The organism is Bariatricus sp. HCP28S3_F11, assembly GCF_052065395.1.
Classification (GTDB): domain Bacteria; phylum Bacillota; class Clostridia; order Lachnospirales; family Lachnospiraceae; genus Allocoprococcus.
Genome location: NZ_JBQHUC010000002.1, coordinates 115,344 through 172,573 on the forward strand (window position 1 = coordinate 115,344; position 57,230 = coordinate 172,573).

Genomic DNA, 57,230 nt, shown 5'->3' on the forward strand with positions numbered 1-57,230 from the left:
GATAGCGGCACAGAGTTTTCCGGATTCTTGCGGTAAATTCTTCTACTTCAGGCACTTTATATTCAAAAGTGACTGCCGTTTCTCTGACGTAAGGTTCGTAGATCTTCAACAATTCCTCTGCATCCTCTTCCCGCGCTGTGCGGATCGTAATACTATTTTCCATAATACTGTTCCTTTTTCTTCCTTACTGGATTCCAAAATATCGGTCCATTCCATTCACGACACCGGTCACGATCTGGTTCTGATATTCATCCGTTGCCATCCGTTTATCTTCCTCCGGATTCGTCATATACCCCATCTCGAAGATTGTGGTCGGCACTTCAGCCCAGTTGATCCCGCTCATCGTGTCCGTCTCCCAGACCCGTTCGATTCTTGCACCTGTCGCCTCGACGGCACAGTTCAGAATACACTCCGCCAGATTCCTGCTCTGTGAATAAAGTGCGCCGTTATACGGGTTTTCCGGAGTCTGGCAGATCGTCATCATCCCCTGTGCACTACCGGAATCAGAACCGTTTGCATGAATACGAATAAAGGCATCCGCCCCGTCCTCATTTGCCATCTTTGCGCGCTCAGCATTGGAAATGTTTACGTCGTTCGTCTCGCGGATCATCAGCACCCGATACCCACGGTTTAAAAGCTCATCCCTGAGTTTCAGAGAAACCTGCAACGTCAGTTCGTACTCAGGAATTCCTGTTACAATGCCGCTTGTTCCGCCTGCAACCTTTGCCTTGGTCTGGGAGGCTCCCGGCCCGACCGGCTCCTGTTCGCTGTTTCCCTGCCTCTGATGCCCGGCATCAATAGCGATCAGATATCCGTTCCTCGGATTGGTTTCCGGTGATTCCACATCTGCCTGCCCGCTGTCTTCTCCGGGCTCCGGTTCAGAGTCCTTCCCGGAGTCTTCCCCTTCTCCTGCCTGCGGATTCTCTGTGCTTTCTTCCTCTTCTATTTTCTCTTCTGTAATTCTCTGCTCCGTTTTCTCACTTTCAGGCTCATTTCCTGTGTCTGTCTTTTGGCAGCCGGCGCCAAGCAAGGTAAGTGCCAGCGCCAGAATCAATAATTTCTTCCCTTTCATTCTTGTCTGCTTCCTTTTACATGTTATATGACATCCGTCATTTCACATTTTGATATTCTTTGATTATTTTCATAATCTCCTTCCATCATAAATTGCTTTTCTTCTTCTGTCAATTCCATATCTTCGGTTGACGGAAGGGACTGAAATAGTATATATTTTTATTAATGGAGTTAATGATAAACGCTGAGGAGACATGAACATGGCAAAATCAGAAACTACGAAATACCGACTGGCCGAATCCATCAAACAATGTATGAAGACCACCTCTGTCGATGACATTACTATTCGTCAGATCGTGGAGAACTGCGGGCTGACACGCCAGACCTTTTACCGCAATTTTCTTGACAAATATGACCTGATCAACTGGTATTTTGATAAGCTTCTTCTGAAATCCTTTGAACATATGGGAAGCGGCGAGACAATATTTGAAGGACTGAAACGAAAATTCGATTACATACAGGAAGAGCGGGTATTTTTCGCTGCTGCTTTCCGGTCCGATGCGCAAAATTCTCTGAAAGAACATGATTTCGAACTGATTTTAGAATTCTATTCCGATCTGATCCGAAGAAAGACCGGTCATGCTCCGGACAGCGAGATCCGTTTTCTTCTGGAAATGTACTGTCAGAGCTCCATTTACATGACGGTCAAATGGGTGCTGAGCGGCATGAAATCAAGCTCCGAAGAACTGGCACGCATGCTGGTAAAAGCCATGCCCGCCAGACTTGAGAAACTGTTTACAGAGCTGGATGTTTTATCATAACATACTGTTTTCAAAGACTTTCTGAAAAATAAATTCCAGAAAGTCTGCCTACTGATTGGAGGAGTAAAACTCTATCCACGCATCGTACATTTGCTCTGCATTTTCACATTGCCCCAGCTCCTCGGCTGCTGTATTTCCTGAAATATCCCAGACTAAATACATAGCAAGATAATCAATCAGACCACTGTACTGTCCATTATGATGTCCTTCAAGCAGCACAGGGATTGCATCTTCTCCCAAAGACTTTATATTTTCATAGTATTCATTATCCATATAGTCAAAAGGATTACTGCTGGTGGCATCACCCGTACTTACGCAGCCCTGCAAATTTTCCATAATCAATCCTTCTAATTCATTTTCACAGATGTCCTCACCGGCTGTTTCTGTATTTTCTATCGAACTCTTGGCATTTCCGCATCCTGATAAAAACGTAACTGCACTAACCAATATGATTATAAAAAACTTTTTCATTATTTCTCATGCACCTTTCTCCTGACGATGAAAAAGCACACTACCTGCATGGCAATCGTCAGAATCCACGATACAGGATAAGAGATAAACAGCACCGAAAGGGACCTGTAACGTGGGAAAATGCCAAATATCCACACAATTCGGGTTCCTACAGTTCCCACGATGGAGAGCAACATCGGCGCTGCGGAAAATCCCATGCCGCGCATGGCTCCCGGAAACAGATCCATAAATCCGCACAGAAAATAAGTAAGTGTTGTATACGAAAGGATCTCCATTCCACAGCGGATCACTTCTTCATTCTCCGTATAAATTCTTAGAATCTGACTGCCAAATATGTAAGATCCTCCTCCAAGTACCAGCGCAACAATCATACTCAGAATCATACAGTCCACCAGAATCTTATCCATTCGCTTCCATTTTCTGACTCCGTAATTCTGGCTTGTGAAACTCATGCATGCCTGCGTCACCGAATTGACCGACACAAAAAGGAATCCCAGAATATTATTTGCCGCCGTATAACCTGCCATTGCGATCGAACCGAACGAATTCACCGAGGACTGCAGAAGCACATTGGAGAAATTGATGACCGTACTCTGTATCCCGGCCGGCACACCTACCTGGAATATCTGTTTCAAATAGCAGCCCTTCAGCATGAGTTTGGAGAAGCGGAACTGATAGCTTCCTTCTGACCGATATAGACAGCGCAACACCAAAATACAGGAAATCATCTGGGAAAACACGGTCGCAATCGCAACCCCCGCAACGGCCAGATGGAACACGATAACCAGAATCATATTCAAAACCGCATTGATCACGCCGGATATGATCAAGAAGATCAGAGGACGTTTTGTATCGCCGACCGCCCGCAAAATGGCTGCCCCGTAATTATATAACATAAAAAAAGGCATCCCCAGAAAATAGATACGCATATAAAGTGTGGACTGCTCGATAACGTCTGCCGGTGTCGCCATCAGCTCAAGTGCAAATTTTGAAAAAAATATTCCCACAAAGACCATCACGATTCCGCTGATTGCGGCAAATGCGATCGAAGTATGAACCGTTTCCGACATCTGCCGGTCTTTTCCCGCGGCAAAAAACCTGGCAGCCAGTACATTTGTCCCAAGTGAAATCCCCATAAACAGATTCACGAACATATTGATCAGCGCTGTGGTCGAGCCGACCGCCGCCAGTGCCTGACTTCCCGCGAATCTCCCCACCACAATGACATCTACCGCATTAAACATCAGCTGCAGAATCCCGGAAAGCATAAGCGGCAATGAAAAAGAAACCAATTTATCCATAATGGTGCCATTACACATATCAATCTCATATTTATTCTTATTCAAATCCTCATCCCCCTTTACCACTAATCACTATAAGTCAATTCTTCGGAAATGTCAATTTTCCCGGAAGCCCTTTCGGCTTCATTTCAGAATTTTTCAAGATAATTATTTGTCAAAAGTTACAGATTCTTCATTCTGTAACTTTCTTTCGGAGCCAAATATTGTTAAAATAATATCAGAAATAAAAAGTAAAGGAGAAATTAAAAATGGCAAACAGAATTATGTTGAATGAAACTTCTTATCATGGTGCAGGTGCTATCGCTGAAATCGCAACAGAAGCAAAGGCACACGGATTCAAAAAAGCATTCGTATGCTCAGATCCGGACCTGATCAAATTCAACGTTACTTCCAAAGTAACAGATATTCTTGACAAAGAAGGACTTGCTTATGAGATCTATTCTGACATCAAGGCAAACCCGACCATCGAGAATGTTCAGCATGGTGTTGCAGCTTTCAAGGCATCCGAGGCAGACTACATCGTTGCAATCGGCGGCGGTTCTTCTATGGATACTGCAAAAGCAATCGGCATCATCATCGCTAACCCGGAATTTGAAGATGTAAGAAGTCTGGAAGGCGTTGCTCCTACCACAAAACCATGTGTACCGATCATCGCAGTTCCTACAACAGCAGGTACCGCTGCAGAAGTAACCATCAACTACGTTATCACAGATGTTGAGAGAAAGCGTAAATTCGTTTGCGTAGACCCACACGATATGCCAATCATCGCAATCGTTGACCCGGATATGATGTCTTCTATGCCGAAGGGACTGACCGCATCAACCGGTATGGACGCTCTGACACATGCAATCGAAGGTTATACCACCAAAGGCGCATGGGAAATGACTGATATGTTCCATCTCAAAGCAATCGAGATCATTTCCAAATCGCTCCGCGGCGCTGTTGCCAACACCAAAGAAGGCCGCGAAGGAATGGCACTCGGCCAGTACATCGCAGGTATGGGATTCTCAAATGTTGGTCTTGGAATCGCTCATTCTATGGCTCACACTCTGGGCGCTGTTTATGACACTCCGCATGGTGTTGCCTGCGCAATGATGCTCCCGATCGTTATGGAATACAACCAGGAATGCACCGGCGAGAAATATCGTGAAATTGCTCGCGCTATGGGCGTAAAAGGTGTAGACGAAATGTCCGAAGCAGAATACAGAAAAGCTGCGATCGATGCAGTACGTCAGCTCTCTGAAGATGTTGGAATCCCAGCTAAACTGGAAGCCATCAAAGAAGAAGATCTTGACTTCCTGGCCAAGTCCGCTCATGCAGATGCATGCGCACCTGGGAATCCGAAGGATGCTTCTGTAGAAGATCTGAAAGGATTGTTCCGGAAGGTTATGTAGGGGTTTTAGTCCGCCGCAGGGAGGGTGTGAAAGGAGTCGCTCCGAGGCTCTACTCCCTGCGACTTGTGAACTCGAAGATGTAAACAGAATCCCGGTGTAGTCGGCAAATGTGCCTCCTGCACCGGGATTCTGACATCTTCGGTTCCCAATTCTCCGGTCGTGCCGCTTAACCTCCGCTCCTTCCTTTCACACCCTCCCTACGGCTCACTCAAACTTCCTATACATCGAATAGGGGCGATGGGGGACGCCTTTGCTGCGCTCGGCTGGGATTGGGAGTTTTATGGGGAGAAGCTTCAGGTGCTTAGGGAGAAGAGGAATCTGACTCAGGAGCAGTTGTTTGTATCGCGGGCGGCGATTTCGAAATGGGAAAATGGACGGGGCTTTGCTGTTCTGGGATTATGCCAGCTGATTCGCAGGAAAAGTCTGTTCAAAGTGGATCAAGACATCCTGGCCGGTCTCCTCCTCTCCGCAACCCTGGTCAGCCTCTATCACGATCTCTTAGAACTATCATCTCAAACCAAACATTAACCCTCCCCCATACAATTCCCAGTGACAGGCAGCCCTCCTAGGCTGCCTGAATGCGTCCCTTCCACACCCACCAAGTTCTCCCGTCTTGAACCTACCAGGAATCAGGCATACTCTGAATGCAGAGGTTAAGCAGAGGAGGCGGAAAACGCAAATCCTACAGCATGTAAAAAAAACTGAGATGCGAGCCACACTTGGCGAACATCTCAGTTTTTACTACATGCTGTTGATTTGCGGTTGCAGCCTCCGGCGCGTCGGCGCATTCAGAGTATGCCTGATTCCGTCCCTCAAGACAAAGAACAAACCTCCTCTGCCAGCTCCCATATCTCTTCCCGTCCCTGCTTCGTCTCCGCAGAAAACGGAATCACAACCGTCCCCGGCTGAAGCTTAAGTCCTTCCTTGATTGCTTTCACCTGCTTCTGGATCTGACTTCTCTTGATCTTATCCAGCTTTGTCGCAATAATGATCGGGTTGTATCCCTGCGCCACGATCCAATCGTACATCATCTTATCATTCGCTGAAGGATCATGCCGGATATCAATCAGCAGAAAGACCGCTTTCAACTGTTTTGATCCGTGCAGATACCGTTCGATCAGCTGTCCCCACTGGATTTTTTCCTGTTCCGATACTTTCGCGTATCCATATCCCGGCAGATCGACAAGATAAACCGCTTCATTGATATTATAGAAATTGATCGTCTGCGTTTTTCCCGGTTTCGCTGAAATACGCGCATACGATTTCCGGTTCATCAGTGCGTTGATGAGGGAGGACTTTCCTACATTTGACTTCCCGGCAAATGCGATCTCAGGCAGCGTATTGTCCGGAAGTTTACTGGTGATTCCGCACACTGTTTCCAGATTTACATTCTTAATAACCACTCTCCATTCACCTCCCTATTCCGCACAGATTTCCGACCCTGCGCAAACATCCTTCTCATAACAGTCTTCTACTCCTTCGCAGGCATCCTTTTCCACACAAATCGCGTGTTCCAGCACTTCCCTCATATGGGCCACCGGTATGATTTCCAGTCCTTTTGTAATCTCTGAGGAAATTTCTTCCACATCTTTCGTATTTTCCTTCGGCACGAGAACCGTATGGATTCCTGCGTTCTTGGCCGCCAGAAGTTTCTCCTTGAGCCCGCCGATCGGTAATACACGACCACGCAGTGTAATTTCACCGGTCATCGCAAGATCTGCGCACACTTTCTTCCCGGTGATGGCGGAGAACATCGCCGTGGCCATGGTAATTCCGGCTGACGGTCCGTCCTTCGGAACAGCGCCCTCTGGTATATGAATGTGAATATCATGTTTTTCAAAGAAATCCGCCGGTACATTCTGAGCCTCGCTGATGGAACGAATATAACTGATTCCGGTCCGGGCAGATTCTTTCATAACATCGCCGAGCTGTCCGGTCAGCATGATCTCGCCTTTCCCCGGCATTACATTGACTTCGATCTGAAGGGTATCACCGCCCACACTGGTCCAGGCAAGTCCACGAACGATACCGACTTCATCCTCTGCATTTGCCATCTGATAGGTATATTTCTCCTTGCCTAGGTATTTCACCAGATTCCTCTCCGTCACCTGGATTCGTTTCTTATCGTGTTCAAATATCTCTTTTGCTGCCTTTCTGCAAATATTTCCGATCTCACGTTCCAACTGACGCACGCCCGCTTCTTTCGTATAATTTCTTGCCATTTTCCAGACAACACCCTTGCTGATCGTAAGCTGGTCTTTGGTGAGTCCGTGTCTCTCCAACTGCTTCGGAATCAGATGTTCTTCTGCGATATGAAGCTTCTCGTTCTCTGTATAACTGCTGATCTCGATCACTTCCATACGGTCCAGAAGCGGCCTTGGAATCGTCTGCAGTGTGTTCGCGGTCGTCACGAATGTCACTTCGGAAAGATCCAGCGGAACTTCAAGGTAATGATCCCGGAACTTATTGTTCTGCTCACTGTCCAGCACTTCCAGCAGTGCAGAAAACGTATCACCTTTATAGTCTGTGCTGACTTTATCAATTTCATCCAGAAGCAGCAGCGGATTTTTCACACCGGCCGCCTTGATTCCGTTTGCGATTCTTCCCGGCATCGCGCCCACATAAGTCTTCCTGTGCCCGCGGATCTCCGCTTCATCGCGCACACCACCCAGCGAAATGCGGACATACGGCTTTTTCAGCGCTTTTGCAAGAGATCTTGCGATCGATGTTTTTCCGGTTCCCGGAGGGCCGACCAGACAGAGAATCGGACTGTCTCCTTTTTTCGTAAGTGCACGCACCGCAAGAAATTCCAGCACACGCTCTTTTACTTCTTCCAGTCCGTAATGTTCTTCTTCCAGAAGATTCTTCGCATAGGTTAAATCCGTAAAGTCCTCCGCTCTTTTATCCCATGGCATTTCCAGCATCGTTTCAATATAAGTACGGACAACACCGGCTTCCGCTGGACTTTGCAGTGAGTTCTTAAATCTCCTTACTTCCTTGCGAAGTTTCTCTTTTACCTCTTCCGGCGCCTCCAGTGCCTCCACAGCATTTGCAAATTCCTCCGCATCCGAGAGTGTCGTATCATCGCCCAGTTCTTCGCGGATCAGCTTCAGTTCTTCCCGAAGTATATACTCTCTCTGATGCTTGTCAACACGCTCTTTGACTTTATTCTGTATCTCGTCGCGGATATTCATGATCTGAACCTCGTTGACCAGTTTAAATGCCAGAAGCTCGTACTGTTTCATAAAATCGGTTTCTTCCAGAATTTCCTGAAGATCCGTGTAAGCAATCGGCAAATTCGCCGCCACCTGATTTACCATTTTACGGAGATCTGTGATCTGCTGAATCTGGTTCACCATATCCTTAGTGATCTTCGGATTGCGCATCGCATATTCCACATACATTTCCCGAAGTCCCCGAACCATCGCTTCTTTATTCAGTTCACCGGTCAGAAGCGGGGTCTCTTCATCCAGAATCTTGATGTAGCCGCGCATATATGGATCACTGACCTCCAGATGTTCCAGAACCGCCCGCTCTTCTCCGGATACGAGAACCCTGATGATCTGCTTCGGCAGTTTAAGGATCTGCTTCACAGTCGCAACCGTTCCGACGCGATACAGATCCTTCATCTCCGGATTATCCACCTCAATATCTCTTTGAGCGATCAGGAAAATCTTCTGGTCTCCTGCCATGGCTTCCTGCACTGCCTCGATGGAACGTTTCCTGCTGATATCGAAATGTACCACCATTTCCGGCATGATCGTCATTCCACGAAGAGCAACCATGGGCATACTTGCCATTCTATTCATGTATTTCTTCTCTCCCTTTTATATCCATTCAAACTGTTTGTAAAAAGGGTGCTTCAGGTTTCCCCGTCAGCACCCATATGTTCCGTATTTTTTGCATACGTACTGCTATGCACTTTCTGATTTTCTTTCTTCCTGCTGAAGCAGTGGTGTGTTCTTTCCAAGCACCGCTTCTTTCGTAATTCTGCAGTATTTCAGACTTTCATCGGATGGTGCATGATACATGGTATCCATCATCACATTCTCCATGATCGCACGCAGTCCTCTCGCTCCGGTATTACGCTTCAGTGAAGTATCTGCGATTGCCTCCAGCGCATCCTGGTCAAATTCCAGATCCACACCATCCAGTTCCAGCAGTTTCTGATACTGTTTTACAATCGCATTTTTCGGCTCTGTTAGTATCCGGATCAGCGCCTCTCGATCCAGCGACTCAAGCGCAACCGTAACCGGAACACGTCCTACCAGCTCCGGTATCAGACCGAATTTCACAAGATCCTGCGGAAGAATCTGTCCGAGAAGACGATCGATATTATATTCATGCTTTCCTGCGATTTCCGCACCGAAACCAATCGATTTCTTATCCAGTCTCTTTTCAATGATCTTATCAATTCCTTCAAACGCACCACCACAGATGAACAGGATATTGGTCGTATCGATCTGGATCAGTTCCTGATGTGGATGCTTTCTTCCGCCCTGCGGCGGAACATTGGCGATCGTGCCTTCCAGAATCTTAAGGAGCGCCTGCTGAACGCCTTCACCGGAAACATCCCTTGTGATGGAAGGATTCTCCGATTTTCTCGTAATCTTATCAATCTCATCAATATAAATGATTCCATGCTCCGCACGTTCGATATCACCGTCCGCAGCCTGGATTATTTTCAAAAGAATATTTTCTACGTCTTCGCCGACGTATCCAGCTTCAGTAAGAGCCGTTGCGTCAGCTATGGCAAATGGTACATTCAGGATCTTTGCCAGTGACTGTGCAAGAAATGTCTTTCCGCATCCTGTCGGACCTACCATAAGAATGTTACTCTTCTGCAGTTCCACGCCCAGGTCCTTCTCTGCCATAATTCTTTTATAATGATTATAAACAGACACAGACAGAACCTTTTTAGCTTCCTCCTGTCCGATCACATAGTCGTCAAGAAATTCTTTGATTTCTTCCGGCTTCAATAAATTGATATCTTCGTATTTTTCGCCTTCGTCATACTCCAGCTCTTCCTCAATGATCTCGGCACAGACATCCACACACCTGTCACAAATATACACTCCGTTCGGTCCGGCAATCATTTTGCGCACCTGAGCCTGTGTTTTATTACAGAAGGAACATCTTACGACATCATCATATCTGCCTGCCATATTTTCACCTCACACAATTCATACAAATCTCATATCCTGCCCCTAATCGGGCAAACTCTCCCGGTTTTTAAATTTAGAAATGGGAATGCCCGGTTCTGCGAACATTCCCACTTTCACTACCGGCTTGTCACAACCTTATCAATCAGTCCGTAAGCCACAGCTTCTTCTGCAGTCTTCCAGTTATCTCTCTCTGTATCTGCTGCAATCGTCTCATAGCTCTGGCCTGTATTCGCTGCCATCAGCCTGTTCATTCTTTCTCTGATCTGCAAAATATGCTTTGCATTAATCTCAATCTCAGTTGCCTGCCCCTGTGCTCCGCCTGACGGCTGATGAATCATAATCTCGGCGTTCGGAAGAGCAAAACGTTTGCCTTTGGTTCCTCCTGCAAGAAGAAATGCTCCCATACTTGCCGCCATTCCCATGCACATTGTGGACACATCACATTTCACATAATTCATTGTATCATAGATGGCCATTCCGGCTGAAATAGAGCCGCCCGGGCTGTTAATATAGAACTGAATATCTTTGTCCGGATCCTCCGCTTCCAGGAAAAGCATCTGTGCAACGATCACGCTTGCGGATGCATCATTTACTTCTGTGTCAAGGAAAATAATTCTTTCCTTTAAAAGTCTTGAATAAATGTCGTAAGAACGTTCTCCACGGCTTGTCTGTTCAATGACATAAGGTACTAAACTCATGTACACGCCTCCTGATTCTTCATTACCACTGCCGGTCGCAAGATGCAGCCAGCATTATAATACTCATTTATTTTACTACGGCATTCTCTACAACGAATGTAATCGCATCCTGAACTGCCATATCCAGTTTCATCTGTTCTTTTTCTCTGTCGCCCATGTATTCTTTCAGCTTATCAACTTCCATTCCGTAAGCTTCTGCCATCTTGGCAACTTCCTCATCCAGTCTCTCATCGGAAACTTCGATGTTCTCAGCACTTACGATTGCTTCGAGAACCAGTCTTGTCTTGATTCTCTTCTCAGCCTGCGGACGCATCTCTTCTGTCATCTTATCAACAGTCATTCCTGTGAACTGCATATACTGTTCAAAGGTAAGTCCCTGCTGCTGCAGTCTCTGAGCGAAATTATCAAGCATCTGTCTTGCTTCAGTCTCGATCATTGCTTCCGGAAGGTCCATCTCAGCATTTGCGATAATCGCATTCACTGCCTGGTCTTCCTGAGCTCTCTTGCCTGTGCTTTCTTTTTCTTCTCTCAACTTCTTCTCAACGTCAGCCTTGTATTCTTCCAGTGTATCAAATTCAGAAACTTCAGATGCAAATTCATCATCCAGTTCCGGAAGTTCTTTTGCTTTGATCTCATGAACGGTACATTTGAATACTGCATCTTTGCCCTTCAGATCTTCTGCATGGTAATCTTCCGGGAAGGTTACCTTAACTTCTACTTCCTGTTCCGGTTCAACGCCGATCAGCTGCTCTTCAAATCCCGGAATGAAAGAACCGGAACCGATGGTCAGAGGATAGTTCTCTCCTTTTCCGCCTTCAAATGCAACACCGTCAACAAATCCTTCAAAATCAAGAACTACTTCATCCTTATCCTGAACCGGACGTCCTTCTACTGTAATGGTTCTTGCATTCTTGTTCTGTTCTTCTGCCAGCTTCGCTTCTACTTCTTCAGCTGACACTTCTGTTGAGAAGCTGTCTACTTCGATTCCCTTGTACTGTCCAAGCGTTACTTCCGGCTTAACAGCTACTTCTGCGGTGAAGATAAATGCTTTGCCTTTCTCGATCTGTGTTACATCGATCTTCGGCTGAGAAACAATATCCAGTCCGCTTTCATCATATGCTTTTGCATATGCTTCCGGAATCAGTGCATTGGCTGCATCATCATAGAAGATCTCCGGTCCGTACATTTTTTCAACCAGCTGACGCGGGACTTTGCCTTTACGGAATCCAGGAATGCTGATCTTTCCTTTCTGCTTCTGATAAGCTTTCTGAAGTGCTCCTTCCAGTTCTTCTGCGGAAACTTCAATCGTAAGCTTTGCCATATTGTGTTCTAATCTTTCAACTTGTAAACTCATTACCATTTCCTCCTAATATATATATGTGAAAAGTCGGACAGACTTATCTACATTACACTCATTTTGATAGTATAGCATGTATTCTACAGTTTATCAAGTGCTAAAATCCTTACGATAAAGGTATTTATCTCATCTTCATCCATGGAAAGAGAGTCTCTCCCTTCTTTCGTGACGGTAAATGTATAAGTCTCCTTTTCCAGATAATCCATTTCGATATAAGATTCCTTCAGCAGCTCATATGAATTTATCAGATATTCACTCATCATCGCCTGCTGAATCTCCTCATCGGTTCCCTCATACTTTCCATTTTTTGCAGCCTGTTCGATCCGATCTGTCTCCTGCTGCAGTTTCGGAATAAATGTCGTAAATACATCGACCGGTTCATACTGTACTTCGACCTCAAATATGCTTCCGTTTTTTTTCTTTCCCTCGCCAACCTGATAACGCATCGCACGAAAAATCTCTTTTACAAGATAAGCATACGATTCCGTAAGTGTCTGCTGCGAGTCATCTGTCCCGGTCAAATAGTTCTCCACAAATGCCGTGATACCGTTTTCATACATTTCTTCAAGCTCCTTGTCGGAAGCTTCAATGAACTGTTTTGCGCCTTCCTTCTCTCCCTGAAAAATGAGATCCAGATCAGCCTGCACATAAGCTGACGCATCCTCTGCATTTTGGGAGCATCCTGTCATTCCCGAAGCCAGTACACAGATCAGCATAATCACAGCCAGACATCTGCGTTTGTAGCCTTTCATCTATTTCCTTCCTTCATATACGATCTGCTTCGCAATTTCATCCGCCTTCTCACGCCCACGAAGTACCTCCACAAGTGCAAATGCGAAATCCAAAGAAGCGCCCATTCCACGTCCCGTAATCACATTTCCATCGATCACTGCGCCCTCGGCAACCGTCTCTGCCCCCACAAGCCCATCTTCCATAGATGGATAGCATGTAGCTTTCTTTCCCTTCAGCAATCCCATTCCTCCGAGAATCGTCGGGGCAGCACAGATCGCGGCAAGATACTTTCCTTCCCGGGCAAATTGCACGATCAGTTTTGCCAGTTCCTTATGCGCTCCAAGATTTCTGGTGCCCGTAAGACCACCGGGAAGTACCAACATTTTTGTCTCAGAAAAATCTGCTTTTTCAAATTTCTTGTCTGCCTTCACAAGAATTTTATGAGAACCTGTTATCTTCTTTTTTTCCATAACAGAAACTGTCTCTACACTGATTCCGGCTCTGCGCAGGACATCCACAACAGTCAGACCTTCAATTTCTTCAAATCCATCTGCGAGAAATACACAAACTTCACTCATCTTTTAAACCATCCTTTCCGGAAATAACACTCATAATTCATACTCAACACTTAGATTCTAACAGACGCCTTCAAAAAAAGCAATTCCTGCTCTTGTAAAGTTCCTCATATTTCTTTATACTATTATTAAGCATCATGTGACGGGATCTGATCCGCCGCACGATCAGCAAAGGAGTTTAATCTGTTATGGAAATCGAAAGAAAATATCTGGTCAGAGAACTTCCCGATGATTATGAGCGCTACCCACATCGCTCACTGGAACAGGGATATCTCTGTACAGATCCGGTTGTTCGTGCCCGCAGGGACGGGGATGATTACATCTTGACCTACAAGTCCAAAGGCTTCATGGTCCGCGAGGAATACAACCTCCCACTTACCAGGGAGTCCTACTTACACCTTATTTCGAAGGCTGACGGCCGCCTCATTTCAAAAGAGCGCTATCGTATTCCTTTTGACGAGTCACTTACGATTGAGCTGGATGTCTTTAAAGGTGATCTTGCGCCTCTTATTCTTGCAGAAGTAGAATTTCCGGATGAAGCTTCCGCGAATTCTTTTGTACCACCTGCATGGTTTGGCGAAGATGTGACATTCCGGAAAGAGTATCATAACAGCTTTTTAAGCAGTCAAGATAAAGCGCAAATTATGTAATATAAATGTTACATATCAATTTTCGTTACATTTTGTTGCTTACCACCATTTTCAGTATAAAAACTGATATACTTTTGAGTATGAGCGGGGATTTCAGGGGAACGGAGGTAAATCTGGCAATGCCTAACATTCAACTTTCTAAGAATTTGCGGACGCTTCGCAAAGCACATCATTTGACACAGACACATCTAAGCGAAATACTGAATATTTCGAGACAGGCCTACTCTAATTACGAAAACAATAAACGTACTCCCGATTTGGATTCTTTGATACATCTGTCTCAACTTTATCAGGTGAGTCTGGATCAGCTTGTGAATTTTAATATTGGCAGCAAAATAAAAAAAGGCATAATACCTGTTGTTTCTGCCATGGATATAGCAGCCAAAAATACATTGTATCTGACTGATTCAGAAACAAATCTGGTTATGAAATTTCGTGACCTTCCTTTTAACAGTCAGAAAGTGGTGCTCGGTTTTCTCGATTCGCAAGTGGCACATAAGTAGAAGAGGCTCTGAGCCAAAAAGCTCAGAGCCTCTTATTCTTTTCTTTATACGATTCAATCTTATATTCAGTGATACCCCGGAATAAATTAGTCTTCCAGACCAAATCCGTCATGAACGGCGATCAGCGCTTTATCCGCATCTTTTTCATCAATCAAAACGGTAATCCGGATCTCTGATGTAGAGATCATGTTGATATTGATATTGGAATTACAGAGTGCTTCAAACATGGTCGCTGCCACACCCGGATTGCTGAGCATACCTGCACCGACAATTGAAATCTTTGCTACCTTCTCATTATGTGTAATCTCCTGAATCGTCAAGGCATCTTTTCTCGCTTCCAGAACTTCCAGCGTCTCCTTCAGATCATCCTGTGAAACCGTAAAGGAAATATCCTTCGTTCCTTCCCGTCCTACAGACTGCAGAATAATATCGACATTGATATTATGTCTAGCCAGTAAATTAAAAATTTTAAATGCAGTTCCAGGTTTGTCTTCAATTCCGATCACTGAAACACGTGCTGTATTTTTATCCGCCGCAACGCCGGTAATTAACATTTTTTCCACTTTCACTACCTCCTTGACCACGGTTCCCTCTTCTGTATTCAGGCTGGACCGTACTACCAGTTCTACACCGTATTTTTTCGCCATCTCCACCGAACGGTTATGCAGGACCTTAGCTCCTGAAGTAGCAAGCTCCAGCATCTCATCGTATGTAATCTCTTCAATCTTTCTGGCATTTGGAACCACTCTCGGATCCGCTGTATAGACACCGTCAACATCTGTATAAATCTCACATTTATCCGCATGCATCGCTGCCGCCAGAGCAACGGCCGTTGTGTCGGATCCTCCTCTTCCGAGCGTGGTATAGTCATCGTATTTATTCACACCCTGGAATCCGGTCACGATCACGACCTTCCGGTTCTCCAGTTCGTGGCGGATGCGATCCGTGTCGATTCGTTTAAATCTTGCATTACCGTTTCTTGAAGTGGTATGCATCTGCACCTGAAATGCATTCAGTGAAATAGCCGGAACCTGCAGGAACTGCAGCGCCATTGCCATCAATGATACCGATACCTGCTCCCCTGTAGTGAGAAGCATATCCAGCTCTCGTTTTGACGGGTACGGGTTGATCTCGGCTGCCTTCTCCAAAAGTTCATCCGTCGTATCTCCCATTGCAGAAAGTACCACAATGACATCATTACCCATCTGATACTCTTCTGCGCAACGTCTGGCAACATTAAAAATACGCTCTTTATCAGCGACTGAGCTGCCACCAAATTTCTTTACTACCAGCATAATTTCCTCCTACTCTCCCAGCAAGTGATCGATCAGCCGGAAACCTTCTTCCCATACGATTCCACTTACCCTGGCATTCTTCTCATTATATGTATCCAATCCGTTTACTTCTTTCGTGCTGTCATATAGCAAATACGGAACCGGATCTCCTGTGTGTGTCCGAACTCGGATCGGTGTCGGATGATCCGGGAGAATCAACAGACGGAAATCTTCTCCGGCTTTTTCAAGCCCTCTTACGATTACATCAATGACGTTCTGATCCAGATTTTCAATGGACTGGATCTTTTTCTCCATGCTGCCCTGGTGTCCCATTTCATCCGGGGCTTCCACATGAACATAAGCGAAATCATATCCATCTTCTGTAAGTGCCTTCACCGCTGCCTGCGCTTTACCCACATAATTCGTGTTCAGACCGCCGTTCGCACCTTCTACGATGACACGGTCCATACCGGCACCCACGGCAATTCCTTTCAACAGATCCACCGCAGAGATCATCACGCCTTTTTTACCGGTCTTTCCTTCAAAAGAAGTCAGTGCCGGACGTGTTCCTGCTCCCCAGAACCAGGCAGAGTTGGCCGGGTTCAGCCCTCTCTTTCTGCGTTCCACATTCAACGGATGGTTTTCCAGAATGTCATAACTTTTCTTCATCATTTCACGGAGGATCTCTTCTTTCGGAAGATACTCGCCGATCTTTCTGGTCAACACATCATGTGGCGGAGTGAGTTCCACAACTCTGCCCTGCTTCCAGATCAGCAGATGACGATAGCTGGTTCCGACATAGAATTCAAACCCTTCTTTTTTCAGCCCTTCCTTTACAGCCTCCAGAAGGATGGCCGCATCGGCCGTACTGATCTCATCGGAGCTGTGATCCAGAATGGTACGATTCTCGTATTCGGTATCCTCCTCGGAAAGTGTTACAAGATTACAGCGGAACGCCACATCATCCGGCTCCATGTCCACGCCAATGCTGAGTGCTTCCAGCGGCGATCTGCCTGTGTAATATTTCCTCGGGTCATATCCCGCCACTGCAAGATTCGCCGTATCGCTTCCGGGTGCCATTCCAACCGGAACCATTCTCGCAATCCCCTGCTCGGACTTCGGCGCAAGCGCGTCCATTCTCGGCGTTCTCGCAGCTTCCAGCGTCGTTTTCTGCTGCAGTTCTTCCAGCGGTTCACCCGCCATACCATCACCTAATACAATCACGTATTTCATATCTAGCCCACCTCTCCAAAGTTGTCTTATTCTCCTACTCGTATCATATGCAGAATTTCTTCATAAGAATCTGCTTTCCTCTCATAGCATCCTTCTGTCATAACCGGTGTCACAAATCCAAACTCACCTGTCAGGCCTTCCGGCTGTACAAAAGTTACATCACCGAAATCTGCCAGGATTCGATTCTGAAGCTCCTCTTTATTTCCTGCCATTCTTACAAGAAATCTTCTGGATGTATCCCTGCGGTCTTCAAGCTCAAGCTTCTCTCCGGTCCAGAAGTTCATCACATCCTTATCCTGGTTCAAAGCAGCCGCAATCACATCCGCAACTACTGCACTTGCTGTTGGGAGCTTTCCTGCGCCGCTACCGTAGAACATCGCATCTCCAAGCATATTACCTTTTACAAATACAGCATTAAACACATCATTCACACTGTAAAGCGGATGCTCTGCCGGAAGCATCACCGGTGCCACACATGCCGACAAACGGTCTCCTTCTCTCTTGCATTCCGCAATCAGCTTGATCGTCATTTTCATTGCCTTTGCATACAGCATATCTTCCACTGTAATCTTGCTGATTCCTTCTGTGTAAATCTCTTCAAAATCAACCTGTTTCCCGGAAATAATGGAAGACAGGATCGCAATCTTACGGCATGCATCGTACCCTTCTACATCAGCGGTTGGATCTGCCTCTGCATATCCATTCGCCTGAGCTTCTTTAAGAACAGTTTCATAATCGGCTCCCTCGTAGAACATCTTAGTCATCATATAGTTAGTCGTACCATTTAAGATTCCTGCAATTTCTTCAATCTCATCAGCTGTAAGTGAGGATCCGAGCGCTCTTAGGATCGGAATACCGCCTCCTACACTTGCCTCAAAAAGGAAATTAACATGATTCTTACGCGCTGTGGCGAGAAGCTCCGATCCATGCTTTGCCACTAAAGCTTTGTTTGAAGTAACGACACTCTTTTGGGCCTGAAGAGCCTTGCTTACAAATGTATTGGCAGGTTCCACTCCTCCCATCACTTCCACAACAATCTCAATTTCCGGATCATTCAGGATTACATTGTAATCATGTATGATTTTTTCCTGAATCTTCTGTCCCGGGAAATCCCTGAGATCCAGGACATATTTCACATCGATCTCTCTGCCTGCTCTCCTGGTGATCAGATCCCGGTTCACTTCCAGGACTTCCACAACGCCTGAGCCGACAGTACCATAACCTAATACTGCTATTTTCATATCCACTCTACTCCCTGCCAACAATTTTCAAATAATGCACGCCTTCGTGCTGTTCCAGCTCATCCACCATGTCCGACATATTACCGGTACCGGCCAGCACCTCCACGCTGAGCGTAATTGTCGCCACCCCGTTGATCGGAATACTCTGATGAATCGTCAGGATATTCGCTTTATACTCTGCCACCTTCTGAAGCAGTTCCGCCATTACCCCCGGTGTATCATCAAGCTGGATGACCATCGTGACCGTCTGGCCCTTTTCATTCTCATGAAAGGGGAAAATATCATCTTTGTACTTATAAAATGAGCTCCTGCTGATTCCGATCTCATCGGTGGCCTCCTGAATGGTCATTCCCCGATTCGTAGCGAGAAGTCGTTTGGTCTCCACCACTTTCAGAAGGACTTCCGGAATTGCTTTTTTCTTCACCACAAAGTATTTTGTCTTATCCATGATTGCTCCTTTGCTTCAGATATGCATTGATAAACGGATCAAGTTCTCCGTCAAGGACTGCATTTACATTTCCGTTTTCTTCTCCGGTCCTGTGATCTTTCACAAGTGTGTACGGCTGCATAATATATGACCGTATCTGACTTCCGAAATTAATGTCTCTTACTTCTCCCCGGATGTCAGACATTTTCTCTTCCTGCTCCTGCTTTTTCAACAGATACAGTTTTGCCTTTAACATCTGCATGGCTTTGTCCTTATTGAAAAGCTGTGATCTCTCATTCTGACACTGAACCACGATTCCTGTCGGAAGATGTGTGATTCTCACAGCCGATGATGTCTTATTGATATGCTGTCCACCCGCACCGCTCGAACGGTAGGTATCGATCTTTAAATCATCATCATTGATCTCAATATCTATATCATCTTCAATATCCGGTATCACATCGCAGGATGCAAAAGAAGTCTGTCTTTTGCCCGCAGAATTGAAAGGAGAAATTCTCACCAGACGGTGTACCCCTTTCTCCGATTGAAAATACCCATAAGCATTTTCGCCATTCACCTCAAACGTAATACCCTTTAATCCGGTAATATCACCGTCCTGATAATCCAATACCGTGATGCTGAACCCCTTGTCCTGAGCATATCGGGTATACATTCTGTACATCATATTTGCCCAGTCACAGCTGTCTGTTCCGCCGGCTCCCGCATGCAGTGTCACGATCGCATTGCAGCGGTCATATTCTCCGGACAGCAGCGTCCGGATCCGAAATGCTTCAAATCCTTTTTCAAACGCTTCCAGATCTTTCCGGATCACAGGAATCATCTCGGCATCCTCCTCTTCGTCTGCCATTTCCATCAGCATGACAATGTCATCATAAGATGCCGACATCGCTTCTGCTTCTTTGACAAATTCCTGGAGTGATTTCAATTCTTTCATAACCTTCTGAGACTCTTCTGCATGATCCCAGAACCCCGGTTCTTCTATCTTTCGTTCCAGTTCTTCGACCCTCTGCTTCTTTCCAGGCAGGTCAAAGTGAATCCCTCATTTCCTTCAGCGGTTCCTCATACGCATTTAATACGGTTTTAAATCCGTCTAATTCAACCACAATTTCACCTCTATTCTATATGTTCATGCCACGTCTTCTATTTTCTTCCACAGCACTGTTTATATTTCTTACCGCTTCCACACGGGCACGGATCATTCGGATAAATCTTCTTCTCTGTCCGAACCTTCGGCCCTTTTGCAACAGAATCATCCTTATTCGTTCCGGTCACTTTCGCAACCTGTTCTCTCTCGACTTTCTGTTCTACCTTAACATGGCAGAGCAGACGTACCGTATCTGTTGTGATCGCTCTTGTCATCTCGCCAAACATATCATATCCAAGCATCTTATATTCAACCAGTGGATCTCTCTGTCCATAAGCCTGAAGACCGATTCCCTGACGAAGCTGATCCATATCATCAATATGATCCATCCATTTTGCATCAATGACTCTGAGCAGGAATACCCTCTCCACTTCACGAAGATGTTCTGCTTCCGGGAATTCCGCTTCTTTCGCTTCGTATGCCTTGGCTGCACGTTCTTTCAGAAGATGCTTAAGCTGCTTCATTTCTTTGCCCTTCACGTCTTCTTCTGTAACTGTCTGGATCATCGGGATCACATCCTGAAGTTCTCTGTTCAGTGTGCCGATATCCCAGTCCTCATAATCCTGATCCGGGGAAATATTCGCATCTACTGTATTTTCAACAAAATCGGTGATCATATTGAAAATAGAATCGCGCATATTCTCTCCATCCAGAACGCGGCGTCTTTCTTCGTAAATGATCTCCCTCTGTTCATTCATAACCTGGTCATATTCAAGCAGGTTCTTACGAATACCGAAGTTGTTATTTTCAATCTTCTTCTGTGCTTTTTCAATCGCACTGGAAAGCATCTTATGTTCAATCTGCTCACCCTCTTCTACACCAAGCGTGGTGAAGACGCCCATCAGCTTTTCAGAACCGAACAGACGCATCAGATCATCTTCAAGCGAAATGTAGAATCTGGATTCACCCGGATCTCCCTGACGTCCGGCACGCCCACGCAACTGATTATCAATACGGCGTGACTCGTGACGCTCTGTACCGATGATCTTAAGCCCGCCCGCCTTTCTTGCTTCATCGTCCAACTTGATATCAGTACCACGACCGGCCATATTGGTTGCGATCGTTACTGCTCCGTGTTGTCCGGCCTGCGCAACGATTTCTGCTTCCATTTCATGGAATTTTGCGTTCAATACATTATGCTTTACACCTCGTTTAGAAAGCATCTTGCTGAGGAGTTCGGATGTCTCAATGGTAATCGTACCCACCAGAACCGGCTGGCCTTTGGCATGTGCCTCACAGATCGCATCAATAACTGCATTGAATTTTTCTCTCTTTGTCTTGTATACCACATCCTCCATATCAATTCTCTGAACCGGGAGGTTGGTCGGGATTTCAATGACATCCAGTCCGTAGATGTCACGGAATTCCTTTTCCTCTGTAAGAGCGGTACCGGTCATACCACTTTTCTTCTCATATTTATTAAACAGATTCTGGAATGTGATCGTAGCCAGTGTCTTGCTCTCTCTTCTGACTTTCACATGTTCTTTTGCTTCGATCGCCTGATGAAGTCCGTCTGAGTAACGGCGTCCCGGCATAATACGTCCGGTAAACTCATCTACGATCAACACTTCATTATCTTTTACCACATAATCCTGATCCCGGAACATCATGTAATGTGCACGAAGTGCCAGAATAATGTTGTGCTGAATCTCCAGATTTTCCGGATCCGCAAGGTTCTCAATATGGAAGAACTTCTCAACCTTCTTCACACCTTCTTCGGTCAGGTTGACGTTCCGTTCTTTCTCATTCACAATGAAATCACCGGTCTCTTCAATGTCCTCACCAAGGATGGCATTCATCTTGGAAAATTCACCGCTCGCTTCACCTTTCTGAAGCTGACGGGCAAGTGTATCACACGCCTCGTATAACCGGGTTGACTTTCCGCTTTGACCGGAAATGATCAGAGGTGTTCTTGCCTCATCGATCAGAACCGAGTCCACCTCATCAATAATGGCAAATTTCATGCCACGCTGTACGAGCTGTTCTTTATAGATCACCATATTATCTCTCAGATAATCAAAGCCCAGTTCGTTGTTCGTCACATAAGTAATATCACAGTTATAAGCTGCACGTCTTTCATTATTGTCCATGGAATTCAGCACCACGCCGACAGTAAGTCCCAGGAATTCATGTACTTTTCCCATCCACTCGGCATCACGCTTCGCCAGATAATCGTTGACCGTGACAATATGAACCCCTTCTCCGGTCAGCGCATTCAGGTATGCCGGAAGTGTAGACACGAGGGTCTTACCTTCACCGGTTCTCATCTCGGCAATTCGTCCCTGATGCAGGATAATACCACCAATCAGCTGCACCCGGTAATGACGCATTCCCAATGTTCTCACAGATGCTTCACGTACAACGGCAAATGCCTCCGGCAGGATATCATCCAGCGTCTCCCCTTTTCCCAGTCTCTCCCGGAATTCGCGGGTCTTCGCCTTCAGCTCTGCATCGGACAGCTTCTGCATCTCCGGTTCCAGTGCTTCGATATGATCTACAATCGGATAAATATGCTTTAATTCATTTTCACTGTGTGTACCAAATATCTTTTCAAATATACCCATTCTAATAACTCCTTATGCTAAATTCACTTCTGATTCAAGGACAAAAAAAGCTCTGTTTTTCATTTTATCACTATTTTCCTTATACTTCAATCTATTTATAAACTGTTCACAAACTCTTTTCTCAAAGTTCACACCTTATCATATCCGCATAAGGGATACTTCCACCGAATAGATCCAACGCACTTCCGATCGTGAAATCCAGTTTTCCGCCGCTAAGAGATCGGAATTCCTCCAGATCCTCTCTGCTTCCGATTCCTCCCGCATAAGTCACAGGACATCCGTCCCACTCTGCCAGAAGACGGACCAGCTCTTTCGCCACACCGGAAGCCTTTCCTTCCACATCCACACCGTGAACAAGAAATTCTGCACAAGAATCTGAAAGCTCATCCAACACTTCCCAGGACAACTTCACATTTGTAAAATTCTGCCAGCGGTTCGTCACAATATAATATCCGTCCTCTTTCTTCCGGCAGCTCAAATCCAGAACCACCTGCTCTTTTCCGACTGTATCCACAAGTTTTTTCAGATTATCCCTTCGGATTTCTCCATCACGGAACACATAGGACGTTACGATTACATGGCTCGCACCGGCCTCCAGATATTCCCGGGCATTCTCGGCAGTGATGCCTCCTCCTATCTGAAGGCCGCCCGGATATGCCTCGAGTGCTTTCATCGCCTGCTGTCGGGTCCTCTCATAATATTCCGACGACGGCGGATTCAGAAGAATAATATGTCCTCCCTCTAATCCGTCTCGCCGGTACATTCTTGCATAATGATCCGCCTCATAATGTGAGACAAAATTCGTTTTCGCCTGATCTCCTTCGTCCCTCAGACTACCTCCCACGATCTGTTTCACTTCTCCGTTATGTATATCAATGCATGGCCGAAACTTCATCGTTTCTATGCTCCTTTCCCATCTGTCATATGTACACTTGTACGCTGTACCCGCACATTGTTCTTATGCGAATATACCATTTCCCTTCTGAACTTGCAAGCATCCATCTGTTATTTATCCTGCTTTTTCAAAATTTTCCCACTCCCAAACGGAAAAAAGACTGCACTTTCGCACAATCTTTTCTCCTGACATCTCTTATTATTTTCCTGAATTGTCCGACTGGCTGCGGCTGGTATTATTGGTATTGTTCGTTGTGTTATTCGTTGTATTGTTATTTCCATCGTTTCCCAACACATCATTTACACCATTCGCTACGCCGTCTGTCACATCGTCCACCGCATCCGCCGCATCGTTCACAAGATTATTTTCGTCACGATTATCTGCGTTTCCACTGGTCGCGTCGTTCACATTCGTCCCGTTTCCCGTTCCAGTTCCGTCAGTACTGCCGTTTGTGGTTCCATTTCCATTCGTATCGCCAAATTCATTGTTGGTTCCATCGGTCGCATTGTTGTTTCCACAGGCCGTGACAGATCCCATAGCAAATATGCAGATTCCAATCAGTAGTATTTTCTTAAAAAGCTTCATATTCAATTCTTCCTTTCTGTAAATGTAAAATTCAGGTTACTACTACTATTTACAGAAGCGAAAAAAATATGTATGAAAAATAATTTTAAATTTTTTCGATGATCTTACCGCTGCGGTATGCCTTAAGCAGTTCCTCCAGATCGGCGATCCGCTCACGGATACTATTTCCCACATCCGTATCTCCGACCGTCTTTCTGGAAACAACACGATTGATGATCACACTGTCCGAATGAATATCACGCTCCTTCTCAATAGCTGCCTCGGTTGATTCAAACGGCTCATGTGCCGCAAGGATCAGTCCATAAGAATTGTAGATAAGCGTATATCCTGCAATTCCGGTCTCTTTCTGGTAAGCCTTGGAAAATCCTCCGTCGATAACCATCACCTTACCTCCGCATTTCACCGGATTTTCTCCATTCTTTGTCTTCACAGGTACGTGACCGTTGATGATTCTCGATTTCTTTGTATCCATACCGAATTCCATGAGAACACGATCCATCACTTCTTCATTTTCCAGGAATGTATAATACGGATTTTTATGTTCCTTGTGCAGTTCTACTTCATTCAGAAAATACCGTTCAAATGTAGCCATCTTATCTTTTGCAAACAAAGGTGAATTCTCACCCTGCCAGATATACCACATCAGATCCCGCCCTTTTGCACGTTCCTTCGGATCAATTGCAAAAAATCCTTTTCTCACATAGGAATCCATAAAATCATACAACGCTTTTCCTTTATAGGTCTTGCCATAAATCGTTACTTCTTTCAGATTTCCGTCTTCTGTAAGCGGCACACATCCATGATACAGAAGATTTGAATTGTAGATCTTGTACAGCGATCCTTTGCTAAGAAGAAATCGCATATGCCGCTGGAGTTTCTCACAGTTCTGGAAAGCTGAAACAAGACGTTCCATGATTTCCTCCTCTTCCGGCGACAACGCATACGGGTCAGCCGGATCGATCGTCGGGAAATAATCATCCAGCATGGTGTATTCCTTATCTTCAATTACAATCGTTCCCTTTTCATAATTGATCTTATGCAGGAAATTCCGTTTTTCAAATCCAAATTCCGGATATACTTTAGACATCTGTCCTTCAATCTTGAACTGAATAATTGAAATCGCTTTATGAAGCTTCATATTCAATTCCATTTCCTGAGCGCCGTCGGCACCGCTTCCTTTCAATTTAAAACACTCACACGGATCTTTCGCATATTTTTTCCACGCAAAAGTCGCAAGCGGAAGTAAATTGATTCCATATCCATCTTCCAGGATATCCAGATTACCGTATCTTGCACAGATTCGGATTACATTTGCAATACAGCATTTCTGCCCAGCTGCCGCTCCCATCCAGAGGACGTCATGATTCCCCCACTGGATATCTACCGAATGATGTTCCATCAGCTTGTCCATAATCAGATGCGGTCCCGGACCTCTGTCGTAAATATCACCGACAATATGAAGATGATCCACAACAAGCCTCTGAATCAGTTCACAAAGTGCTACAATAAACTCCTCTGCTCTTCCGATGCGGATAATGGTACTGATAATGGACGCATAATAAGATTCCTTATCTGCCAGTCCCTGCTTTTCTGTAATCAATTCTTCAATTACATAAGAGAAATCCTTCGGAAGCGCCTTTCTCACTTTGGAGCGGGTATACTTGCTTGCCGCTCTCTTACTGATCTCGATCAAACGGTAGAGCGTAATCTTATACCAGTCATCCATATTCGGTTCTGTCTCACGGATCTTTTCCATCTTCTCCCGTGGATAGTAGATCAGTGTTGCCAGTGTCTGCTTATCTCTCGCACTCATCGTGTTTGCAAACACATCATCGATCTTCCGCTTTACAGAACCCGATCCGTTTTTGAGGACATGATTGAACGCCTCATATTCACCATGCACATCCGTTATAAAATGCTCCGTCCCCTTTGGAAGATTCAGAATCGCCTGAAGATTGATGATTTCGGTTGAGGCAGCTGCAATGGTAGGAAATAATTCCGCCAGACGTTCCAGATATTTTTCTTTTAATCCACTCATTTTCATATTCTCCCTGATATTCTTTTTCTAAAACTGAATCACATCACTCATATCATAATGACCTGCCGGCTTCCCTGCAAGGAACTTTGCAGCTTCCACTGCGCCCTTCCCAAAAACAGCTTTGGAGTAAGCCGTATGCTGGAACTCAATGACCTCATCCGCCCCCGCAAAGATGACATCATGCTGTCCCACAATCGTTCCGCCACGCACAGCCACGATTCCGATCTCATTCTTTTCACGTTTTTTGCGTTCCTTGCTTCTGTCATAATTATAGGTATACTTTTCATCCAGTGCTTCATTGATCGAATCCGCAAGTGCAATCGCGGTTCCGCTCGGTGCGTCCACCTTCTGATTATGATGCTTTTCCACCAGTTCGATATCAAACCCTGCCGGTGAGAGGACTTTCGCTGCTTCCTTCAATAATTTCATCAACAAATTGATTCCCAGCGACATGTTCGCTGACCGAAGCACTGCTGTTGACTCCGATGCCTTGTCTACTTTTGCGAGCTGTTCCTCGGAAAGCCCTGTCGTACAGAGTACAACCGGAAGTTTTCTTGCAACACACTCGTCGAGAAGTGCGTTCACAGCCGATGCATTGGAAAAATCGATGACTACATCCGCCTCCACATCGCATTCTGCAAGAGTCTTAAATGTCGGATATGTATTTTCAATTCCTAAATACGCATCCACTCCTGCTACGATTTCAATCTGCTCATCATCCCTGACAAGTCCTGTAATGACCTGTCCCATTTTTCCGTTGCATCCATGCATAATTGCCCTTACCATCAATCCATTCCTCCTTTGGTTCTTTCATAAACATCGTAATTTTTTTCACAATTATCTTTATTTAACAAAAGGGCAGTGCCACCTTCCGGCAGCAAAGCCCTGTCCTATCAATCCCATTTTTACCATTACTGACTTCCAATTAAAGTACAGAAATTCCAAATTTCTTCATCTGTTCAGCTAATTTTGCAGTATTTGCTTCTGTCATCTCCGTGAGTGGCATACGAAGCGGTCCCACTTCCAGCCCCATCAGATTCAATGCCTTTTTTACCGGAATCGGATTGACTTCACAAAACAGCTTCTCGATCAGTGGAAGTGCAGCAAGCTGCATCCGGCAACTTTCTGCCACATTGCCTTTAAAGAAATTCTCACAGATATCATGTGTATAGTCCGGCGCAATATTGGCAAGTACAGAAATCACACCTTTTCCTCCGAGAGAAAGGATCGGAACGATCTGGTCATCATTTCCTGAATACAGATCAATCTTACCGTCCGTCAGATTCATAACTTTCGCAATCTGCGAAATATTTCCCGAAGCTTCTTTGATTCCCACAATGTTATCAACGGTTTTGTAAAGCTCTGCAGCAGTCTCCGGTGCGATATTCACACCGGTACGGCTTGCAACACTGTAAAGAATGATCGGCGCTTTCGCCTCCTTTGCCACCTGAGTGTAATGTGCAACCAGACCTGCCTGTGTACATTTATTATAATACGGAGTTACCAGAAGTAATCCGTCCGCCCCGTCTTCAACCGCTTCTCTCGACATCTGCACCGTTGTATATGTACTGTTGGACCCTGTTCCTGCAATGACCGGAACACGTCCTTTTACACGTTCAATCGTAAAACGGATACAGTCCATATGCTCCTCTTCCGACAAAGTAGAAGACTCTCCTGTAGTCCCACAAATAATAATACTATCTGTTCTATGATTACAGTGAAAATCCAGCAGTTCATCTAATTTATCGTAATTAATACTCTCATCATCATTAAATGGTGTTACGATTGCTACACCAGAACCGGTAAAAATAGACATAATATTCCTCCTGACTTACTTTTCTTGACTATTCACAGTTTATCATTATTTAAAAGCACTGTCAATCAAAGGATTTAGCGAAATATCTCTGCATTCATCTATTCCATACATTCCAGCTTACTTACAGACACCTCATAGGCAACTCTTTTCTCCGTCTCCGTCTCAGACAGTTTCTTCACATATTCCCTGCTCTGGATCCTGCCAAGAACCTGCACATGCTCTCCCACTTCAAATCCGGATGCATACCTTGCATTTCTTCCCCAGCAAATACATGGTATATAATCCGATTTTCCGTATGGTCTATTGACCGCAAGCAGAAGATCTGCAATTTCTCTTCCCAGCGGTGTCTTCCTGTAAATCGGCTCTTTACAGATATATCCATCCAACAGAATACTGTTCGTTTTCGAGCCGTCAGGCTCTTCTTCCATAAAGGAAATCTCCCGCACAAACACGGATAATACCAGACGGTTTTTCTGCTCCTCATGCCGGTTGTAGGACCGGAACTGACCGGATGCCATAATAAATTCTCCTGTATAGTCCTGCTTCACATCGATCAGCCGTTCTGAGACCATCAGAGGAATACGGTCGCAGGAATTGCTGAGCCTTTTCACCAATACCTCCACGATGTAGAATCCTTCACCAAACACCTCGTGACTGAACTCAAATTCGGATGCAACCTGCCCCATAATTGTTACCTGGTTGTTTTCAATAATCTTATCTGACATAGCGTCGTAAATCTCCTTCCTTTTCGTTGGCGTACTTCCGCAGCATTTTTTCCCGGTATAGCTGGCATTTTACCGCACACATTTCACCGGACACATTTATATATCTATGAATCACCCATTTGTTTTAGAACTAAAAATTGAAAATTTTTGATAGTACTTGTAAAATTTCAGAAATGTGATAAACTAAACAAGTTACAACATTATATAGGTAAGAAGAAGGGTAAAAGAACATGAATACAAAGCGTGAAGACATTAGAAATATTGCAATCATCGCCCATGTTGACCACGGTAAAACAACACTGGTGGATGAACTTTTGAAACAGAGCGGTGTATTCCGTGCAAATCAGGAAGTAGCCGAACGTGTCATGGACTCCAACGATATCGAACGTGAGCGCGGCATCACAATTCTTTCCAAAAACACAGCCGTTTTCTATAAAAATACAAAGATCAATATCATTGATACACCCGGCCATGCCGATTTCGGCGGTGAAGTGGAACGAGTTCTCAAAATGGTCAACGGTGTCATTCTTGTTGTTGACGCATTTGAAGGAGCAATGCCTCAGACCAAGTTCGTTCTGAAAAAAGCACTGGCACTGAAGCTTCCGGTCATCGTCTGTATCAATAAGATTGACCGTCCCGAAGCACGGCCGGATGGCGTCATCGATGAAGTACTGGAACTGCTGATTGATCTGGGTGCTTCCGATGATCAGCTTGACTGTCCGTTCATCTATGCATCCGCAAGAGACGGATATGCCACCTACAATGAGGATGATGAACCGAAGGATATGACTCCTCTTTTTGAGACGATCCTGGATTATATTCCTGCACCGGAGGGCGATCCGGATGCCGGCACACAGGTACTGATCAGTACCATCGATTACAACGAGTACGTCGGAAGAATCGGTGTCGGCAAAGTAGACAACGGTACCATCGCCGTGAATCAGGACGTGATCGTTGTCAACCATCACGACCCAGACAAGCAGAAGAAAGTGAAGATCAGCAAACTCTACGAGTTTGACGGACTGAATAAAGTAGAAGTTAAAAAAGCGACTATCGGCTCAATCGTGGCAATTTCCGGTATTGCAGACATTTCCATCGGTGATACGATCTGTTCTGTCGACCAGCCAAGGCCAATCGAATTCCAGAAAATCTCCGAACCTACCATCGCCATGCAGTTCATCGTAAACGACAGTCCATTTGCCGGTCAGGAAGGAAAATTTGTGACTTCCCGCCACATTCGCGAACGTTTATTCCGGGAACTGAATACCGATGTCAGTCTGCGTGTGGAAGAGACCGAGAATACCGACAGCTTCAAAGTTTCCGGAAGAGGTGAACTTCACCTTTCCGTTCTCATCGAAAATATGCGCCGTGAAGGCTATGAATTCGCAGTCAGCAAGGCAGAAGTATTATATAAGACCGATGAAAACGGCAAGAAGCTGGAACCGATGGAGCTTGCTTACATTGATGTTCCGGACGAGTTCACTGGAGTCGTTATCGACAAGCTTAGTCAGAGAAAGGGGGAACTCCGCAATATGGGTATGTCCAACGGCGGTTACACCCGAATGGAATTCTCCATTCCTGCCCGCGGCCTCATCGGATACCGCGGCGATTTTCTGACCGACACCAAAGGAAACGGAATCATGAATACTGCCTTCGACGGCTATGCCCCATATAAAGGTGACATCCAGTACAGAAATCAGGGTTCTCTGATTGCATTTGAAACAGGAGAAGCCGTTGCATATGGTCTTTTCAATGCACAGGATCGCGGTACCCTGTTTATCGGACCGGGCGAAAAGGTATACGCCGGTATGGTTGTCGGTCAGAATGCCAAAACTGACGATATCGAGCTGAACGTCTGCAAGACCAAGCATCTGACAAATACTCGTTCTTCCAGCGCCGACGAAGCACTGAAACTTACACCACCTAAGGTCCTGAGTCTTGAAGAAGCCCTCGATTTCATCGATACCGACGAATTGCTGGAAGTAACTCCGAAATCCTTACGTATCCGCAAAAAGATCCTGGATCCTAAAATGCGTAAACGAGGAATCAGCTAATGAGTTTTTTATGGACACTTTCCGGAATACGTACCCCGCTTCTTGACACGATTTTCCAGCTCATCACGTTTCTCGCGCAGGAGCTGGTCATCATCGCTGTCATCTGTGCACTGTACTGGTGTATCGACAAGAAGCTGGCCGTTCAGATCGGATTCAACTATTTATGCGCAGGACTTCTTGTGCAAAGCCTGAAGATTACGTTCCGGATCCCGCGTCCTTGGGTACTGGATCCGGAATTTAAAGCTGTGGAAAGTGCCATCCCGGCTGCCACAGGGTACTCCTTTCCCAGCGGGCACACACAGAGCGGAACAAGCCTCTTTGCGACACTTGCCATCAACGCCGAAAAATGGTACTGGAAATGTATTTTCGTGCTTACATTTCTTCTGATCGGATTCTCACGGATGTACCTGGGATGCCATACGCCGAAGGACGTGATCACTGCTATGGTGATATCACTCTTCTTTGCCTGGTTTACGCGGAAATACCTGGAACGCTTCACTTCCAATTCGAAATGGACCGGTATCATCACCCTGATCATTATATTGGCAGCCGCACTGGTCTGCATCCAGTCCGCGTACCTTTATAGAAACCAAACGATCGAGTATCGTTACGTGACCGATTGTTTCAAAGCATCCGGCGCCGCACTCGGCTTTGCCGCAGGCTGGTATCTGGAAAATAAAACGCTCCGCTTCTCCCCGAAGGCAAATAACCCTTCCCGGAACGTACTTCTGCTCCGCTATGTGGTCGGGCTTGCACTGACAGTCGTTTTGAAGCTGGTGCTGAAAATCCTTCTTGGGAGCACTCTGATTGGCGAAATGATTCAGTATGGCATTATCATTTTCTGGGTGATTTTCGTATATCCCTGGATATTCAGTCGAAAAATGAAATATTTATAAAAGAAATAAAAGAACTGTAAAAGAGTAAGAACCGGACTAGTTTCCAGTAAATTCTCCTTTACAGTTCTTTGTTTATTCGATAGAATGAAATTATCAATCAATTTATTTCATAAGGGGGAAATGTATGAAAAAGTATGCTACCGCAATTTTAAGGAAAATGTCTTCATTTCTGGAGATTTTCATCTCGGTCGTGCTTACAGTCAGCATTATACTTGTTGCTGTAAAGCTCGCGATGTCATTGAAAAATATCCCGAATTTTGACATGTATCCGAACTACAGTGATCTTCTGGAAAACTGTCTGAGCCTGATCATTGGTGTCGAAATGATACGAATGCTCTATCAGCAGACACCTTCAACCGTATTTGAAGTTCTGCTTTTTGCCATTGCACGACAAATCATCGTAGAACACTCTAATCCGGTTGCCACCCTGATCGGCGTGATTTCCATCGCGATTCTCTTTGCAACACGTAAATTCCTGTTTGTGGAATTCGATGAATCCGAGCGAGTGATCTTCCGGGCTACCTCAAAGGCAAAGCATGTAAACTCCATCATCCATGTACATATTCCATGTGAGGACAATCAGACACTTCGGGATGTACTCCATAAGCGATTTGAGGAAGAACAGACCGAGATTGGAGTCGGTGCATGTACCTATTTCGATAATTTTGGGCTCCGTGTGGCAAAGATGCATAACGGCGATATATCCCGGGTCGAAGTAATCCGCTCCATTCATTAAGCCAAAATTTATTCTTTTTTCATTGCATGTCCATAGTGAAATAGAGTATAATATTTATAGATTCATAGAACAGTGATTCTATTCTATGGAATGCTCTTATGAGGTGCGTCCGGCACCCTGCATAGGAAATACAAACAAAAGGAGTTGAGCTGTATGAAATTTATCATTAGCGGAAGAAACATCGAAATCACACCAGGTCTCAGACAGGCCGTAGAACAGAAGCTTGGGAAGCTTGAAAGGTATTTTACTCCTGAAACAGAAATCATCGTAACCTTAAGTGTCGAAAAGGAACGTCAGAAAATCGAGGTCACAATCCCTGTCAAGGGCAACATTATCCGCTCTGAACAGGTAAGCAGTGATATGTACGTATCCATCGATTTAGTAGAAGAGATTATCGAGCGCCAGCTTCGAAAGTATAAAACGAAACTCATTGCCAAACATCAGGGTGGACATGACTTCCGCCAGGAATTCATCGATGAAGAGACCAATGCCGAACCGAATCCGGAAGAAATCCAGATCGTCCGCACAAAGCGCTTCGGAATCAAACCGATGTTCCCGGAAGATGCCTGCATCCAGATGGAACTTCTCGGACACAACTTCTACGTGTTCAGCAACGCAGAGACTGATGAAGTCAATGTTGTATATAAGAGAAAGAATGGTACTTACGGACTGATTGAACCTGAATTTCAATAAACATAATCGAATATAGTATAAAGAATGCTGGTCACTTATGTGACCAGCATTTTACTTCAAAGCAGCGTTATTCAATCTCTTTTTTATCCAATCGGAAATATCTCAATCTTCCCGTCAATATCCGCGAAATAACACATATCACCGGATTCCAGCTTCGCCTGTCCGTTTGTTCCTTCCGTAATCTCAGCCAACACTTCCCGTTCCTCCACCTCCGGAATCAGAACATGAATCTTAACACTGTCCGTATATTCCGTATCTCGCACAAAAAGTTTACGTTGTGCCAGAATGTACTGGATCTTTCCAAGTCCCGTATAATCTGTCCCGATCACATATTCTTTCCCAAGGTATTTTGTAATCACAGTGCTCGCCAACAGACCGGCTTTCGTTGCGGCCTGATAAGCCCTCACCAAACCTCCGGTTCCCAAAAGGGTCCCACCGAAATACCGTGTCACCACGACTGCCGTATCATGAAGCTCTTCTCCCATCAGGACATCCAGCATCGGTTTCCCTGCTGTTCCGCCAGGTTCTCCATCATCACTGCACCGTTGGATCTCGAAATGTTCTCCGATCACATAAGCAAAACAGTTATGCGTTGCATTCCAGTATTTCTTTCTCATCTGCTCGATAAAACCAATCGCCTCTTCCTCACTGTGCACCGGCAAAACCGTAGCAATAAATCTGGACTTTTTTTCCGTAATTTCGCCTTCGCTTCCTTCAAACACTGTCCTATATTTCTTAAGCATCCTTATTCTTTCCCTTCATCTGCAAATTATAATTCCTATGACAAGTATACAAATCCTGATTACCAGATGCAAGACAATTACAAAAATATTACAAATCAACACGATTCGACAAGAATTCGGAAGTTTTTCTTAATTTTCTCATAGGTAATAAGGAAGTTTTTATTTTTCGCTTTATTTAGATTGGTATATTTGCTATAATAAATCAATATGAAGGAGGCAATGTTCATGAATTATGGAAAAAGAAGCGCTTCTAAAAAGCAAAAAAATATTACTTCCAAAGCAAATATGCGAAAGAAAAAAATAGGTGTGCGCCTATTTAAAGGTTTTTTACTCTGTATTGCCGTTGTATGTATCGCAGGCGCAGCAGGTGCCGGGCTTCTGGTAAAACGAATCATTGATAATGCACCGGAGATTACTCCTTCCAGCATCAAACCAGAGGGATATACTTCTGTTGCCTATGCGGATGACAATGCAACGATCATCGAAGATTTCAAGCAGGCCGGTTCCAACCGCGTTTATGTGACAATCGATGAAATTCCGGAAGATCTTCAGCATGCATTTGTTGCTGTCGAAGACTCCCGGTTTTATCAGCACAACGGGATTGACCCCCAGGGAATTCTTCGAGCTGCTGTAGTAGGACTTACAAGCGGACATTTTTCGGAAGGAGCCAGTACAATTACCCAGCAGCTTATTAAGAACAATGTATTTCCAGACTTCATTAATGAAAGTCAGTTGGAAAAGGTTGAACGTAAATTGCAGGAACAGTATCTTGCCCTGCAGCTTGAAAAGCAGCTGAGTAAGGAAGAGATTCTTGAAAGTTATCTCAATACCATTAACCTTGGTCAGAACACATTGGGAGTACAAGCTGCAGCCAAACGTTATTTTGGCAAGGATGTATCCGATCTAACGCTTTCCGAATGCGCAACGATTGCTGCAATTACCAAGAGTCCGGGTGGTTATAACCCAATCACGAACCCAGAGAAAAATGCAGAACGTCGGAAGAAAGTGCTGGACAATATGTTGGAACAAGGGTATATTGATCAAGCTGAACACGATGAGGCACTGGCCGATGATGTTTACTCCCGAATTCAAACGGTGAACACCCAGGTTTTGGAAGAAACACGTGTTACTTCTTATTTTGTTGATGCACTGATCGACCAGCTGATGGATGATTTGACCTCCGCCGATGGTCTCGGCTATACAGAGACTCAGGCTTACAACGCGATTTACAGCGGCGGTCTCAGCATTTACACAACTCAGAATCTGACGATTCAGGGAATCTGTGACGATGAGCTCAACAACGATGACAATTTCCCATCGAAAACGACCTGGGATCTAGACTACGCATTGACCGTCACCAGGGCAGATGAAGCGCAGACACAGGAAAACTATTCCGTAGGAAATGTAAAGCAATATAATGGTGTGGATTCCAAGTATTTATATAGTTCAAAAGAGGAAGCTTACCAACACATCGAAGCTTTTAAGGCAAGCATCGCCCAGGAGGGAGATACCTATGATGAATACGTGAATCTCGCTCCGCAGCCACAGGCTTCTGTCTGTATCATTGACCAAAGCAACGGTCATATTAAAGCAATGGTCGGAGGGCGTGGCGAGAAAACCACAAACCGTGGACTGAACCGTGCTTACGGCACGACTCGTCAGGCCGGTTCCTGCTTTAAGATTCTTGCTGTTTACGCACCGGCCCTCGACAGTGCAGGTAAGACTCTTGCAGATGTCGAAGTGGACGAGCCATATTACTATCAATCCAATCCAGACAAGCAGGTTCACAACTGGTGGGGCGATTCCTACCGCGGTGCGGTAACGCTTCGGAAAGCAATTGAACAGTCTATGAACGTTATCGCCGTAAAAGTGATCAACGAAATTTCCGTTTCACTTGGCTATGAATATGTAGAGAAATTCGGTATCACCACTCTTTCGAAAGATAAGGATATGGTAGAATCCCTTGCGCTTGGTGGTGTATCACACGGTGTATACAATTATGAACTGACCGCCGCTTATGCCGCAATCGCCAACGGCGGCGTCTATAATAAGCCGATTCTTTACACAAAAGTACTGGATCATGACGGTAATGTGCTGATTGATAATACCAAAAACGAATCGAAAACCATCATCAAAGATACGACTGCTGCCCTCCTGACACTCGCGATGGAAGATGTTGTAACAAAGGGTACTGCAGCACCGTATGCCCAGCTTGAAAATATGCCGGCAGCCGGAAAAACCGGTACAACTTCTGATAATAAGGATCTATGGTTTGCCGGATATACACCTTATTATACCTGTTCCATCTGGATGGGATATGATAACAACCAATCGCTCAGTGACACAAGCTGGTACTACCACGTGCGAATCTGGTCCAATATTATGGATAGAATTAACAGCGCCCTTGGTCTGGCCTATAAAGATTTCACAATGCCATCTTCTCTGGTAAGAAGAACCATCTGTACTGAGACCGGACTACTTGCTTTATCTGATGAATGTCCTTCCATGACAGAATGGTTTGCTCCGGGCACTTATCCGACGGAAACTTGTCCGGGACACGAGCCGGTAGAACCCGAAGAGCCCGAAGAACCGGATGATTCTGAGAATCCGGATGATGGAGGAGGAAGCGGAAACGGCGGAAACGGCGGAAACAGCGGAAACGGCGGAAATGGAAGTGGAAATGGAGGAAATAGCAGCGGCAATGGCGGTGGAACGCCCACCCCAACAGAGCCTACCACTCCGACAGAGCCTACCACTCCGACAGAGCCTACTACTCCGACGGATCCAACCACTCCAACAGACCCAGGCACATCAGATCAATAGAATAATCCAAAATATCAAAAGGGACGTAACACGAATTATCATTGCGTGTTACGTCCCTTTTTTAACTATCAAACTTGTTTCTTCTGCTTTCCATATGTACTTATTTAAGGATCATCTTAGCCGCCCCACAGATTCCTGCATCATTTCCGAGCTGTGCAAGAGCAAACTGTGTTTCCCTGTTTGCGAAGAATGCTCTTTCCTTAAATGGCCCCTCGATATAGTCGAAAAGGATTTCTCCGGCTCTTGATACTCCTCCCCCAATTACAATGACTGCAGGATCACATGCTGCCGCAAGATTGGCAAGTGCATATCCCAGATATTTTCCAAACTCTTTTGCGACTTCAATTGCTGCCTTGTCATCTTTTTTTACAGCATCAAACACTTCTTTTGCACTGAGTTCCGTAACATCACGCAGCAAACTCGGCTCCTCGTCTTGCGCAAGACGTTTCCGGGCAAGTCTAACAATCCCCGTCGCTGATGCGTATTGTTCCAGACATCCTCTGTTACCACATCCGCAGGGTTCCGTCTCTTCATAATTCACACAAATGTGTCCTATTTCACCGCCTGCTCCATGCTTTCCTATCACACACTCACCGTTGATAATGACTCCTCCACCTACGCCGGTTCCGAGCGTAACCATGACCATGTTGCGATGTCCCTGGCCTCCACCGAGCCACATTTCTCCCAACGCAGCTACATTGGCATCATTTCCCGTAGCAACATGGATTCCGGTCAGTTCCTCCAACTCACGCTTCACTTCCTTGTATCCCCATCCGAGATTTGCGGTATTCGGCACAATCCCGTCTTCTGTGACCGGTGCCGGAATTCCAAGCCCGATTCCGAGAATCTGCTGTTTCTCAAGTCCAAACTCCATCATTTTCTTATTAATTGCTTTTGTAACATCCGGAAGAATTGCTTCCCCTGCGTTCTCCGTTCTGGTCTTGATTTCCCATTTATCAACCATCTTTCCATCAAACTGGAACAATCCCATTTTGATTGTCGTTCCTCCAATGTCAACTCCAAAACAATAATTCATTTTCTTTTCTCCTTCTTTTATCTAATTACTTTTTTTGCAGATTTTCCTGAACACGCCGGTATAATTCTTGAGCAGCGTTATACCCCATCTGTTTCTGCCTATGGTTGACAGCTGCCGACTCGACGATAATTGCCAGATTTCTTCCCGGACGAATCGGAATACTATGGCAAACAATGCGGTTGCCCAGGAATTCCGTATATTCTTCTGTAAGTCCAAGACGGTCGTACTCTTTATCCTTATTCCAGTCTTCCAACGTAATCGCCAGATCGATATTCTGTGTTTCTTTCACACTCTGTACACCGAACAAAGTTTTCACATCAATGATTCCGATTCCCCTCAGCTCAATAAAATGTCTTGTAATATTCGGTGCCATTCCGACCAGAGTATCATCACTGACTTTATGGATTTCAACCACATCGTCCGTTACAAGACGATGTCCTCTCTTGATCAGTTCCAGCGCAGCCTCACTCTTTCCAATTCCGCTTTCACCCATAATCAGGACACCGACACCATACACCTCAACCAGAACGCCGTGTATAGAAATGCAAGGTGCAAGTTCTACGTTCAACCAGCGAATGATCTCCGCTGTAAATGCCGAAGTCGGCTTGTCCGTAATAAACACCGGAGTCCCTGTTTCCACTGCTTTCTCAAGAAATACTTTGTCCGGCATCAATTCCCGACAGAAAATGAAGCAAGGAACGCCATAAGACATCAACGTAACATAGATCTTTTCTCTCTGCTCCTCTGACAGTGTCTCCAGATACGTATACTCCACATATCCGATTATCTGCACTCTCTGAGACTCAAAATGATCAAAAAAACCTGCCAGCTGAAGTGCCGGTCTGTTGATATCCGGAATCTTTACTTCACGTTTTGTCAGATCCACTTCCGGTGTCAGATTCTTCAACTTCATTTTTTCCACGATTCTCTGTAACTCAACTCCCATTGTCTGTTCTCCTTTTCCATTATCTTTTTTCCAGGGATTCATCCTGATCTTTTGTGTCACTCCTAAAGAAATTATACACGCTTCGTGCCGATTTTTCATCCATAGATGGAATTTTTTTCAAATCTTCTATTTCAGCTTTTTTTATTTCATCCAATCCCACAAAATTCTTCATAAGCGCTTTTCTCCTTGCCGGTCCGATACCGGGGATATCATCCAGAATCGAATGAACCTGGCCTTGTCCACGCAGCTTTCTGTGGAATTCAATTGCAAAACGGTGTGCTTCATCCTGGATTCTGGTAATCAGCCGAAAAGCCTCTGAATTTCGATCAATTGGCAGTTCCTCATTATTATAATATAATCCCCTGGTCCGGTGATGGTCATCCTTTACCATACCGCAGACCGGAATCGCAAGATGCAGTTCATCCAGAACTTCCAGCGCCACATTCACCTGACCTTTTCCTCCGTCCATCAGGATCAGATCCGGAAATACCTGAAAACTTCCAAGTTCCTTCCCACTCTTCTGTTCATCCAGTCCATGAAGGAATCTTCTGGTCAACACTTCTCTCATACTGGCATAATCATCTGCTCCCTGAACTCCTTTGATCTTAAATTTTCTGTAATCATTACGTTTCGGTTTTCCACGCTCATATACTACCATGGATCCCACTGAATCAAATCCATTCGTATTGGAAATATCAAAAGCCTCCATCCGCAAAATATTTTGAAGTCCCAGAATACTCTCAATCTCCTTGACCGCCCCGATCGTTCTTCCCTCTTCTCTCTTCAGCCTTTCCTTATCCTTTGCAAGAACCAGCTGCGCATTCTTTGCGGCAAGTTCCACAAGCTTCTCTTTTTCTCCTTTTTTTGGGACCCGCAAATGCACTTTATGCCCTCTCTTCTGCCCCAACCATTGTTCCAGAATGTCCTGGTCTTCCGGTTCTTCCGGAAGCATCAGCTCTCCCGGTATATAAGGTGTAGCAGCATAAAACTGTTTGATAAAACTGGATAGGATCTCACTTACTCCATCTCCTTTTGCAATTCTGAGATAGAAATGATCACGTCCGATCAGCCTGCCGCTGCGAATAAAAAATACCTGGATCACCGCATCCTCCTGCTCTCTCGCAAGCGCAATAATATCCCGATCTTCTCCTCCTGTATCTGTAATCTTCTGTTTTTGGGCAATCTGTCTGACACTTCCGATCAGTTCCCGGTATTCGATTGCTTTCTCAAATTCCAGATTATCCGATGCCTCCATCATCTTCTGTTCCAGATCTCCCAGTATCTTCTCATAGTTTCCATTCAGGAACTTCAGCACCTCATCTACCGACTTTTTGTATTCTTCCTGAGAAATATACCCCTGACATGGAGCATCGCATTGCTTGATATGGTGGTAAAGGCACGGCCGCTCCTTTCCGATATCCTTGGGAAGGCTTCTGTTGCAGCTTCTCAAATGATACAGCTTCCGTACCAGTTCAATCGTATCCTTCACTGCAGTCACACTCGTATAAGGGCCAAAATATTTAGCCTTATCTTTCTTCATCTGACGGGCCATCATAATTCTCGGGTATGCCTCATTTACCGTAACTTTGATAAAAGGATAGCTTTTGTCATCCATCAGCATGGTATTGTATTTCGGGCGGTATTCCTTGATCAAATTACATTCCAGCACTAACGCTTCCAACTCAGAATCTGTGACAATATACTCGAAACGAGTAATGTGTGTCACCATCTGTTCAATCTTCACACCCTTATTACGGCTACTCTGAAAATACTGCCGGACACGATTCTTCAGGCTGATCGCCTTTCCTACATAAATGATCTCATCCTTTTCATCATGCATCAGATAAACGCCCGGACGTCCGGGCAGTTTCTTTAATTCTTCTTCAATAATAAATGTCTGATTTTCCATAGTCCTATTATACTTGTCCGTAGGGAATAATACAAGTGACAAAACGGCGGTCCGCTAAAATCAAGCTGACCGCCGCAAAATATACTTCTATTTATCTGTTCTTAGGAAGAATGAATCCATCCTCATCTTTTTCAGTTTCATTTTCTGAATTGTTTTCTTGATCCAGAAGTCTCTGTTCCTTCTCTTTTGCAGGAAGTTCTCCTGCTTTTTTCGTCTCATCTTCTTCAGACTCCGGAATTCCTTCGCATTTTCTGAAGATCTTCATGAATTCTTTTCCGGTAATCGTCTCTTCACGAATCAGGAATTCAGCAATCTGATCCATTGTATCACGATGCTCGGATAACAAACGTTTGGCTTCTGCATAAGCCCCTTTCAGCATTTTCATGACTTCCTGATCAATCTCAGAAGCTGTTGCTTCTCCGCAGTTCATGACCGGACGTCCGTCCAGATAACGATTCTGAACTGATTCCAGACCGATCAAGCCGAATTTCTCTGACATACCATACTGTGTAACCATAGCACGTGCAATTCTGGTTGCCTGCTCAATATCGTTGGACGCTCCAGTCGTTACCGTATCGAACACGATTTCTTCCGCGGCACGGCCCGCGAGCATTCCCACCAGCATCGCTTCCAGTTCTGCCTTGGTATTCAGGAACTTCTCTTCTTCCGGTGTATGCATTACATACCCGAGCGCTCCCATCGTTCTTGGAACGATTGTAATCTTCTGCACCGGTTCAGCGTCCTTCTGCAGAGCACTTACCAGGGCATGTCCCACCTCATGGTAAGACACGATCCGGCGCTCTTTCTGACTCATGATCCGGTCTTTCTTCTCCTTACCTACAAGAACCACTTCCACTGCCTCAAAAAGGTCTGCCTGTGATACAACCTGACGCCCGTTCTTCACTGCATTGATGGCAGCCTCATTGATCATATTTGCAAGATCTGATCCCACCGCTCCTGAAGTTGCAAGCGCAATTTCTTCCAGATTCACGGTCTCATCCATCTTGACATCTTTCGAATGTACCTTGAGGACATCAATTCGTCCTTTCAGATCCGGCTTGTCAACGATGATCCGACGATCAAAACGTCCCGGACGAAGCAACGCCGGATCCAGGATCTCCGGACGGTTCGTAGCTGCAAGAAGCAACAACCCTTTATTTGTATCGAATCCATCCATTTCCGCAAGAAGCTGATTCAACGTCTGCTCACGCTCATCGTTTCCGCCGAGCTGGCTGTCCCTGCTCTTACCGATTGCATCGATCTCATCGATGAAGATGATACACGGAGCCATCTGCTGAGCCTGTTTGAAAAGGTCTCGCACTCTGGAAGCACCTACACCGACATACATCTCAACAAACGCAGAACCGGACAAAGAAAAGAACGGCACATTCGCCTCACCAGCAACCGCTTTCGCAAGAAGAGTCTTACCTGTTCCCGGAGGTCCCACAAGCAGTGCACCTTTCGGAAGTTTCGCACCGATACCGGTATATTTCCCCGGATTATGAAGGAAATCTACTACTTCCTGCAGAGATTCCTTTGCCTCATCCTGTCCGGCAACATCCTTAAATGTAACACCGGTAGACTTTTCCACATACATCTTGGCATTGCTCTTACCGATCCCCATCACTCCGCCGCCTTTCGACATTCCTCTCATCAGATAGATGGCCATCCCGATCAGAAATACGAACGGAAGCACTGTTGCAAGGAGGTTCATAACAATGTATGGTGTAGAATCCGGTATCTCGTGGCTGAGCTTCACGCCGGCATCCAGCAGTTTCTGTGTAAGGTTCGGATCATCTACAACTCCAGTATAATACTCTTTTTCAGAAGCAAAGATACTCTTTTTATCTTCCTCCTGATTCTCTTTTACAGCACCCTCAACCACTCCGCTCTCATCAGTTGCCTTATCCTTCTCCGCTGCGATCTCACTCTCGCTCTTCGGTTTGATCACGATCCGGTCTGATTCAATCACAACTTCCTTCACTTCTCCGTCCTCAACCATCTCCATAAAACGGTCATAAGAGATTTCCTGCGCATTATCGTCATCACGCATCTGGAAAAAGGAAAACATAAGAACTGCAACAAGAAGAAGTATGAAAATCAGCATATTCATTCCCTGACGATTGTTCTTATTATTAGGGTTTCCGTTTCTATTGTTAGGATTATTCCTGTTATTTTGATTATTCATAAGTATCCTCCTAGTTTTCATCTCTTCTATTATAAGTAGCTCAAAAACATAAATCAATAAAAAGATTATGAAAAGATTGTAAAAATGACATATACTATAGTATACTGTTAAGTGGAATGTCAAAAATACACGCAGAGAGGGATGGTAACCAATGAAAATCGGATTTGACAATGAAAAATATCTTAGCATGCAGTCTTCACATATTCGTGAACGTATCAATAAATTTGACAACAAGCTTTACCTCGAATTCGGTGGAAAGCTTTTTGATGACTACCATGCAGCCAGAGTTCTTCCCGGTTTTATGCCGGACAGCAAGCTCCGCCTTCTTAAAGAACTTTCAGATACTGCCGAGATCGTCATCGTCATAAGCGCTGCCGACATAGAAGCAAACAAAGTACGCGGTGATCTGGGGATCACGTATGACACAGACGTTCTGCGTCTGAAGGACTCCTTTGAAGAAAACGGCCTCTATGTAGGAAGTGTTGTAATCACGCAATATTCCGGTCAGAACAGTGCACATCTGTTCAAAGGACGTCTGGAAAAGATGGGAATTAAAGTTTATATTCATTATATGATAGAAGGGTATCCTTCCAATATACCACTGATCGTCAGTGACGAAGGATACGGTAAGAATGATTATATTGAAACCACTCGCCCCTTGGTTGTTATCACAGCACCAGGACCGGGAAGCGGCAAGATGGCGACATGCCTCTCCCAGCTCTATCACGAACACAAACGCGGAATCCACGCTGGATATGCGAAATTTGAGACATTTCCGATCTGGAACATACCGCTCAAACATCCAGTCAATCTTGCCTATGAGGCTGCGACGGCCGATCTGAACGATGTCAACATGATTGATCCGTTCCATCTGGAAGCATATGGAGAAACCACAGTCAACTACAATCGTGACGTAGAGATTTTTCCGGTACTTTGTGCAATATTTGAGCGCATCTACGGAAGTAGTCCTTACAAATCTCCAACTGATATGGGTGTCAATATGGCCGGGAACTGTATCTGCGACGATGAAGTCTGCCGCGAGGCATCCAAGCAGGAGATCATCCGCCGTTATTATCATACTATGGACCGCTTTCTTGCCGGAAGCTGTCCACGTGAAGAAGCCTATAAAATTGAACTTCTTATGAATCAGGCTGGCGTTACCGTACACGACCGCAAGGTAGTAGATGCCGCACTGGATCTAGCCGCCGAGACCGACGGACCTGCCGCAGCACTGGAGCTTCCGGACGGAAAAATCGTAACCGGTAAGACTTCCAAACTTCTCGGTGCTTCAGCCGCCCTGATTCTGAATGCATTAAAAGAGCTTGCAGGCATTGATCACAGTGTACATGTGATCTCTCCGGCAGCAATCGAGCCGATTCAGAAAGTCAAGACAGAATATCTTGGAAGCCGCAATCCGCGTCTTCACATCGACGAAGTCCTGATCGCACTTTCCATCAGCGCTTCTACTGACCCTGTTGCAGAACTTGCCCTGAATCAGATTCCGAAGCTGAAAGGCTGTCAGGCGCACACCTCTGTCATGCTGGCAAATGTGGATGTCCGCCTGTTTCAGAAGCTTTCTATTCAGACAACTTCTGAGCCGAAATATGAGAAAAAACCAATTTACCAATAAGCACAAATTCACCATTCAAACTTTGTGATTTTTTTACACCCAGTCTGCAAAAAAAGATTGTATTTTCCTGTGGATTGGGTGTATACTTTTAAAGTATTTTATTTCACAATTATATTATTTACCGGTTTCATTTCGAACCGGGTTTGACGAGGAAGCCAAAGATTGATATCTTATGGTTTTTTTCGCTTTTTTTAGAGAAAAAATATAGTAATGGTATGAGCAGTATAGTATAAGGAGGTTATTATGGCAGTAAAATATGTATTTGTCACCGGAGGTGTTGTATCCGGTCTCGGCAAAGGAATCACAGCAGCATCCCTCGGTCGTCTTTTAAAAGCACGCGGCTACACGGTCACCATGCAGAAATTCGATCCATATATCAACATTGACCCGGGAACCATGAATCCGGTACAGCACGGAGAAGTATTCGTAACCGATGACGGTGCGGAAACCGATCTCGATCTCGGACATTATGAACGTTTTATTGATGAAAGTCTTACCAGAAATTCCAATGTTACAACCGGTAAAATTTACTGGTCTGTTCTGCAGAAGGAACGCCGGGGAGACTTCGGAGGAGGAACCGTCCAGGTCATTCCCCATATCACAAACGAAATCAAAAGCCGTTTTTACAGAAACCCAACCGCTACCGACACAGAGATTGCAATCATTGAAGTAGGCGGAACCGTAGGCGATATCGAAAGTCAGCCTTTCCTGGAATCGCTTCGTCAGTTCCAGCATGATATGGGGCATGAAAATGTCATCCTGATCCATGTAACCCTGATTCCGTATCTTCGCGCTTCTCAGGAAATGAAAACCAAACCGACTCAGGCAAGTGTAAAAGAGCTCCAGGGAATGGGCATTCAGCCGGATATTCTCGTCTGCCGTTCCGAACATCCGCTGGACGACGGCATCAAGGACAAAATCGCCCTGTTCTGTAATGTACCTGCAAGCCATGTTCTCCAGAATCTGGACGTAGAGTATCTTTACGAAGCACCGCTTGCCATGGAGGAGGAACACCTCGCATCAGTTGTGTGCGAATCCCTTCATCTTCCATGTCCGGAGCCGGACCTCAAGGACTGGAGAGAGATGGTAGACTGTCTGAAGCATCCTACTCAGGAAGTGACTGTAGCACTGGTCGGAAAATACATCCAGCTCCACGATGCCTATATCAGTGTAGTAGAAGCCTTAAAGCACGGCGGTATTTACAGTCATACTACCGTAAATATTAAATGGGTGGATTCAGAAACGGTAACTCCGGAGAATGTGGATACGATCCTATCCGATGTAAGCGGTATCCTCGTGCCGGGAGGTTTCGGAGACCGCGGTATAGACGGAAAGATCGAAGCAATCAAATACGCCCGCACACACAAAGTTCCATTTCTCGGTCTCTGTCTTGGCATGCAGCTTTCCATTGTGGAATTTGCAAGAAATGTGGTCGGATATCACGATGCACACAGTGTGGAACTGAAACCGGACACCACGCATCCTGTCATCCATATTATGCCGGATCAGATTGGCGTGGAAAATATTGGAGGGACCTTAAGACTGGGATCTTATCCTTGTGTTCTTGATGAGACAAGCAAGGCCTACTCGCTCTACGGCAAGAAAGAGATTTCCGAACGGCACCGCCACCGTTACGAAGTCAACAATGACTACCGTGATGTGCTGGAAAAGAACGGCATGAAGCTCTCCGGCTTATCTCCGGACGGAAGGATCGTGGAAATGATCGAGATTCCAGACCACCCATGGTTCATCGGGACTCAGGCTCATCCGGAACTAAAGTCTCGTCCAAACAAACCGCATCCGTTGTTTAAAGGTTTTGTAGAAGCCGCACTGGACTACCAGTCTTCTAAGAACTAATCCTTTATGTATTTGATTTAGTGCCTGAAGTTTGCCACTTCGGGCACTTTTTTTCTTTACCACATCTTTTCCCTCTGATATACTTATATTGGGAGTTATGAACCAGAAGGATATATTCACTTCGGGAACTACAAAAGTTTATCTAAAGGAGGAACAAGTAAACATGGGAACTTTCAAACCAATGCTGCTTACAACCCTGAAAGGCTATGACCGTTCACAGTTCATCAAGGATGTAACAGCTGGCATTATTGTGGCTATTATTGCGCTTCCGCTTTCTATCGCACTTGCACTTGCTTCCGGTGTGGGGCCGGAAGCCGGAATCTTCACCGCAATCGTAGCCGGATTCGTTATCTCTGCACTCGGGGGTAGTGCAGTACAAATCGCCGGGCCGACCGCTGCATTTGCAACCATCGTAGCCGGTATTGTCGCCAAAAGCGGCACCGACGGCCTCGCTGCGGCAACCATCCTTGCCGGAATCATTCTGGTCATTATGGGTATCTGCCATTTTGGCAGCTTAATCAAATTCATTCCATTTACAATCACTACCGGATTTACCGCAGGAATTGCCGTAACGATTGTCATTGGACAGCTCAAAGACTTCTGTGGTCTCACCTATCCGGAAGGCGTGAAGCCGATCGAGACTATGGAGAAACTGGAAGCATTTATCCAAAATATCTCTACCCTGAACATCCATGCCGTAATCGTCGGCCTCGTCAGTCTTGCCGTCCTGACCATCGCTCCATATTTTGCTAAGAAAATCCCGGGATCATTGATTGCCGTGATCGTCGGAATCCTGATGGTGAGATTCCTGCCTCTGAAGGTCAATACCATCGGGGATCTGTATACCATCAGTAACCGTCTGCCGTCATTCCATCTGCCGTCCATGAGCTTTGAAATGATACGCACCGCACTTCCGGATGCATTTACCATCGCAGTGCTGGCAGCCATCGAATCGCTTCTCTCCTGTGTGGTTGCCGATGGAATGATCAACAGCAAACACCGTTCCAATACGGAACTGATTGCCCAGGGCGCCGGCAATATGGCTTCTGCATTCTTCGGAGGAATCCCTGCAACAGGAGCCATTGCACGTACTGCTGCCAACATCAAGAACGGTGGCCGCACTCCGATTGCCGGTATGGTACATTCTATCACTCTGGTTTTGGTTCTTGTCGTCCTGATGCCATTCGCCGGAATGATTCCTATGCCGACAATCGCTGCGATTCTTTTCATTGTTGCATACAATATGTGCCAGTGGAGACCGTTTGTTCGTCTGGTAAAGACTGCCCCAAAGAGCGACATCGCAGTTCTTGTCATTACCTTTATCCTCACCATCGTCTTCGACCTTGTAGTTGCAATCGAGATCGGAATGCTTCTTGCATGTCTGTTATTTATCAAGCGCATGAGCGATGAGACAAGTATAAGAGGATGGACCTATGCAGATGACGACAGTGAAGAAGTAAATAGTCAGCTTCGCGTACTTCCGCGTGAAATCAGCGTTTACGAAATCAATGGTCCGCTCTTCTTTGGCGCAGCTGACTCCATCGAACAAATCATCTGCCATAGCAAAACCAAATGTCTGATACTCCGTATGCGCGGTGTTCCGGCATTAGACAGCACAGCCATGAACTCTCTGATCGATTTATGGAAAAAATGTAAAGAAGACAACATTACGATAATCTTCTCTCATGTAAATGAACAGCCTATGAATGCACTGAATAAAGCCGGCTTTGTGGAAATGGCCGGAAAAGAGAATTTCTGCAGCAATATTGAAGAATCTCTGGAACGCGCAGAAAAACTGATCCAAATATAAAATCTTTCCATTGAAAAAGCGGGCGATGTCATATGGACATCGCCCGCTTTTTCTCTATGCACAGCTTGAAGCAGATTCAAACTGAGAATTATATAGCTCGGCATAAAAGCCGCCTTTCGCAAGCAATTCTTCATGCCTTCCCTGTTCGATAATATCTCCGTCCTTCATCACCAGAATCAGGTCCGCATCCCGTATCGTTGAGAGACGATGTGCGATTACAAAGCTGGTTCTTCCCTTCATCAGGTTATCCATTGCTTTCTGAATCTGGACTTCCGTTCTGGTGTCAACAGAGCTTGTTGCCTCGTCCAGAATCAGAATCTTCGGATCCGCTAGAATCGCTCTTGCGATCGTAAGAAGCTGTTTCTGCCCCTGGGACACATTGCTCGCCTCTTCATTTAGTTCCATCTGGTACCCGTTCGGCAGAGTCTGTACAAACCGGTGTACATGTGCCGCTTTCGCGGCCGCTACCACTTCCTCATGTGTCGCATCCAGCTTGCCGTAGCGGATATTATCCTCAATCGTTCCGTTGAACAGCCAGGTGTCCTGAAGCACCATTCCGAACATTTCCCTGAGCTCACTCCTGTTGAAATCCCTGACATTATGTCCGTCAACCAGAATCGCTCCCTTATTCACATCATAAAAACGCATCAGCAGTTTGATCATCGTGGTCTTGCCGGCTCCTGTAGGACCGACAATGGCAATCTTCTGTCCCTGATGTACCTCAGCCGAGAAATCATGGATGATCACATGATCCGGATTATAACCAAATTGTACATGATCGAACGTGACATTTCCTTCCAGTCCCTCCACAGAAACCGGATGTTCCACAACCTGGTCCTCTTCTTCTTCTCCAAGGAATTCAAATACTCGCTCGGAAGCTGCCGCCGTAGACTGCAGCATATTCGCGACCTGCGCTACCTGCTGGATCGGTTGGGTAAAAGAACGCACATACTGAATGAAGGACTGGATATCACCCACTTCAATTGTTTTGCGGATTGCCAGATATCCTCCAAGGATCGAAACACCGACGTATCCCAGATTGCCGACAAACTGCATGATCGGCATCATCATACCGGAAAGGAACTGTGATTTCCACGCCGACTGATAAAGGATCTCATTCGTCTCATCAAAGGTTCGGATCACATCCTTTTCTTTGTTGAATGCCTTTACAATATTGTGTCCGCCATAAACCTCTTCCACCTGTCCATTAATATGTCCCAGATATTCCTGCTGGCTCTTAAAGAACTTCTGAGAATGCTTTACGATCGTAGATACAAATATCATAGAGATTGGAAGAATCAAAAGTGCCACGACCGTCATCAGTGGACTGATGCTCAGCATCATCACCAGAACACCAATGAGCGTTGTCACAGAAGTGATCAACTGCGTTGCACTCTGGTTCAGACTCTGGCTGAGCGTATCCACATCATTCGTCACTCTGGAGAGTACCTCTCCGTGTGTCGTCTTGTCAAAATATTTCATTGGCAGGCGGTTGATTTTCTCGGAAATTTCCTTTCTCATGCGGTATGTCATTTTCTGTGATATTCCTGTCATAATAAATCCCTGCAGGAAAGACAGCAGCGCACTTACCGCGTAGAGGCAGAGAAGCGCAATCAGTATCTTTCCTATTTTCCCAAAATCAATCCCGTCGCCTCCGGATATCTTGCTGATCAGTCCGTTAAAGATCTCCGTCGTCGCTTTTCCAAGAACCTTAGGACCCAATATACTGAAAACGGTACTTCCGATCGCAAATACCGCGACAAAGAAAATGCCGATTTTATATACACTCATGTAATTGATCAGTTTTTTCATAGTCCCGCCGAAATCTTTCGCTTTTTCCGTTGATTTCATCGGTCCGTGTCCTCCGTGTCTAGGCATGCGCCATCTCCTCCTTTCCGGTCGTTCCCATATCTCCCGCAAGTTCCTTCTCGGACAACTGCGAAGAAGCAATCTGATAATATGCATCACAGTTTTTCAAAAGCTCTTTATGTGTACCGATTCCCGCTATTCTTCCCTCATCCAGAACGATGATCTGTTCTGCATGGAGAATCGTGCTGATTCTCTGCGCCACAATAATAACGGTACTGTCCTGCGTCTTTTCCTTCAAGGCAGCCCGCAGCGTTACGTCGGTTTTATAATCCAGCGCGGAGAAGCTGTCATCGAAAATAAAGACATCCGGCTTCTTCGCGATCGCACGCGCAATGGACAATCTCTGTTTCTGTCCTCCGGAGACATTGGTTCCGCCTTGAGCGATCGGACTGTCATATTTTTTTCGCTTCTCTTCGATAAATTCTGTCGCCTGGGCAATCGAAGCCGCCTCTTCCATCTCCGCCTTCGTTCCATCCGGATTTCCGTAAAGAATATTGGATTCGATCGTACCTGAGAACAGTACCCCTTTCTGCGGAACATATCCCAATTTATCCCGAAGCTCATGCTGAGTGATTTCCCGGATATCGGTTCCGTCGATCAGGATCCTTCCGCCTGTCACATCATAGAATCTCGGAATCAGGTTGACGATCGTAGACTTTCCGCTTCCAGTACTTCCGATGATCGCTGTCGTCTGTCCAGGTTTTGCCGTGAAATGAATATCATGAAGCACATCCTCCTCGGCCCCCGGATAGCGGAAGTTTACATGATCAAACACCACTTCTCCTTTACTTCCTGCAGGGAGTGTTTCCGGATTCTCTGGATCCTCGATTGCTGTTTTACTCGCAAGAATTTCATCTACACGATCTGCAGCGACCGCCGCTCTCGGGAGCATGATGGACACCATACAGATCATTAAGAACGACATGATGATCTGCATCGTATACTGGATAAATGCCATCATATCACCGACCTGCATATTTCCGTTATCGATTCCATGCGCCCCGTTCCAGACGATCAGAATCGTAATTCCATTCATAACCAGCATCATGACCGGCATCATAAATGTCATCGCACGATTTACAAACAGATTTGTCTTCATCAGATCTTTGTTTGCATTATCAAAACGCTTCTCTTCATATTTCTCCGTACTGAACGCCCGGATAACAGAAAGTCCGGTAAGGATCTCCCTCGTTACCAGATTCAGACGGTCCACCATGTTCTGCAAAATCTTGAATTTCGGCATTGCCACGATAAATAATACCAACACAAGCAGAAGTATGAGCACAACCGCAAGTCCGATGATCCATGACATATCGACATTGGTCCGGAATACCTTGATGATTCCGCCTGCTGCCATGATCGGTGCATACATTACCATCCTCAGTAACATAACGACCAGCATCTGAATCTGCTGGATATCATTGGTACTCCTTGTAATCAGGGATGCCGTTGAGAAATGGTCGAATTCCGCGTTTGAAAATCCGACTACTTTCTTGAATACCCTGCTTCTTAAGTCACGTCCGGTTCTAGCCGCAACACGGGATGCCAGAAGTCCCACCATCACACTGGCAAGCATTCCAAGAAATGCTAGGCCGATCATCTTCGCACCTGTTCTCAGAATATAGCTGTTCTGAATTTGTTCCGTATCCATTCCCAGCTTTTCATACACAGTCTTTATATAAGCCGTAGCTGCCTGCTCCACGATCGAATCCGGCATATCATCCATTTTTTCTGCAATCTGTGCTACCATCTCTTCTCTCTGATCCTCAGAGAGCATTCCCAGAATTTCGAACATATCCGCTTCATCAATCTTCTGCATCTGCGCTTCAATCTGCGCCTGCATTTCTTCCTGCTGTTTCTTAGCAAGCTCCGGATTTGCCTCAAGAGCAGCCTTCTCCTCTTCTGTCATCTGAGAGGCGGCTTTCTTTGCCTTTGCCTCCGCCTGTGACTGAATGGCTGCTTTCATGTTGTCCTTCATCGATACTTCCATCTGTTTGGTTGTATCGCTATCAGACTCAAATCCGGATACCAGCAGCATCGGCTGTCCCAGGATTTCCGACAATTCCTGCACTTCTTCCTTGTCTTCGGCAGCTGATTCCTTCAGAACATAAACACTGCCTTCACAGTCATATCCGGTATCCGCCGTCTTCAGCTCATACGCCTCCAGCACCCGTTCGCTATCCTCCCTGCTCATAAACAAAAGCAGCCTCTCCATCTCCTCTTCGGTAACAGCTTCCGGTATCTTCTCGTCAATTCCTCCCTGCTGAATTCCCACATTTACAATGTCAGAAGTATAAGAAGGAAGTGACAGATCGCAGGTTGCCTGAACAATCAGGAAACCGATGATAACAACAATGGTCGCCATATACGGTTTCAAATGTTTCAATAATTTTCTCATATCAACAACGATCCTTTCTTCTCGTTTTCACATATCCCTTTTCTGTCTGGTCCATATGGGGACATGTTTCCATTAATTCTTTCAGATTAATCTCCTTTACAGAAAAAAGATTTTCCCGCATCTGCAGCATCAAACGCCGGAGCAGCAACTTTTCTTCTACACTCATATCCTTGAACAGTACCGCATCTGCCTGATCCGCAATTGTCATTAACTTCTCTGTGCATTCCATCCCCTTCTCCGTGATCTGAATATTTACGATACGCTGATCCTTCTTGTCCGGTCTGCGCTCCACATACTCCAGCTTCTCCAGCTTCTGGATCGCGACCGTCACAGACGGCGGCTTCACCCCGATATGATCCGCGATCTCACGCTGCGAGAGCGGCCCTGCTTTTCTAAGGAAAAGCAAAATCCCGGCGTGTCCCGGCTTGATCTTCAAAGGTTCTATCAAGTGAATAATATACTGCACATTCATATGAAACACCTGATGCATCAAAAACAGTAATGGTATGTTTTTGTCACAGCACATGCCGGTACTGTCGCCTTCTCTCCGTTCATCCTGATACATCATCTCACCTCCAATGCTTAGATGTCTAACGGTTATTCTATGATTTATGTACAGAAATGTCAATTGTATGAGAAAAGATTTTATACTTTTATTATAATTTCTGCGCATTATTTAATTAGATATTTAACTTTATCTTTATCCCCCAAAACAAAAAAAGGTCCACCGGACCTTTTTTTACGTATACATCTTACATTTTCATATTTACAGATCCGCCAGAAGTGATCTCACATTCTCCTCCGTCGTAGCCCAGCTGGTACAAAGCCGGATTACGCTGTGCGTCTCATCATATCTCTGCTGATATGTCACACCGTATTTTTCACGGATCTTCTCAAGCTTCTCATCCTCGATCATAATAAACTGCTGGTTCGTCACGCTGTCCATAAAGAAAGAATACCCTTTTTCCTTCAACCCTTCCTTTAAAATCATCGCCGTATCGATCGCATGCTTTGCAATCTCAAAATACAACCCGTCCCGGAACAGCTCCAGAAATTGAATTCCCAGAAGACGCCCCTTTGCCAACATACCACCCTTCTGTTTAATACAGTAGCGGAAATCCGGTTTCAACTGGGGATTCATGATCACAACTGCTTCCCCAAAGAGCGCGCCGACTTTCGTACCGCCAATATAAAACACATCGCAAATTTTTGCAATATCCGCAATTGTCACATCCGTCCCCGGAGCCATCAGACCATACCCTAGCCTTGCCCCGTCGAGAAACAGATACAGACCGCATTCCCGGCAGACACGCCCGATTTCTTCCAACTCACCTTTCGTATACAGGGTTCCAAGCTCTGTCGGATGGGAAATGTATACCATCTTCGGCTGCGCGATATGTTCGTGTGACTCATCGCTCCAGTGCAGATCATGCGCATTCCTAATCTGCTCAGCCGTGATCTTGCCATCCTTCCCCGGAAGTGCAAGCACCTTGTGTCCGCATGCCTCCACCGCACCGGTCTCGTGTACATTGATATGGCCGGTATCCGCACACAAAACGCCCTGATATGGTTTCAGAGCCGACGAAATAACGGTAAAATTCGCCTGCGTTCCTCCCACCAGGAAATGTACATCCGCTTCCGGCGCATCGCACACCTTTCGAATCGCTTCTCTTGCCGCCTCACAGTAAGCATCCTCCCCATAACCGGTAGTCTGCTCCAGATTCGTCTCCATCAATCTTTCCAGAATTCTGGGATGTGCTCCCTCTGTATAATCACTGTTAAATAATATCATGACTGTTCCTCCGTAAATTTTCCGGTAACCGCAAAGGCATGGTTCATCGGCCCGCTTCCGCTTCCCAGATCCAGCATGGCCGAAAGCGCACCGGAAATATATTCCTTTGCCCGTTCCACCGATGTATCCAGATCAAATCCCTTCGCCAGATTTGCCGCGATCGCACTGGATAAGGTGCATCCCGTTCCGTGGGTATTCGGATTATCGATCCTTCTGCCGCAGAACCATTTTATGCTTCCCTCCCGATAAAGCAGATCATTGGCATCATTCAGCTGATGGCCGCCCTTTAACAGAACTGCGCAGCCATATCTGCGGCTGATCACTTCTGCTGCAGTTACCATGTCTTCCTCCGTCTTCACCTGCATATCGGCAAGCACCTCAGCTTCGGGAATATTCGGCGTCAATACCGTCGCCATCGGAAGCAGTCTCTCTTTCAATGCGCCGATTGCCTCCTCACTGATCAGCCTTGCCCCACTGGTGGCAACCATCACAGGATCCACAACGATATTTTCCGCATGATACACTTCCAGCTTGTCCGCAATCGTTTCAATCAATGCCTTCCCGGAAACCATTCCGATCTTCACTGCATCCGGCCGGATGTCCGTAAAAACCGCATCCAGCTGTTTTCCCAGAAAATCAGGCGTCACTTCAATAATTCCCGTGACACCGGTCGTATTCTGTGCCGTCAAGGCCGTGATTGCACTCATGGCGTAGACCCCGTTGACCGTCATCGTCTTAATATCCGCCTGAATACCGGCGCCTCCACTCGAATCACTGCCTGCTATTGTTAATGCTGTTTTCATCTCACACTTTCCTTTCTGCTATCCCTGCTTATCGAAGAATTTCATATAAGAATCCGATTCCTCCAGAACCACATCCCCCAGAGACTTGATTTCTTCCCAGTCTTTTTTGCTGCTTTCATCATAGATCACAGTCACCTTAAACCCGCTCTGTTTCGCCGTTCTGACCGCATGAACAGCATCCTCGAACACCCAGGTCTCCTCCGGAGTACTCCCCAATGTTTCCGCTGCTTTCAGGAAAATATCCGGCCGCGTTTTCCCGGCGCCGACCTCTCCGCAGGAAAAAATCCTCAAAAAATAATCCCGAACCCCGAGACGTTCAAGTGCTGCTCCGGCAAGTTCCGCACTTCCCGAAGTGGCAACCACCATTTTCACATTCCTCTTCTTCAGTTCATCCAGAAGCACCCGGACATCCTTCTTAAATCCCGCTTTCTCCCGATAAAACTTCTCAACAAACTCTACAATCCCCGTAAGAATCTCTTCTGCCGTCTCAGGCATCTGATACTTCTCCTTCACATAAGCAGAACCTTCTTCCATGCTCATATGCATGATCGTATCAATAAGCCCATCCTCCGGAACAATTCCTTTCTTTCTCAGAAGCTGCTCAGTCGCCTCTTCCCAGATAGACATCGAATCCAGGAGTGTCCCGTCTACATCAAAAATCGCATATTGAATCACGCTTTCACCATCTCTTCCGTCCGCAGCTTCAGTTCTCTTGTCGCCGCTTCAATATCCTTTTTTGCAAAAATTGCACTGACAACTGCAACACCACATATTCCATTTCCCGCCAGTTCTGCCACATTTTCCTCTGTAATTCCCCCGATCGCCACAACCGGAATGTTTACTGCCTGGCAAATCTGCTTCAGAACCTTATGATCCATCTTCGAAGCATCTTCCTTGGTACTGGTGCCGAATACAGCACCGGAGCCCAGATAATCCGCCCCATGCTTTTCTGCCAGAAGTGCCTGCTCCACCGTCTTCGCCGTGACCCCGATTATCTTGTCCGGTCCCATTTTCGCGCGCACATCCTGCGCTTTCATATCACTTTGCCCCACATGAACACCATCCGCATCCACGGCAAGAGCGATCTCCACATTATCATTGATCAGAAGCGGCACATGATACTTTGCGCACACTACTTTCATCCTTCGGGCCTCTTCCAGAAACTCTTCTTCACTCAGATGCTTCTCCCGAAGCTGGATGCAGGTTGCCCCGCCTTTCAGGCACTTCTCCACCTGCTCCTCCAGAGTCTCTCCTTCATCAAGCCAGCTCCGGTCCGTCACCGCGTATAATAACAAATCTTTCTTATCCATTTTCTCTTTCCTGCCTCAGATCCAGTATTCTCTGATTCCTGCTTCCCCGAAATACCAGCGTAAGATCCTTCTCCGCTTCCACAAATGGTCCATCCACCAATACATCTACATAGGAAAGCATTTCCTCTGTTACATCGGTAAATACTTTTCCACCGGGAATCAGATCGACATCATACAAATATCCCGTATAACACCAGATATTCTTACCCGGATACGTTTCCCGGATACGCCTCAGCACATTTACCAGCACCTGCTGATTCTCCGGTTCAAAAGGTTCTCCCCCAAGAAGCGTAAATCCCTGAATATAATCCGGTCTCAGCGCTTCCAACAATTCCGCCAGCGTCTCTTCAGTAAATGGACTTCCATACGCGAAATCCCAGGTTTCCGCGTTAAAACAGCCTTTACAATGATGTCGGCATCCCGAAACAAACAAACTGACTCTGACGCCCGGCCCATTTGCAATATCGCATTCTTTTATATTCCCATAATTCATGACATATCACCTACAATTCTTTTTTCAAATTTCACAGTAATCAGTCTATGGATTATTATAAGCGAATCAGCCTGTATTTTCAAGCCATTCCTCCCCAGCGAAAGGGACCATTCTAATACATATTTTTCTCTTCACATAATTCAGCCGTCCGGTAAATGACGGAACGTGCTTTCCCCTTCTGTTTTGCTTCATAAAGAGCCCTGATTGAGTCAAAGATATAACAAGGCATTCCATCACAGTCAGTAATGAAATGCCTTATTTGAAATTAATAATTATGATTCGATATCGTATACTTTATCTTCTCAATAACACCGCATTATTTATTGCTGCATTTTTCTCTTTTACTATGAAACAAAACCTTCAGAATAGCCAAAAAAGCGCAAACTACCCCTATCTAGTGCAAAAAGGTTGATTTTGAACTTAACCGACAGGCTTATTCGGCAACTACTGGAGCCTCCCAGCCAAGCGCTTTTAACTTCTTGAGGTATGCAACTATTTTACGTTCCTTATTGAACTGATTGTAATAATCAGCTCCCAGATCCTTGAAAACGACACCATCCTTGAGAATGTGATATATTGCTATGAGCATGGAATGGGCAACGG

The 57,230-nt window shown here is 45.6% G+C and carries 49 protein-coding genes and 1 pseudogene (1 of these 50 only partly in view); 13 read left to right on the forward strand and 37 right to left on the reverse strand.

All coding sequences use genetic code 11. The features are described from left to right. Positions 1-163, reverse strand: the 5' end (the start) of a protein-coding gene (locus ACTNBR_RS01715) for an N-acetyltransferase family protein (RefSeq protein WP_441018068.1). It extends 416 nt beyond the left edge of the window; the window shows 163 of its 579 coding nt (coding positions 1-163); its start codon is at positions 161-163; the stop codon falls past the left edge of the window. 21 nt (positions 164-184) lie between these two features. Further along, the gene (locus tag ACTNBR_RS01720; RefSeq protein WP_441018070.1) at positions 185-1,072 is read right to left on the reverse strand and encodes an N-acetylmuramoyl-L-alanine amidase family protein; all 888 of its coding nucleotides are present in this window, start codon (positions 1,070-1,072) and stop codon (positions 185-187) included. Between the two features lie 199 nt (positions 1,073-1,271). On the opposite strand from ACTNBR_RS01720, the gene ACTNBR_RS01725 reads away from it, so the two are divergent. Then, complete coding sequence (locus tag ACTNBR_RS01725) at positions 1,272-1,832, forward strand: TetR/AcrR family transcriptional regulator C-terminal domain-containing protein (protein ID WP_441018071.1); 561 nt, start codon at positions 1,272-1,274, stop codon at positions 1,830-1,832. Between the two features lie 48 nt (positions 1,833-1,880). On the opposite strand, the gene ACTNBR_RS01730 is transcribed toward ACTNBR_RS01725, so the two are convergent. Then, positions 1,881-2,303 carry a hypothetical protein gene (locus ACTNBR_RS01730; RefSeq protein WP_441018073.1) on the reverse strand — a complete coding sequence of 141 codons (423 nt, stop codon included), beginning with the start codon at positions 2,301-2,303 and terminating at the stop codon, positions 1,881-1,883. After that, positions 2,303-3,622 (reverse strand): MATE family efflux transporter, encoded by a 1,320-nt coding sequence (locus ACTNBR_RS01735; protein WP_441018107.1) that lies wholly within the window; start codon positions 3,620-3,622, stop codon positions 2,303-2,305. The genes ACTNBR_RS01730 and ACTNBR_RS01735 overlap by 1 nt, the downstream gene beginning before the upstream one ends. A 230-nt stretch (positions 3,623-3,852) precedes the next feature. Here ACTNBR_RS01735 and fucO point away from each other — a divergent pair, with 230 nt between their 5' ends. Continuing rightward, positions 3,853-4,998: a lactaldehyde reductase gene (fucO, locus tag ACTNBR_RS01740; RefSeq protein WP_427807347.1), complete on the forward strand. Its 1,146-nt coding sequence runs from the start codon at positions 3,853-3,855 to the stop codon at positions 4,996-4,998. Between the two features lie 237 nt (positions 4,999-5,235). Continuing rightward, positions 5,236-5,526: a helix-turn-helix transcriptional regulator gene (locus tag ACTNBR_RS01745; protein ID WP_441018075.1), complete on the forward strand. Its 291-nt coding sequence runs from the start codon at positions 5,236-5,238 to the stop codon at positions 5,524-5,526. A 284-nt stretch (positions 5,527-5,810) separates the two neighbouring features. Here the strand turns inward: ACTNBR_RS01745 and yihA are convergent, their stop codons facing one another. The 7 genes from yihA to ACTNBR_RS01780 form a co-directional block, all read right to left on the reverse strand. After that, positions 5,811-6,401, reverse strand: coding sequence for a ribosome biogenesis GTP-binding protein YihA/YsxC (yihA, locus tag ACTNBR_RS01750; protein ID WP_441018077.1), 591 nt, complete (start codon positions 6,399-6,401; stop codon positions 5,811-5,813). 15 nt (positions 6,402-6,416) lie between these two features. Continuing rightward, on the reverse strand, positions 6,417-8,807 hold the full coding sequence (gene lon, locus ACTNBR_RS01755; RefSeq protein WP_441018079.1) for an endopeptidase La: 2,391 nt from the start codon (positions 8,805-8,807) through the stop codon (positions 6,417-6,419). A 105-nt stretch (positions 8,808-8,912) separates the two neighbouring features. Continuing rightward, the gene (gene clpX / locus ACTNBR_RS01760; RefSeq protein WP_427807354.1) at positions 8,913-10,163 is read right to left on the reverse strand and encodes an ATP-dependent Clp protease ATP-binding subunit ClpX; all 1,251 of its coding nucleotides are present in this window, start codon (positions 10,161-10,163) and stop codon (positions 8,913-8,915) included. 116 nt (positions 10,164-10,279) lie between these two features. After that, the gene (gene clpP, locus ACTNBR_RS01765) at positions 10,280-10,861 is read right to left on the reverse strand and encodes an ATP-dependent Clp endopeptidase proteolytic subunit ClpP (RefSeq protein ID WP_427807356.1); all 582 of its coding nucleotides are present in this window, start codon (positions 10,859-10,861) and stop codon (positions 10,280-10,282) included. 67 nt (positions 10,862-10,928) lie between these two features. Further along, positions 10,929-12,215 carry a trigger factor gene (gene tig / locus ACTNBR_RS01770; protein WP_427820209.1) on the reverse strand — a complete coding sequence of 429 codons (1,287 nt, stop codon included), beginning with the start codon at positions 12,213-12,215 and terminating at the stop codon, positions 10,929-10,931. Between the two features lie 83 nt (positions 12,216-12,298). After that, the gene (locus ACTNBR_RS01775) at positions 12,299-12,970 is read right to left on the reverse strand and encodes a hypothetical protein (protein WP_427807359.1); all 672 of its coding nucleotides are present in this window, start codon (positions 12,968-12,970) and stop codon (positions 12,299-12,301) included. After that, positions 12,971-13,528: a DJ-1 family glyoxalase III gene (locus ACTNBR_RS01780; RefSeq protein WP_427807361.1), complete on the reverse strand. Its 558-nt coding sequence runs from the start codon at positions 13,526-13,528 to the stop codon at positions 12,971-12,973. It abuts the gene before it with no gap. Between the two features lie 185 nt (positions 13,529-13,713). Between ACTNBR_RS01780 and ACTNBR_RS01785 the strand changes: the two genes are divergently transcribed. Continuing rightward, a complete protein-coding gene (locus ACTNBR_RS01785) occupies positions 13,714-14,175 on the forward strand; it encodes a CYTH domain-containing protein (protein ID WP_427820210.1) in 462 nt (153 codons plus the stop codon). A gap of 119 nt (positions 14,176-14,294) precedes the next feature. Beyond that, positions 14,295-14,678, forward strand: coding sequence for a helix-turn-helix domain-containing protein (locus ACTNBR_RS01790; protein ID WP_441025698.1), 384 nt, complete (start codon positions 14,295-14,297; stop codon positions 14,676-14,678). An 86-nt stretch (positions 14,679-14,764) separates the two neighbouring features. Here ACTNBR_RS01790 and ACTNBR_RS01795 read toward each other — a convergent pair whose 3' ends face one another. The 12 genes from ACTNBR_RS01795 to ACTNBR_RS01850 all read right to left on the reverse strand — a co-directional run bounded on the left by ACTNBR_RS01795 (position 14,765) and on the right by ACTNBR_RS01850 (position 28,641). Then, a complete protein-coding gene (locus tag ACTNBR_RS01795; RefSeq protein WP_441018083.1) occupies positions 14,765-15,973 on the reverse strand; it encodes an aspartate kinase in 1,209 nt (402 codons plus the stop codon). Positions 15,974-15,982: 9 nt separating this feature from the next. Beyond that, positions 15,983-17,185, reverse strand: coding sequence for a cofactor-independent phosphoglycerate mutase (locus tag ACTNBR_RS01800; RefSeq protein WP_427807369.1), 1,203 nt, complete (start codon positions 17,183-17,185; stop codon positions 15,983-15,985). 26 nt (positions 17,186-17,211) lie between these two features. Further along, positions 17,212-18,426 carry a homoserine dehydrogenase gene (locus ACTNBR_RS01805; RefSeq protein ID WP_441018085.1) on the reverse strand — a complete coding sequence of 405 codons (1,215 nt, stop codon included), beginning with the start codon at positions 18,424-18,426 and terminating at the stop codon, positions 17,212-17,214. 7 nt (positions 18,427-18,433) lie between these two features. Beyond that, the gene (locus tag ACTNBR_RS01810) at positions 18,434-18,877 is read right to left on the reverse strand and encodes an ACT domain-containing protein (protein WP_427807455.1); all 444 of its coding nucleotides are present in this window, start codon (positions 18,875-18,877) and stop codon (positions 18,434-18,436) included. Beyond that, positions 18,867-19,977 (reverse strand): peptide chain release factor 2 gene (gene prfB / locus ACTNBR_RS01815; RefSeq protein WP_427807372.1). Its coding sequence is split into 2 segments (ribosomal slippage): positions 18,867-19,901 and positions 19,903-19,977, totalling 1,110 coding nucleotides; the frame shifts between segments, so codons are not numbered across the junction. Before prfB ends, ACTNBR_RS01810 begins: the two co-directional genes overlap by 11 nt. A gap of 37 nt (positions 19,978-20,014) precedes the next feature. After that, a complete protein-coding gene (secA, locus tag ACTNBR_RS01820) occupies positions 20,015-22,582 on the reverse strand; it encodes a preprotein translocase subunit SecA (RefSeq protein WP_427820212.1) in 2,568 nt (855 codons plus the stop codon). 121 nt (positions 22,583-22,703) lie between these two features. Next, positions 22,704-23,477, reverse strand: a complete 774-nt coding sequence (gene hisA / locus ACTNBR_RS01825; RefSeq protein ID WP_427807376.1) for a phosphoribosylformimino-5-aminoimidazole carboxamide ribotide isomerase — start codon at positions 23,475-23,477, stop codon at positions 22,704-22,706. A gap of 198 nt (positions 23,478-23,675) precedes the next feature. Then, the gene (locus ACTNBR_RS01830) at positions 23,676-24,062 is read right to left on the reverse strand and encodes a hypothetical protein (RefSeq protein WP_441018087.1); all 387 of its coding nucleotides are present in this window, start codon (positions 24,060-24,062) and stop codon (positions 23,676-23,678) included. A gap of 85 nt (positions 24,063-24,147) precedes the next feature. Then, positions 24,148-26,100 (reverse strand): fructose-1,6-bisphosphatase, encoded by a 1,953-nt coding sequence (locus ACTNBR_RS01835; protein ID WP_427807379.1) that lies wholly within the window; start codon positions 26,098-26,100, stop codon positions 24,148-24,150. A 27-nt stretch (positions 26,101-26,127) separates the two neighbouring features. Next, positions 26,128-26,886 (reverse strand): 4-hydroxy-tetrahydrodipicolinate reductase, encoded by a 759-nt coding sequence (dapB, locus tag ACTNBR_RS01840; protein ID WP_427807381.1) that lies wholly within the window; start codon positions 26,884-26,886, stop codon positions 26,128-26,130. 139 nt (positions 26,887-27,025) lie between these two features. Next, positions 27,026-27,916, reverse strand: a complete 891-nt coding sequence (gene dapA / locus ACTNBR_RS01845) for a 4-hydroxy-tetrahydrodipicolinate synthase (RefSeq protein WP_427807383.1) — start codon at positions 27,914-27,916, stop codon at positions 27,026-27,028. 98 nt (positions 27,917-28,014) lie between these two features. Then, positions 28,015-28,641 (reverse strand): single-stranded DNA-binding protein, encoded by a 627-nt coding sequence (locus ACTNBR_RS01850; RefSeq protein ID WP_441018089.1) that lies wholly within the window; start codon positions 28,639-28,641, stop codon positions 28,015-28,017. 230 nt (positions 28,642-28,871) lie between these two features. Here ACTNBR_RS01850 and typA point away from each other — a divergent pair, with 230 nt between their 5' ends. From typA to hpf, 4 genes are all read left to right on the forward strand, one after another. After that, the gene (typA, locus tag ACTNBR_RS01855; RefSeq protein ID WP_427807387.1) at positions 28,872-30,695 is read left to right on the forward strand and encodes a translational GTPase TypA; all 1,824 of its coding nucleotides are present in this window, start codon (positions 28,872-28,874) and stop codon (positions 30,693-30,695) included. Then, on the forward strand, positions 30,695-31,591 hold the full coding sequence (locus ACTNBR_RS01860; RefSeq protein WP_427820215.1) for a phosphatase PAP2 family protein: 897 nt from the start codon (positions 30,695-30,697) through the stop codon (positions 31,589-31,591). Before typA ends, ACTNBR_RS01860 begins: the two co-directional genes overlap by 1 nt. Positions 31,592-31,715: 124 nt before the next feature. After that, positions 31,716-32,327, forward strand: coding sequence for a transporter (locus ACTNBR_RS01865; protein ID WP_427820216.1), 612 nt, complete (start codon positions 31,716-31,718; stop codon positions 32,325-32,327). A gap of 153 nt (positions 32,328-32,480) precedes the next feature. Next, positions 32,481-33,020: a ribosome hibernation-promoting factor, HPF/YfiA family gene (hpf, locus tag ACTNBR_RS01870; RefSeq protein ID WP_427807392.1), complete on the forward strand. Its 540-nt coding sequence runs from the start codon at positions 32,481-32,483 to the stop codon at positions 33,018-33,020. A gap of 83 nt (positions 33,021-33,103) precedes the next feature. On the opposite strand, the gene ACTNBR_RS01875 is transcribed toward hpf, so the two are convergent. Beyond that, positions 33,104-33,763, reverse strand: coding sequence for a YigZ family protein (locus ACTNBR_RS01875; RefSeq protein ID WP_427807394.1), 660 nt, complete (start codon positions 33,761-33,763; stop codon positions 33,104-33,106). 225 nt (positions 33,764-33,988) lie between these two features. On the opposite strand from ACTNBR_RS01875, the gene ACTNBR_RS01880 reads away from it, so the two are divergent. Then, entirely contained in the window at positions 33,989-36,586 is a 2,598-nt protein-coding gene (locus ACTNBR_RS01880) for a transglycosylase domain-containing protein (RefSeq protein ID WP_441018091.1), read from the forward strand. 100 nt (positions 36,587-36,686) lie between these two features. On the opposite strand, the gene ACTNBR_RS01885 is transcribed toward ACTNBR_RS01880, so the two are convergent. From ACTNBR_RS01885 to ftsH, 4 genes are all read right to left on the reverse strand, one after another. Beyond that, complete coding sequence (locus ACTNBR_RS01885; RefSeq protein WP_427807398.1) at positions 36,687-37,622, reverse strand: ROK family glucokinase; 936 nt, start codon at positions 37,620-37,622, stop codon at positions 36,687-36,689. A 25-nt stretch (positions 37,623-37,647) separates the two neighbouring features. Continuing rightward, a complete protein-coding gene (gene hprK / locus ACTNBR_RS01890) occupies positions 37,648-38,568 on the reverse strand; it encodes an HPr(Ser) kinase/phosphatase (protein WP_427807400.1) in 921 nt (306 codons plus the stop codon). A gap of 19 nt (positions 38,569-38,587) precedes the next feature. Next, positions 38,588-40,477 carry an excinuclease ABC subunit UvrC gene (gene uvrC / locus ACTNBR_RS01895; RefSeq protein ID WP_427820219.1) on the reverse strand — a complete coding sequence of 630 codons (1,890 nt, stop codon included), beginning with the start codon at positions 40,475-40,477 and terminating at the stop codon, positions 38,588-38,590. A gap of 91 nt (positions 40,478-40,568) precedes the next feature. Then, positions 40,569-42,665, reverse strand: coding sequence for an ATP-dependent zinc metalloprotease FtsH (ftsH, locus tag ACTNBR_RS01900; RefSeq protein ID WP_441018093.1), 2,097 nt, complete (start codon positions 42,663-42,665; stop codon positions 40,569-40,571). A 151-nt stretch (positions 42,666-42,816) separates the two neighbouring features. Between ftsH and ACTNBR_RS01905 the strand changes: the two genes are divergently transcribed. The 3 genes from ACTNBR_RS01905 (at position 42,817) to ACTNBR_RS01915 (ending at position 47,962) form a co-directional block, all read left to right on the forward strand. Then, on the forward strand, positions 42,817-44,295 hold the full coding sequence (locus ACTNBR_RS01905; protein ID WP_427807406.1) for a DUF1846 domain-containing protein: 1,479 nt from the start codon (positions 42,817-42,819) through the stop codon (positions 44,293-44,295). A 243-nt stretch (positions 44,296-44,538) separates the two neighbouring features. Continuing rightward, the gene (locus ACTNBR_RS01910; RefSeq protein WP_427807408.1) at positions 44,539-46,152 is read left to right on the forward strand and encodes a CTP synthase; all 1,614 of its coding nucleotides are present in this window, start codon (positions 44,539-44,541) and stop codon (positions 46,150-46,152) included. Positions 46,153-46,315: 163 nt separating this feature from the next. Continuing rightward, positions 46,316-47,962 carry a SulP family inorganic anion transporter gene (locus tag ACTNBR_RS01915; protein WP_441018095.1) on the forward strand — a complete coding sequence of 549 codons (1,647 nt, stop codon included), beginning with the start codon at positions 46,316-46,318 and terminating at the stop codon, positions 47,960-47,962. 54 nt (positions 47,963-48,016) lie between these two features. Here the strand turns inward: ACTNBR_RS01915 and ACTNBR_RS01920 are convergent, their stop codons facing one another. From ACTNBR_RS01920 to ACTNBR_RS01960, 9 genes and pseudogenes are all read right to left on the reverse strand, one after another. Further along, positions 48,017-49,840, reverse strand: a complete 1,824-nt coding sequence (locus tag ACTNBR_RS01920; protein WP_427807412.1) for an ABC transporter ATP-binding protein — start codon at positions 49,838-49,840, stop codon at positions 48,017-48,019. Beyond that, positions 49,833-52,229 (reverse strand): ABC transporter ATP-binding protein, encoded by a 2,397-nt coding sequence (locus ACTNBR_RS01925; protein WP_441018097.1) that lies wholly within the window; start codon positions 52,227-52,229, stop codon positions 49,833-49,835. The genes ACTNBR_RS01920 and ACTNBR_RS01925 overlap by 8 nt, the downstream gene beginning before the upstream one ends. 1 nt (position 52,230) lies before the next feature. Further along, positions 52,231-52,797 (reverse strand): MarR family winged helix-turn-helix transcriptional regulator, encoded by a 567-nt coding sequence (locus ACTNBR_RS01930; protein ID WP_441018099.1) that lies wholly within the window; start codon positions 52,795-52,797, stop codon positions 52,231-52,233. A gap of 198 nt (positions 52,798-52,995) precedes the next feature. Continuing rightward, on the reverse strand, positions 52,996-54,021 hold the full coding sequence (locus tag ACTNBR_RS01935) for a threonine aldolase family protein (protein ID WP_441018101.1): 1,026 nt from the start codon (positions 54,019-54,021) through the stop codon (positions 52,996-52,998). Beyond that, positions 54,018-54,824, reverse strand: coding sequence for a bifunctional hydroxymethylpyrimidine kinase/phosphomethylpyrimidine kinase (gene thiD, locus ACTNBR_RS01940; RefSeq protein WP_427820227.1), 807 nt, complete (start codon positions 54,822-54,824; stop codon positions 54,018-54,020). Before thiD ends, ACTNBR_RS01935 begins: the two co-directional genes overlap by 4 nt. Before the next feature lie 18 nt (positions 54,825-54,842). Next, positions 54,843-55,499 (reverse strand): HAD family hydrolase, encoded by a 657-nt coding sequence (locus ACTNBR_RS01945; RefSeq protein WP_441018103.1) that lies wholly within the window; start codon positions 55,497-55,499, stop codon positions 54,843-54,845. After that, the gene (gene thiE, locus ACTNBR_RS01950) at positions 55,496-56,134 is read right to left on the reverse strand and encodes a thiamine phosphate synthase (protein WP_441018105.1); all 639 of its coding nucleotides are present in this window, start codon (positions 56,132-56,134) and stop codon (positions 55,496-55,498) included. Before thiE ends, ACTNBR_RS01945 begins: the two co-directional genes overlap by 4 nt. Then, positions 56,127-56,627, reverse strand: a complete 501-nt coding sequence (gene nrdG / locus ACTNBR_RS01955; protein WP_427820230.1) for an anaerobic ribonucleoside-triphosphate reductase activating protein — start codon at positions 56,625-56,627, stop codon at positions 56,127-56,129. The genes thiE and nrdG overlap by 8 nt, the downstream gene beginning before the upstream one ends. A gap of 433 nt (positions 56,628-57,060) precedes the next feature. Beyond that, positions 57,061-57,230 (reverse strand): annotated as a pseudogene (locus ACTNBR_RS01960) (IS110 family transposase); the annotation flags it as partial.

What these genes read in the sequence shown, in the direction of transcription:
- ACTNBR_RS01720 (WP_441018070.1), bottom strand. Translation starts at nt 1,072, where the DNA reads ATGAAAGGGAAGAAATTATTGATTCTGGCGCTGGCACTTACCTTGCTT.
- ACTNBR_RS01725 (WP_441018071.1), top strand. Translation starts at nt 1,272, where the DNA reads ATGGCAAAATCAGAAACTACGAAATACCGACTGGCCGAATCCATCAAA.
- ACTNBR_RS01730 (WP_441018073.1), bottom strand. Translation starts at nt 2,303, where the DNA reads ATGAAAAAGTTTTTTATAATCATATTGGTTAGTGCAGTTACGTTTTTA.
- ACTNBR_RS01735 (WP_441018107.1), bottom strand. Translation starts at nt 3,622, where the DNA reads ATGTGTAATGGCACCATTATGGATAAATTGGTTTCTTTTTCATTGCCG.
- fucO (WP_427807347.1), top strand. Translation starts at nt 3,853, where the DNA reads ATGGCAAACAGAATTATGTTGAATGAAACTTCTTATCATGGTGCAGGT.
- ACTNBR_RS01745 (WP_441018075.1), top strand. Translation starts at nt 5,236, where the DNA reads ATGGGGGACGCCTTTGCTGCGCTCGGCTGGGATTGGGAGTTTTATGGG.
- lon (WP_441018079.1), bottom strand. Translation starts at nt 8,807, where the DNA reads ATGAATAGAATGGCAAGTATGCCCATGGTTGCTCTTCGTGGAATGACG.
- clpX (WP_427807354.1), bottom strand. Translation starts at nt 10,163, where the DNA reads ATGGCAGGCAGATATGATGATGTCGTAAGATGTTCCTTCTGTAATAAA.
- clpP (WP_427807356.1), bottom strand. Translation starts at nt 10,861, where the DNA reads ATGAGTTTAGTACCTTATGTCATTGAACAGACAAGCCGTGGAGAACGT.
- tig (WP_427820209.1), bottom strand. Translation starts at nt 12,215, where the DNA reads ATGAGTTTACAAGTTGAAAGATTAGAACACAATATGGCAAAGCTTACG.
- ACTNBR_RS01775 (WP_427807359.1), bottom strand. Translation starts at nt 12,970, where the DNA reads ATGAAAGGCTACAAACGCAGATGTCTGGCTGTGATTATGCTGATCTGT.
- ACTNBR_RS01780 (WP_427807361.1), bottom strand. Translation starts at nt 13,528, where the DNA reads ATGAGTGAAGTTTGTGTATTTCTCGCAGATGGATTTGAAGAAATTGAA.
- ACTNBR_RS01785 (WP_427820210.1), top strand. Translation starts at nt 13,714, where the DNA reads ATGGAAATCGAAAGAAAATATCTGGTCAGAGAACTTCCCGATGATTAT.
- ACTNBR_RS01790 (WP_441025698.1), top strand. Translation starts at nt 14,295, where the DNA reads ATGCCTAACATTCAACTTTCTAAGAATTTGCGGACGCTTCGCAAAGCA.
- ACTNBR_RS01795 (WP_441018083.1), bottom strand. Translation starts at nt 15,973, where the DNA reads ATGCTGGTAGTAAAGAAATTTGGTGGCAGCTCAGTCGCTGATAAAGAG.
- ACTNBR_RS01800 (WP_427807369.1), bottom strand. Translation starts at nt 17,185, where the DNA reads ATGAAATACGTGATTGTATTAGGTGATGGTATGGCGGGTGAACCGCTG.
- ACTNBR_RS01805 (WP_441018085.1), bottom strand. Translation starts at nt 18,426, where the DNA reads ATGAAAATAGCAGTATTAGGTTATGGTACTGTCGGCTCAGGCGTTGTG.
- secA (WP_427820212.1), bottom strand. Translation starts at nt 22,582, where the DNA reads ATGGGTATATTTGAAAAGATATTTGGTACACACAGTGAAAATGAATTA.
- hisA (WP_427807376.1), bottom strand. Translation starts at nt 23,477, where the DNA reads ATGAAGTTTCGGCCATGCATTGATATACATAACGGAGAAGTGAAACAG.
- ACTNBR_RS01830 (WP_441018087.1), bottom strand. Translation starts at nt 24,062, where the DNA reads ATGAAGCTTTTTAAGAAAATACTACTGATTGGAATCTGCATATTTGCT.
- ACTNBR_RS01835 (WP_427807379.1), bottom strand. Translation starts at nt 26,100, where the DNA reads ATGAGTGGATTAAAAGAAAAATATCTGGAACGTCTGGCGGAATTATTT.
- dapB (WP_427807381.1), bottom strand. Translation starts at nt 26,886, where the DNA reads ATGGTAAGGGCAATTATGCATGGATGCAACGGAAAAATGGGACAGGTC.
- dapA (WP_427807383.1), bottom strand. Translation starts at nt 27,916, where the DNA reads ATGTCTATTTTTACCGGTTCTGGTGTAGCAATCGTAACACCATTTAAT.
- ACTNBR_RS01850 (WP_441018089.1), bottom strand. Translation starts at nt 28,641, where the DNA reads ATGTCAGATAAGATTATTGAAAACAACCAGGTAACAATTATGGGGCAG.
- typA (WP_427807387.1), top strand. Translation starts at nt 28,872, where the DNA reads ATGAATACAAAGCGTGAAGACATTAGAAATATTGCAATCATCGCCCAT.
- ACTNBR_RS01860 (WP_427820215.1), top strand. Translation starts at nt 30,695, where the DNA reads ATGAGTTTTTTATGGACACTTTCCGGAATACGTACCCCGCTTCTTGAC.
- ACTNBR_RS01865 (WP_427820216.1), top strand. Translation starts at nt 31,716, where the DNA reads ATGAAAAAGTATGCTACCGCAATTTTAAGGAAAATGTCTTCATTTCTG.
- hpf (WP_427807392.1), top strand. Translation starts at nt 32,481, where the DNA reads ATGAAATTTATCATTAGCGGAAGAAACATCGAAATCACACCAGGTCTC.
- ACTNBR_RS01875 (WP_427807394.1), bottom strand. Translation starts at nt 33,763, where the DNA reads ATGCTTAAGAAATATAGGACAGTGTTTGAAGGAAGCGAAGGCGAAATT.
- ACTNBR_RS01880 (WP_441018091.1), top strand. Translation starts at nt 33,989, where the DNA reads ATGAATTATGGAAAAAGAAGCGCTTCTAAAAAGCAAAAAAATATTACT.
- ACTNBR_RS01885 (WP_427807398.1), bottom strand. Translation starts at nt 37,622, where the DNA reads ATGAATTATTGTTTTGGAGTTGACATTGGAGGAACGACAATCAAAATG.
- hprK (WP_427807400.1), bottom strand. Translation starts at nt 38,568, where the DNA reads ATGGGAGTTGAGTTACAGAGAATCGTGGAAAAAATGAAGTTGAAGAAT.
- uvrC (WP_427820219.1), bottom strand. Translation starts at nt 40,477, where the DNA reads ATGGAAAATCAGACATTTATTATTGAAGAAGAATTAAAGAAACTGCCC.
- ftsH (WP_441018093.1), bottom strand. Translation starts at nt 42,665, where the DNA reads ATGAATAATCAAAATAACAGGAATAATCCTAACAATAGAAACGGAAAC.
- ACTNBR_RS01905 (WP_427807406.1), top strand. Translation starts at nt 42,817, where the DNA reads ATGAAAATCGGATTTGACAATGAAAAATATCTTAGCATGCAGTCTTCA.
- ACTNBR_RS01910 (WP_427807408.1), top strand. Translation starts at nt 44,539, where the DNA reads ATGGCAGTAAAATATGTATTTGTCACCGGAGGTGTTGTATCCGGTCTC.
- ACTNBR_RS01915 (WP_441018095.1), top strand. Translation starts at nt 46,316, where the DNA reads ATGGGAACTTTCAAACCAATGCTGCTTACAACCCTGAAAGGCTATGAC.
- ACTNBR_RS01920 (WP_427807412.1), bottom strand. Translation starts at nt 49,840, where the DNA reads ATGCCTAGACACGGAGGACACGGACCGATGAAATCAACGGAAAAAGCG.
- ACTNBR_RS01925 (WP_441018097.1), bottom strand. Translation starts at nt 52,229, where the DNA reads ATGAGAAAATTATTGAAACATTTGAAACCGTATATGGCGACCATTGTT.
- ACTNBR_RS01930 (WP_441018099.1), bottom strand. Translation starts at nt 52,797, where the DNA reads ATGATGTATCAGGATGAACGGAGAGAAGGCGACAGTACCGGCATGTGC.
- ACTNBR_RS01935 (WP_441018101.1), bottom strand. Translation starts at nt 54,021, where the DNA reads ATGATATTATTTAACAGTGATTATACAGAGGGAGCACATCCCAGAATT.
- thiD (WP_427820227.1), bottom strand. Translation starts at nt 54,824, where the DNA reads ATGAAAACAGCATTAACAATAGCAGGCAGTGATTCGAGTGGAGGCGCC.
- thiE (WP_441018105.1), bottom strand. Translation starts at nt 56,134, where the DNA reads ATGGATAAGAAAGATTTGTTATTATACGCGGTGACGGACCGGAGCTGG.
- nrdG (WP_427820230.1), bottom strand. Translation starts at nt 56,627, where the DNA reads ATGAATTATGGGAATATAAAAGAATGCGATATTGCAAATGGGCCGGGC.